This is a genomic window from Synechococcus sp. R55.4, assembly GCF_047461935.1.
GTDB lineage: Bacteria > Cyanobacteriota > Cyanobacteriia > Thermostichales > Thermostichaceae > Thermostichus.
In genome coordinates this window covers 1-57,141 of sequence record NZ_JANSIF010000013.1, presented here as the reverse complement: position 1 = coordinate 57,141, position 57,141 = coordinate 1, and the positions used below count along the sequence as shown (strand labels likewise).

47 protein-coding genes are annotated in these 57,141 nt (G+C 57.5%); 34 read left to right on the top strand and 13 right to left on the bottom strand.

Annotated features, from left to right (window positions below; translation table 11 throughout):
• On the bottom strand, positions 1 to 2,270 hold a 2,270-nt coding region (locus tag NW842_RS04930; RefSeq protein ID WP_414417585.1), incomplete at its 3' end, for a ComEC/Rec2 family competence protein.
• A 257-nt stretch (positions 2,271 to 2,527) separates the two neighbouring features.
• On the opposite strand from NW842_RS04930, the gene cphA reads away from it, so the two are divergent.
• From cphA to NW842_RS04915, 3 genes are all read left to right on the top strand, one after another.
• Positions 2,528 to 5,224, top strand: a complete 2,697-nt coding sequence (cphA, locus tag NW842_RS04925) for a cyanophycin synthetase (protein ID WP_414373191.1) — start codon at positions 2,528 to 2,530, stop codon at positions 5,222 to 5,224.
• Positions 5,225 to 5,546: 322 nt separating this feature from the next.
• Complete coding sequence (locus NW842_RS04920) at positions 5,547 to 5,747, top strand: hypothetical protein (protein ID WP_414330572.1); 201 nt, start codon at positions 5,547 to 5,549, stop codon at positions 5,745 to 5,747.
• Positions 5,748 to 5,869: 122 nt separating this feature from the next.
• Complete coding sequence (locus NW842_RS04915) at positions 5,870 to 6,739, top strand: prepilin peptidase (protein ID WP_414373194.1); 870 nt, start codon at positions 5,870 to 5,872, stop codon at positions 6,737 to 6,739.
• Positions 6,740 to 7,008: 269 nt separating this feature from the next.
• Here the strand turns inward: NW842_RS04915 and NW842_RS04910 are convergent, their stop codons facing one another.
• From NW842_RS04910 to NW842_RS04900, 3 genes are all read right to left on the bottom strand, one after another.
• Complete coding sequence (locus tag NW842_RS04910; RefSeq protein ID WP_414330567.1) at positions 7,009 to 7,383, bottom strand: DUF6883 domain-containing protein; 375 nt, start codon at positions 7,381 to 7,383, stop codon at positions 7,009 to 7,011.
• Between the two features lie 102 nt (positions 7,384 to 7,485).
• Positions 7,486 to 11,448, bottom strand: a complete 3,963-nt coding sequence (locus NW842_RS04905) for a magnesium chelatase subunit H (protein WP_414417584.1) — start codon at positions 11,446 to 11,448, stop codon at positions 7,486 to 7,488.
• Positions 11,449 to 11,689: 241 nt separating this feature from the next.
• Positions 11,690 to 12,670, bottom strand: a complete 981-nt coding sequence (locus tag NW842_RS04900) for an integron integrase (RefSeq protein ID WP_414343089.1) — start codon at positions 12,668 to 12,670, stop codon at positions 11,690 to 11,692.
• A gap of 174 nt (positions 12,671 to 12,844) precedes the next feature.
• Here NW842_RS04900 and NW842_RS04895 point away from each other — a divergent pair, with 174 nt between their 5' ends.
• The 9 genes from NW842_RS04895 (at position 12,845) to NW842_RS04855 (ending at position 22,575) form a co-directional block, all read left to right on the top strand.
• Positions 12,845 to 13,339: a DUF3276 family protein gene (locus NW842_RS04895; protein WP_414417583.1), complete on the top strand. Its 495-nt coding sequence runs from the start codon at positions 12,845 to 12,847 to the stop codon at positions 13,337 to 13,339.
• Positions 13,340 to 13,489: 150 nt separating this feature from the next.
• The gene (locus NW842_RS04890; protein ID WP_414329510.1) at positions 13,490 to 13,714 is read left to right on the top strand and encodes a hypothetical protein; all 225 of its coding nucleotides are present in this window, start codon (positions 13,490 to 13,492) and stop codon (positions 13,712 to 13,714) included.
• Positions 13,704 to 14,039, top strand: a complete 336-nt coding sequence (locus NW842_RS04885; protein ID WP_414329508.1) for a putative toxin-antitoxin system toxin component, PIN family — start codon at positions 13,704 to 13,706, stop codon at positions 14,037 to 14,039. Before NW842_RS04890 ends, NW842_RS04885 begins: the two co-directional genes overlap by 11 nt.
• Positions 14,040 to 14,242: 203 nt before the next feature.
• Positions 14,243 to 14,533, top strand: a complete 291-nt coding sequence (locus NW842_RS04880) for a nucleotidyltransferase family protein (protein ID WP_414329506.1) — start codon at positions 14,243 to 14,245, stop codon at positions 14,531 to 14,533.
• Entirely contained in the window at positions 14,523 to 14,849 is a 327-nt protein-coding gene (locus NW842_RS04875; protein ID WP_414417582.1) for a DUF86 domain-containing protein, read from the top strand. The genes NW842_RS04880 and NW842_RS04875 overlap by 11 nt, the downstream gene beginning before the upstream one ends.
• Before the next feature lie 58 nt (positions 14,850 to 14,907).
• A complete protein-coding gene (locus tag NW842_RS04870) occupies positions 14,908 to 15,180 on the top strand; it encodes a hypothetical protein (protein WP_414347213.1) in 273 nt (90 codons plus the stop codon).
• 381 nt (positions 15,181 to 15,561) lie between these two features.
• Entirely contained in the window at positions 15,562 to 17,433 is a 1,872-nt protein-coding gene (gene uvrC / locus NW842_RS04865) for an excinuclease ABC subunit UvrC (RefSeq protein ID WP_414417581.1), read from the top strand.
• 206 nt (positions 17,434 to 17,639) lie between these two features.
• A complete protein-coding gene (locus NW842_RS04860; RefSeq protein WP_414417580.1) occupies positions 17,640 to 20,849 on the top strand; it encodes a PAS domain S-box protein in 3,210 nt (1,069 codons plus the stop codon).
• Between the two features lie 37 nt (positions 20,850 to 20,886).
• Positions 20,887 to 22,575 (top strand): NAD+ synthase, encoded by a 1,689-nt coding sequence (locus NW842_RS04855; protein WP_414350371.1) that lies wholly within the window; start codon positions 20,887 to 20,889, stop codon positions 22,573 to 22,575.
• Between the two features lie 232 nt (positions 22,576 to 22,807).
• On the opposite strand, the gene NW842_RS04850 is transcribed toward NW842_RS04855, so the two are convergent.
• Together NW842_RS04850 and NW842_RS04845 are read right to left on the bottom strand one after the other, a co-directional pair.
• Positions 22,808 to 22,960, bottom strand: coding sequence for a chlorophyll a/b-binding protein (locus NW842_RS04850; RefSeq protein ID WP_011429120.1), 153 nt, complete (start codon positions 22,958 to 22,960; stop codon positions 22,808 to 22,810).
• Positions 22,961 to 23,076: 116 nt separating this feature from the next.
• Complete coding sequence (locus tag NW842_RS04845) at positions 23,077 to 23,961, bottom strand: penicillin-binding transpeptidase domain-containing protein (protein WP_414350373.1); 885 nt, start codon at positions 23,959 to 23,961, stop codon at positions 23,077 to 23,079.
• Positions 23,962 to 24,080: 119 nt separating this feature from the next.
• On the opposite strand from NW842_RS04845, the gene NW842_RS04840 reads away from it, so the two are divergent.
• From NW842_RS04840 to carA, 9 genes are all read left to right on the top strand, one after another.
• A complete protein-coding gene (locus NW842_RS04840) occupies positions 24,081 to 24,308 on the top strand; it encodes a photosystem I reaction center subunit IV (RefSeq protein ID WP_414329200.1) in 228 nt (75 codons plus the stop codon).
• Positions 24,309 to 24,358: 50 nt separating this feature from the next.
• The gene (locus NW842_RS04835) at positions 24,359 to 25,198 is read left to right on the top strand and encodes a DNA-formamidopyrimidine glycosylase (RefSeq protein WP_414350375.1); all 840 of its coding nucleotides are present in this window, start codon (positions 24,359 to 24,361) and stop codon (positions 25,196 to 25,198) included.
• Positions 25,199 to 25,320: 122 nt separating this feature from the next.
• Positions 25,321 to 25,914 (top strand): pentapeptide repeat-containing protein, encoded by a 594-nt coding sequence (locus NW842_RS04830; protein ID WP_414350376.1) that lies wholly within the window; start codon positions 25,321 to 25,323, stop codon positions 25,912 to 25,914.
• Positions 25,915 to 26,003: 89 nt separating this feature from the next.
• On the top strand, positions 26,004 to 26,600 hold the full coding sequence (locus tag NW842_RS04825) for a response regulator (protein WP_414350377.1): 597 nt from the start codon (positions 26,004 to 26,006) through the stop codon (positions 26,598 to 26,600).
• Between the two features lie 141 nt (positions 26,601 to 26,741).
• The gene (gene hpsA / locus NW842_RS04820; protein WP_414417579.1) at positions 26,742 to 34,301 is read left to right on the top strand and encodes a hormogonium polysaccharide biosynthesis protein HpsA; all 7,560 of its coding nucleotides are present in this window, start codon (positions 26,742 to 26,744) and stop codon (positions 34,299 to 34,301) included.
• 63 nt (positions 34,302 to 34,364) lie between these two features.
• Positions 34,365 to 35,117 carry a prepilin-type N-terminal cleavage/methylation domain-containing protein gene (locus NW842_RS04815; protein WP_414329125.1) on the top strand — a complete coding sequence of 251 codons (753 nt, stop codon included), beginning with the start codon at positions 34,365 to 34,367 and terminating at the stop codon, positions 35,115 to 35,117.
• Between the two features lie 50 nt (positions 35,118 to 35,167).
• Positions 35,168 to 36,259: a type II secretion system protein J gene (locus NW842_RS04810; RefSeq protein WP_414417578.1), complete on the top strand. Its 1,092-nt coding sequence runs from the start codon at positions 35,168 to 35,170 to the stop codon at positions 36,257 to 36,259.
• Positions 36,234 to 36,842: a Tfp pilus assembly protein FimT/FimU gene (locus NW842_RS04805; protein ID WP_414417577.1), complete on the top strand. Its 609-nt coding sequence runs from the start codon at positions 36,234 to 36,236 to the stop codon at positions 36,840 to 36,842. The genes NW842_RS04810 and NW842_RS04805 overlap by 26 nt, the downstream gene beginning before the upstream one ends.
• 61 nt (positions 36,843 to 36,903) lie before the next feature.
• The gene (gene carA, locus NW842_RS04800; protein ID WP_414417576.1) at positions 36,904 to 38,106 is read left to right on the top strand and encodes a glutamine-hydrolyzing carbamoyl-phosphate synthase small subunit; all 1,203 of its coding nucleotides are present in this window, start codon (positions 36,904 to 36,906) and stop codon (positions 38,104 to 38,106) included.
• Positions 38,107 to 38,156: 50 nt separating this feature from the next.
• Here the strand turns inward: carA and ruvC are convergent, their stop codons facing one another.
• The 3 genes from ruvC to NW842_RS04785 all read right to left on the bottom strand — a co-directional run bounded on the left by ruvC (position 38,157) and on the right by NW842_RS04785 (position 40,212).
• A complete protein-coding gene (gene ruvC / locus NW842_RS04795; RefSeq protein WP_414329288.1) occupies positions 38,157 to 38,669 on the bottom strand; it encodes a crossover junction endodeoxyribonuclease RuvC in 513 nt (170 codons plus the stop codon).
• 10 nt (positions 38,670 to 38,679) lie between these two features.
• The gene (gene pgsA / locus NW842_RS04790; protein WP_414329287.1) at positions 38,680 to 39,198 is read right to left on the bottom strand and encodes a CDP-diacylglycerol--glycerol-3-phosphate 3-phosphatidyltransferase; all 519 of its coding nucleotides are present in this window, start codon (positions 39,196 to 39,198) and stop codon (positions 38,680 to 38,682) included.
• Positions 39,199 to 39,276: 78 nt separating this feature from the next.
• The gene (locus NW842_RS04785; RefSeq protein WP_414350605.1) at positions 39,277 to 40,212 is read right to left on the bottom strand and encodes a nucleoside hydrolase; all 936 of its coding nucleotides are present in this window, start codon (positions 40,210 to 40,212) and stop codon (positions 39,277 to 39,279) included.
• 121 nt (positions 40,213 to 40,333) lie between these two features.
• Between NW842_RS04785 and NW842_RS04780 the strand changes: the two genes are divergently transcribed.
• The 7 genes from NW842_RS04780 (at position 40,334) to NW842_RS04750 (ending at position 46,769) form a co-directional block, all read left to right on the top strand.
• Entirely contained in the window at positions 40,334 to 41,338 is a 1,005-nt protein-coding gene (locus NW842_RS04780) for a circadian clock protein KaiA (RefSeq protein ID WP_414343474.1), read from the top strand.
• A 2-nt stretch (positions 41,339 to 41,340) separates the two neighbouring features.
• Positions 41,341 to 41,643 carry a circadian clock protein KaiB gene (gene kaiB / locus NW842_RS04775; RefSeq protein WP_011430723.1) on the top strand — a complete coding sequence of 101 codons (303 nt, stop codon included), beginning with the start codon at positions 41,341 to 41,343 and terminating at the stop codon, positions 41,641 to 41,643.
• A gap of 28 nt (positions 41,644 to 41,671) precedes the next feature.
• The gene (kaiC, locus tag NW842_RS04770) at positions 41,672 to 43,297 is read left to right on the top strand and encodes a circadian clock protein KaiC (RefSeq protein ID WP_414417575.1); all 1,626 of its coding nucleotides are present in this window, start codon (positions 41,672 to 41,674) and stop codon (positions 43,295 to 43,297) included.
• A gap of 25 nt (positions 43,298 to 43,322) precedes the next feature.
• Entirely contained in the window at positions 43,323 to 43,997 is a 675-nt protein-coding gene (locus tag NW842_RS04765; RefSeq protein ID WP_414417574.1) for a Uma2 family endonuclease, read from the top strand.
• Between the two features lie 163 nt (positions 43,998 to 44,160).
• Positions 44,161 to 45,279 (top strand): type IV pilus biogenesis protein PilM, encoded by a 1,119-nt coding sequence (pilM, locus tag NW842_RS04760; RefSeq protein WP_414417573.1) that lies wholly within the window; start codon positions 44,161 to 44,163, stop codon positions 45,277 to 45,279.
• A gap of 60 nt (positions 45,280 to 45,339) precedes the next feature.
• A complete protein-coding gene (locus NW842_RS04755; protein WP_414373241.1) occupies positions 45,340 to 46,047 on the top strand; it encodes a PilN domain-containing protein in 708 nt (235 codons plus the stop codon).
• Entirely contained in the window at positions 46,047 to 46,769 is a 723-nt protein-coding gene (locus NW842_RS04750) for a hypothetical protein (protein ID WP_414373244.1), read from the top strand. The genes NW842_RS04755 and NW842_RS04750 overlap by 1 nt, the downstream gene beginning before the upstream one ends.
• A gap of 329 nt (positions 46,770 to 47,098) precedes the next feature.
• On the opposite strand, the gene NW842_RS04745 is transcribed toward NW842_RS04750, so the two are convergent.
• Positions 47,099 to 47,329, bottom strand: coding sequence for a hypothetical protein (locus NW842_RS04745; RefSeq protein ID WP_414417587.1), 231 nt, complete (start codon positions 47,327 to 47,329; stop codon positions 47,099 to 47,101).
• Here NW842_RS04745 and NW842_RS04740 point away from each other — a divergent pair.
• From NW842_RS04740 to NW842_RS04730, 3 genes are all read left to right on the top strand, one after another.
• Entirely contained in the window at positions 47,216 to 49,183 is a 1,968-nt protein-coding gene (locus NW842_RS04740; RefSeq protein ID WP_414417586.1) for an AMIN domain-containing protein, read from the top strand. The two genes, NW842_RS04745 and NW842_RS04740, sit on opposite strands and share 114 nt — an antisense overlap.
• 349 nt (positions 49,184 to 49,532) lie before the next feature.
• On the top strand, positions 49,533 to 50,426 hold the full coding sequence (locus tag NW842_RS04735; protein WP_414417572.1) for an Ig-like domain-containing protein: 894 nt from the start codon (positions 49,533 to 49,535) through the stop codon (positions 50,424 to 50,426).
• 84 nt (positions 50,427 to 50,510) lie between these two features.
• A complete protein-coding gene (locus NW842_RS04730; protein ID WP_414329093.1) occupies positions 50,511 to 50,888 on the top strand; it encodes a hypothetical protein in 378 nt (125 codons plus the stop codon).
• Between the two features lie 177 nt (positions 50,889 to 51,065).
• On the opposite strand, the gene NW842_RS04725 is transcribed toward NW842_RS04730, so the two are convergent.
• Positions 51,066 to 51,632 (bottom strand): DUF2854 domain-containing protein, encoded by a 567-nt coding sequence (locus NW842_RS04725; RefSeq protein WP_414417571.1) that lies wholly within the window; start codon positions 51,630 to 51,632, stop codon positions 51,066 to 51,068.
• Positions 51,633 to 51,709: 77 nt separating this feature from the next.
• On the opposite strand from NW842_RS04725, the gene NW842_RS04720 reads away from it, so the two are divergent.
• Complete coding sequence (locus NW842_RS04720) at positions 51,710 to 53,296, top strand: aminotransferase class I/II-fold pyridoxal phosphate-dependent enzyme (RefSeq protein ID WP_414417570.1); 1,587 nt, start codon at positions 51,710 to 51,712, stop codon at positions 53,294 to 53,296.
• Positions 53,297 to 53,312: 16 nt separating this feature from the next.
• Here NW842_RS04720 and NW842_RS04715 read toward each other — a convergent pair whose 3' ends face one another.
• Both NW842_RS04715 and NW842_RS04710 read right to left on the bottom strand, forming a co-directional pair.
• Positions 53,313 to 54,755, bottom strand: coding sequence for a hemolysin family protein (locus NW842_RS04715; RefSeq protein WP_414417569.1), 1,443 nt, complete (start codon positions 54,753 to 54,755; stop codon positions 53,313 to 53,315).
• Between the two features lie 234 nt (positions 54,756 to 54,989).
• On the bottom strand, positions 54,990 to 55,112 hold the full coding sequence (locus tag NW842_RS04710; protein ID WP_414417568.1) for a PepSY domain-containing protein: 123 nt from the start codon (positions 55,110 to 55,112) through the stop codon (positions 54,990 to 54,992).
• A gap of 525 nt (positions 55,113 to 55,637) precedes the next feature.
• Here NW842_RS04710 and NW842_RS04705 point away from each other — a divergent pair.
• Both NW842_RS04705 and NW842_RS04700 read left to right on the top strand, forming a co-directional pair.
• Positions 55,638 to 56,558, top strand: coding sequence for a branched-chain amino acid transaminase (locus tag NW842_RS04705; RefSeq protein ID WP_414343490.1), 921 nt, complete (start codon positions 55,638 to 55,640; stop codon positions 56,556 to 56,558).
• A gap of 65 nt (positions 56,559 to 56,623) precedes the next feature.
• On the top strand, positions 56,624 to 57,141 hold a 518-nt coding region (locus NW842_RS04700), incomplete at its 3' end, for a phosphoribosyltransferase (protein ID WP_414373251.1).

Below are 57,141 nucleotides of genomic sequence, written 5' to 3'. Positions count from 1 at the left end.
CCCCGTCGCGACCAGCTCACCGCTCCAGCTCGATCGGCTACGTAGAGGGGCCGTTGTTTTTGCCGAAACCAGGCAGTCACTGCTTCGCTGACAGGGCCAGAGCTGATGCCCGCCTGCACTTGAAAGCGCTCCAACAGATCCAGGATCAGGGATCCTCCGTCCCACCACAGCCAGTCGATCTGGGCCGGCATCAGTGGGGATCTGGTTAGCTCGGCTTGCACATGGGTGCCGGCAGAGCCCAGCAGCAGCCAATGGGATCCCTCAGCCTCCAGTGTCAACACCAGGGGATTGGTGTAGACAGCTTGCAGCCGCAGCCGCTCCGAGAAAGGCATCCGATCGCCTGGCTGCAGCACCTGATAGGGGATCTGGGCAGCTTGCACAGCACTGAGGGAGCGCAGGTAACTTTCGGAAGCCGCATTGGCCCCTCCCCCATCCCAAAATTGCCCAATCGCGCTGGCGGGACGTACTCCTTTGGAGAAAGCCGACAGCAGGATCTCCCAGCCGCCATTGGCAGAGCCGGCGGAGGTCATGGCCACCGCTCCATCCAGACGGCGCAGGCCCCGCTGCCGCAAAAAGGGCAACACCGTGCGTTCTGCCAGGCGGGGATCCCCGCTGTTGAGCAAGAGGTGGCGCCCTTCCGCTTGAATGGCCAGGATGGGGATTCGCCCACTGGCCAAGGCGGTGATCTGAACGGCTGGCCCCGGCCACAACCCCGGCCCCAACAGGATCCCGACCAGGATCAAGGCAGTGCCCTGCCAGCGGAAAGCCCGTTGCCACCGTGGCCAAAAGGTCACGGCCACCAGCGCGCCGTAGAGGAGCAAGCACTGGAGCAGAGAAACTCCGCCGGTGTAGTAGGAGCTGAAGGGCCAACCGGCTATCCAGCTCACCCAGTTGATCAAAGGCGTGAGAAGCAGCCCTAGGGGCCTTGCCAGCAGGAATCCCAGCCCTGGAGAGAGTAAAGCCACAAAGGCCACCCCGAACCCCGCCACCAGCAGCGGCAGCAACAGGATCATCAGCAGGGGATTGGCCAGCAGTGAATAGGTGGGGATGCGGCCAAAGATGGCCACTTGCAGCGGCAAGGTCCAGATTTGGGCGGCCAGAGGAACGGCCAAGGCGGTGGCCACTGCCGGGGGCAAAAAGTCCAAGCGGGAAACGATGGGAGCTGTCCCCACCAGCAGGCCCAGGGTGGCGGCGAAGCTGAGCTGGAACCCCAAATCCGTAATCCACATGGGCTGATAGATTAGCAACACCACCGCCACCACCAGCAACGTGCCCAGCGGATTGAGCCTAACTTTTCCCTGCAGGCGCGGCTCCGTCAGCACCACCATGGCTGCTGCCCCCATCAGTGCTGCCCGCAACACCGAAGGGCTGAACCCCGTCAGGGCAATGTAAAGCCCCAGCACTGCCAGAATGATCCCCTGCTGCAGGCGCACCGCCAGCCGGCGCGTCAGGACAAACACCACCCCCACCAACAGCGACACATGAAACCCAGAAGCGGCCAGCGCATGGGCCATGCCGATTTCCCGGAAGGCATCCTGCAAGTCGAAATCCAATTGGGCGGCCCGGGATCCCAGCACCAAGGAAGCCAACAGATTTCCCTGCCGCTCTCCTAGCCCGGCGATGAACGCTTCCCGCACCCGCCGCCGCAACACCCAGCCCCCCCAGCTCTTTTCCCCGGGCTGCGGGATCACCTCGCGAGCGCTGAAGCCGGCAAAAGCCCCCTGGCGCTGCAGGTAGGCTTGAAAATCGAAGCTGCCTGGGTTCAAGGCCGGACTGGGCAGGTACAGGGATCCCGTCAGGCGCACCCGTTGGTTGGGGTGCAGTTCCCCTCCTGGTGGGGCAAAGGACTCTGTCCGAGCAGCGCGAACGGGGCTGGTGGTGACATAGAGCTTGCCGGAGACCGGACGAGCCGTGGAGTTGGCTTCCAACACCTGCTCTGCTCTCAGCCAAAATTGCAGCCGTCCGCTGCGGGTGGGACGGGGTTCCGAGAGGACGGTGCCCACCAAGTTCATCTGCTGCTGGGGGGCCAACAGACTGATATCCGTCGGGCCGGGAAAAGGCTGCCGCCAACCCAGGTAACCCCAAGCCAGACACCCCACCAGCCCCATCGCCAGCCAAGTGCGGGCCAAACGCAGTCGCCGCCGACACAGCAGGGATCCCGCCAGCCCCAACCCCAGAGGGATCCCCCATCCCCATCCGGCAGCCTGAGGCCAAGCCCGCACCAGCAGGCCCAAGATCCAGCCCAACCCCAGCAGATAGGTTCTTTCCATGTGCCGCAGACCCGTCTGCCCCCCACTGTACCGATGTGGTCAAGCGGGATCCATTGCGTTGTCTTAACCTTGCTCGCCTGCCGAAAGAATTGTATTAAAGGATACTCTTTCTCGACCTTGGCAAAGGGAGTGTAGATTAGGGCTGGTCGCGCCAGCGGGATGTAGTCCTTGGCAGTTTCCTGCGCCGGCATCCTGAAAACGACCCTAAAACGACCCTAAGTTATCTGTCCCCTTCCCCGCTGTTTCCCCTAGACCCTATGCGCATCCGATCCATCCGCGTTCTCAGTGGCCCCAACTACTGGAGCATCCGTCGTCATAAGCTGATTCAAATGCGGCTTGATCTGGAAGACTTGCAGGAGCGACCCACCAACACCATCCCGGGTTTCAAAGAAAGGTTGGAGGCCCTGTTGCCGGGACTGTGGGAACACCAGTGCTCCCGCGGCTGCTATGGGGGATTCTTGCAACGGGTGGAAGAGGGCACCCTCATGGGCCATGTGGTGGAGCATGTGGCCTTGGAACTGCAGACTCTGGCCGGCATGAAAGTGGATTTTGGCCGCACCCGCGAAACCTCCACCCCCGGCACCTACAACGTCGTGTTCGAGTATCAAGAGGCAGAGGCCGGGCGCTTTGCGGCCAAAGCTGCAGTCTACCTCTGTCAGGCTTTGGTGGATGGAGAAGACTACCGCCGCGACCTAGAACTGGACATTCAAGAGTTGCGAGAGATCCGAGAGAACGTCCGCTTCGGCCCCAGCACCCAAGCTTTGCTGGACGAGGCCGCCCTGCGCGGGATCCCCTATCTGCGCCTCAACAAGGGATCCCTGGTGCAACTGGGGTACGGCGTCTACCAAAAGCGCATCGAAGCCACCACCACTGAAAAAACCAGCATCATTGCCGCCGACCTGGCCGCTGACAAGCGGGCCACCAAAGAACTGCTGCAGGACATGGGGATCCCGGTGCCCAAGGGCTATACGGTGCGTCGCCGCAGCGAGTTGGCAGCCACCATCGAGGATGTCGGGGGCTTTCCGGTGGTGATCAAGCCCCTTAACGCCAACCACGGCAAGGGCATCACCGTCAACATCACCAGCCTGGAAGCCGCCGAGATCGCCTACGATGCCGCCAGCCAATACTCCGATGTGGTGTTGGTGGAAAAGCACCTGGTGGGGGATGACTACCGACTGCTGGTGATCAACAACAAGCTGGTGGCTGTGGCCAAGCGGATCCCAGCCTATGTGGTGGGAGATGGCCGCTCCACCATTCAAGAGCTGATCGACGAAGTCAACAGGGATCCGCGGCGGGGGTTTGGCCACGAAAACGTGCTGACCCAAATTAGCGTTGATGACATGACCCTGCGTATCCTCGAAAGCAAAGGCTACACCCTGGATACGGTGCTGCCCAAAGGAGAACATTGCACCCTCAAATCCACCGCCAACCTGAGCACCGGAGGCATCGCCGTCGATTGCACCGATATCATCCATCCCTACAACGCCTTCATTGCCGAACGGGCAGCTCAGATCATCGGCCTGGATGTGGCGGGCATCGACCTCATCTGCCCGGACATTGCCCAGCCCGTCAACGAAACCGGTGGCGGCATTGTCGAGGTGAACGCTTCTCCGGGTTTGCGCATGCACCTGGCCCCCAGCGAAGGGATCCCGCGCAATGTGGCTGAGCCCATCATCGACATGCTCTTTCCCCCCGGCAGCCACACCCGCATCCCCATCCTGGCCGTCACCGGCACCAACGGCAAAACCACCACCACCCGCCTGATCGCCCACATCCTCAAAGGCATCGGCAAGCGGGTCGGCTTCACCACCACCGACGGCGTCTACATCCAAAACCATCAAATTGCCAAGGGAGACATGACCGGCCCCCACAGCGCCCGCCTGGTGCTCAGGGATCCCACCGTAGAAGTGGCGGTGCTGGAAACGGCGCGAGGCGGCATTTTGCGAGAGGGGCTGGGGTTTCCGGAATGCGATATTGGCGTGGTGCTCAACGTAACCTCAGATCACCTGGGGTTGGGGGATATCGAAACCCTAGAAGACATGGCCCGCGTCAAATCCGTCTTGGTGGAAGCGGTACACGAGCGGGGCTACGCCGTCCTGAATGCCGACGATGGCCTGGTGGCAGCCATGGCCGCCAATGTTAAGGCGACGGTGGCCTACTTCAGTATGAACCCGGAAAATCCCCTCATTCAAAAGCACATTGCTTCCGGGGGCACGGCGGCTGTTTATGAAGAGGGCCACATCTCCATTTTGAAACGGGGCTGGAAACTGCGCATAGAAGATGTAACCAAAATTCCCCTCACCCTCTCTGGCAAGGCCAGCTTCATGATCCAAAATGTGCTGGCCGCTACTTTGGCAGCCTTCCTGCACGGGGTTTCCATCGACGACATCCGCATGGCGCTGGGCACCTTCACCAGTTCTGTAGCCCAGACCCCCGGTCGCCTCAACTTGTTTGATGTAGGGGGCTACCAGGTGTTGGTGGACTATGCCCACAACCCAGCAGGTTACGAAGCCATTCAAAGTACCCTGGAGCGCTGGGATTGCCAACGAAAAATTGGGGTTATCGGCGGGCCTGGGGATCGGCGCAACAGCGACCTACGAGAGCTGGGAGTCTTGGCAGCGCGCATGTTCGACCGAGCCATTGTCAAAGAAGATGATGACCGGCGAGGACGGGAACCAGGCGAGGTGGCCGCCCTAATCCGGCAGGGTTGGGAACAGGAAAAGGCAGGGGATCGTCTGCAGGAAATCTTGGATGAGGCAACTGCTATCGAAACCGCTTTGGAAAAGGCCGAACCCGGAGACCTGGTGGTGATCTTTCCGGCGGATGTACAGCGCACCATCCAGATCATCACCCGCTTTCAAGACAAGCTCAATCCCAAACCCAGTTACCGTGGCTCCTCCTACAGCATCGGCCCAGATTTGATCTCCCCCAGCCCTGACGTCAAACTGTCTTAGGCTGGCTGCCGACAACTCCAGAGTGCTCTATGGCCTCCATTCCTGGACAGACATCGAGAATTGAGTGGGTGGAGATGACCCATAAGTCCTCGGCGGCGATATCCTAAGTTTAGGCTGGCGGGGGCGGGTGACTTGTCTTTTGGGAAGCAGCAGGTGTTCGGCTCAGGGGATCCTCGGCTTTTCAGAAGCCTTAACCGTTCTAAAAAAGTCTGAGGGATGGCAGACAGAACTTTGGGGATCCCAAAAGGTCTAAAGACTCCGTCCCGCCGACGCGATGGGAATGTCGTTAGGGTAGTTGTGAATTTGGCAAGGAAAACAGCTCATGGACAGCGCTCTGCTTCAAGCGGCTCGCCAGATTTATCAATTTCATCTGCAGCATCGACCGGAAGTGCTGGAGCAACCTCCGCGGGGGGTAGTTATTCACCGCCGTACCCTGCGAGGGGATCTGATCTTTTCCGAGTTCCCCATCCTGCTGCCCCAGGAAACTTTTATTCCGCTGCAGCAATTGGAGCCGCTGCGGTGAGGCACAAGGAGCTACGCTGACAGAGCAGATCCTTCCTTTTTCTGCCTTTAGGGACTCCGTCCTGCCGACGCGATGGGAATGGCTGCCATGCTCGAGATTCTCCCCTACTGCACAACGCTCACATGATGTGGCTGAGCATGATGTGGCTGAGCAGCGCCGACGCCAACAGAATCTGGGAGCTGCGCCTGTTGGCCTGGGTGCTGGTACTGGTGCTGGGGGCCTGTGTGGGCAGCTTCTTGAACGTGGTGGTCTATCGCCTGCCGCAGGGTCTTTCTCTGCTCCATCCCGGATCCCATTGTCCAAGCTGCAAGACGCCGCTGGGCCCCACGGAGAACATTCCCATCCTAGGCTGGTTGTTGCTGCGCGGTCGCTGCCGCCATTGTGGAGCGCAGATTAGCTGGCGCTACCCTGCCGTTGAGGCGTTGACAATGGGCCTGTTTGCCCTCAGCATCGGCGCTTTGGGGTTTTCTGCCCAAGGGATCCTCACCTGCATCTTGTTGAGCTGGCTGTTGGCCCTGGCGCTCATCGATCTGGATACCTTTTTGCTGCCGGAGGAGCTGACCCGTTCAGGCCTGGTGGTGGGGCTTTTGGCCCGCCTGGCTCTGCCGTGGCTCCAGGGATCCGGATCCCTGGCCGCTACAGGCCTGTCACTGGTGGAAGGGATTGCAGGAGCTGTGCTGGGCCTCTGGCTGCTGGAGGGCATTGGCCTCTTGGCCCAGTGGGCCTTGCGACGGGAGGCCATGGGTGGGGGAGATGGCAAGCTGTTGGCCCTGATCGGCATGTGGTTGGGGTGGCAGGGGGTGGTGGTGGCCCTTCTTTTGGGTTCCGGGTTTGGCCTGCTGGCTAGCTTGCTGGCCATGACCAAGGGGCGGGCCCGCCTGGGAAAACCCATCCCCTTTGGCCCCTACCTGGCCTTGGGTGGAGGGGTAGCGGCTCTGGCCGGATCCCAACTGGTGGAGGGCTACCTACGCTGGGCCGGATTGGTGGGGTAGAGGGAACGTCCATTCAACATTGGATACTTCATGTTTCGGGATCTATGACTTCAAACTGATCGGGAAAAAGAATGAGATTAAAATATCGAAAACCTCCTACCAAGCTCAAATCCGGAACCGCTAAATCAACCGCATAGCCTTCAGTGGGATCTGAGTAACATTCCACAATGGATCCCTGAGTTCCAGCAGGAATAGTGGTCTCGCTGAAATACTCCTTGACATCTGCCACAGTTTTGACTCTACTGTATGGCTTGATTCTAGAAGTGGTTTTACTCATCATTGTGTACCTCTAGCCAATTGGTGACCAAACGAGGGATTAAACTTTCCTTATCAACCTGCCACACGGTCACTAAAGTGCCTTTTTTCTGATTGAGGCCCAAAATTTCAATCTTGACTCGATAGCGGCTTCCATAGGGTGTTGGAAACGGATCCCCGGCTAAGGCGCAAGGCAGAGCAGCAGTAACCTGTTGCAGAATGTGAGCAAATCCCACCCTTCTTCCCTCTGGTGTACTGACATCATAGCCAAGCTCTGCAAAGGCAATCCACTTGCCTTGATTTCCAGGATTAGCTGGATTCATAGAGTAATCAACGAACTTGGCAGGATCCACTGCTGCTTCAGAAGCCCTGGGCAAGGATCCGGCCATGGTTGCAGCTTTTGCCGACTTCACGTAAGGTCTAAGGACTCCGTCCCGCTGGCGCGAACAGTAGCCCAGACGTCTCACGCTAACCTGAAACAACCATATTAATTACTCCACCCCTTCGATTCTGTCCTCGATCTCCTGATACAGCTCCTGCAGGCGCTCGATATTGGCCTGGGAAGTCTGCCAGTAGCCGCGCCCATGCACCTCTAGCAGGGATCCGACAATGCGCCGGAAGGAGTGGGGGTTGAGGTTCATCAAGCGCTGCCGCATGGCCTCATCCTTGATGAAGGTCTCGTTGGTTTCTTCGTAGATCCAGTTGTCCACCGCACCTGCCGTGGCCGACCAGCCCGAAGTGTTGACCAGCCGCTTGGCGATCTCCCGTACCCCTTCGTAGCCGTGCTTGAGCATCCCCTCATACCACTTGGGATTGAGGAGCTTGGTGCGGGCGTCCAGACGGATGGTTTCGCTCAGGGTGCGGATCTGGGCGTTGGGCGTGGTGGTATCCGCCATGTAGGCCGAGGGGGCCTTGCCGTCGGGGCGCAGGCTTTGCACCAGCTTGGTGGGATCCGCGTCGAAGTAGTGGCTGACATCGGTCAGGCTGATCTCCGAGGAGTCCAGGTTCTGAAAGGTCACATCCACCGTCTTCAAGCTGGCTTCAAAAAGCTGCCGCATCTGCTGGTTAGGCAGATTCGAGCCAAAGGCAAAGGACTTGCGGGATAGGTACATCTCCCGCAGCTCGCTTTCATCTTCCCAAGAGCTGTTTTCCACCGCCAGGTTGATGTTGGCCGAGTAGGAGCCAGACGCATTGGAAAAGACCCGCGTCGCCGCCTGTTCCAGGGTCAGCCCCAGCTCTTCTGCCTGCTGCAAGGCGTGCTTGCGCACAAAGTTCAGCTCCGGTGGCTCCACCGCTGCGGCCGCCAGCTTCACCGCCCGGTCGATCAGGTCCATCTGGTTAACAAACAGATCCCGGAATACCCCAGAGCAGTTCACCACCACATCGATTCGGGGACGGCCCAGCTCCTCCAAGGGGATCAGCTCCACCTTGTTCACCCGCCCCAGGGCATCGGGTTTGGGTCGCACCCCCAGCAAACACAGCACCTGCGCCAGGGATTCCCCGTAGGTCTTGATGTTGTCGGTGCCCCAGAGCACCACCGAGATGGTTTCCGGGTACCGGCCACCGTTACTGCTCATCTCGCGAGCCAGCAGCCGTTCCACCACCATCTCCGCCGACTGGATGGCGGCTGCCGTGGGGATGGACTGGGGATCCAAAGCGTGGATGTTGCGCCCTGTCGGCAACACATTGGGGTTGCGGATGGGATCCCCTCCTGGCCCCGGCAAAATGTACTCCCCTTCCAAGGCCCTCAGCAGGGATCCCAGCTCATAATCTGCCGTAATTTGCTTGAGGCACTCTTCCAGAAATTCAAACAAGGGCTTCAAAAGATCCGGATCCACCTGGGGGTAGCCCGCTTCTTTTAGGACTGCCAACCAGGGGGCTTGCCGGCCCATGTTGAAAAAGTTGAGCTTGGCCACCCGCGCGACCCGGCCCTGGGCGTCGGTCTGCTCCTGCACCAGCGCCGCCACTGCCTTTTGACAAGCTTTGTTGATGCGATCCAGCAGCTCCGTATCCGCCAGGTGTCCCCGATCCCGGTTGCGGTAGATCTCATCGATATCCCGGCCCAGGCTTTGGGCAATAATGCGCGGCAGGCCCAGGATCCCTTCTTCGGGGCGGTCGATGCTGGCAATGCTCACCAAGGTGGCAATCGCCTCTTCGGCGGTGGGGGGCGCCCCGATCACGTGCAGGCCACAGGGCAGCAGCCGCGACTCGATCTCCATCAGCTGGGCGTAGAGCTTGCCCACCACCCTGTCCCGCTCTTCCAAGCTCAACTGGGCGGCGTCCCCCTGGGGCAACTCCACATCCTTGTCCAGGTTCACCAGCCGCGCCTTGTCGCAGATGGCGTTGACGATGGCGATGCCCCGCGCCCCCTCCCGCAGGGTTTGGTAGGAGCCGATCATCTCCCGCAGCTCTTGCAGCCCCTTGTAGAGGCCGGCGTTTTCTGCCGGCGGCGTCAGGTAGCTGATGGTGCAGGCGTAGCCCCGCCGCTTGGCAATAGTGGCCTCACTGGGGTTGTTGGCGGCGTAGTAGTACAGGTTGGGCAGGGATCCAATTAGATTATCCGGATAGCACTCGCCCGACATGCCGATCTGCTTGCCCGGCATAAACTCCAGGGATCCATGGGTGCCAAAGTGCAACACCGCATCCGCCCCCCAAACTTTCTCCAGGTAGGTGTAGTAGGCAGCAAAGCCGTGGTGGGGGCTGGCTGACCTGGAAAAAAGCAGCCGCATGGGATCCCCTTCATAGCCGAAGGTGGGCTGCACCCCGATGAACACATTGCCAAAGTGCTTGCCGTAGATGAGCAGATTTTGCCCATCGGTATTCAGGTGCCCCGGCGCTGGCCCCCAGTATTGCTCGATGGCTTTCACGTAGGGTGTCAGCGCCTCGTACTCCCGCACCGACAGTTTGGCGGCCACATTCAGCTCCGGGCTGGCGTACTGGGCCTGGGGATCGTGCAGGATGGACTCCATCAGCTCCTGCGGGGTTTTGGGCAGCTCGGGGCCGAGGTCATAGCCGTTGTGGGCCAGGGCCTGCATCACCCGGTGAATAGAGGCAAATACATCCAAGTAGGCTGCTGTCCCCACATTGCCCTTGTCCGGCGGGAAGCTGAAAACGGTGATGGCGATCTTCTTCTCCAGCTTGGGCTTACGTCGCAGGTTGGCCCACTTAATCGCCCGCGCCGCGATCAACTCAATCCGATCCTGCATGGCATGGGCTTTGCCGGTGGCCGCGTCCCGCCCTGAGAGGATGATGGGATCAATGGCCCCGTCCAGCTCGGGAATGGCAATCTGCAGAGCCACCTGCACCGGGTGCAGCCCCAGGTCGCTGGCAGCCCATTCCTCCGTCGATTGAAACACCAAGGGCAGCGCCACCATGTAGGGGCGATTCAGCCGTTGCAGCGCTTCCACCGCCTTGGGGTGATCCTGCCGCGCCGGCCCTCCCACCAGGGCAAACCCGGTTAGCGACACGACCACATCCACAATGGGCGCTGTCTTCTGCGCGTTCCAGAAAAACTCGTTCACTGGCTTGGAGAAATCTAGACCCCCCGCAAACACCGGCACCACCCGCGCCCCGCGCGACTCCAGCTCTTGCACCATGGCCACGTAGTGGGCATCATCCCCCGTCACCAGGTGGGTGCGCTGCAACACCAACCCCACGCAGGGAGCCAAGGGATCCTTCACGTCCTGCGGCAGATCCTCGCGGGCGTTGTACCAATCCAAATACTCCGCCAGACTGGCAAACATCTGCGGCGCCAAGGGGTGCCAGATGCCCATCTCCAAGTAGGTGACCGGCTCGGCAAAGGAGAGCTGCCCCCGCATCCCCGGCAGGTAGCGATCCGCCAGCATCAGCAAAAAGTTCTCCAGGTTCTCGCGGGATCCCCCCAGCCAATACTGAAAGCTGAGCATGAAGTTGCGGGCATCCTGCGCCTTGTCGAAGGGCAGATACTTCAGCACCTTGGGCAGCGTCTGCAGCAGCTTCAGCATCCCCTCCTGGAAGTTGGATCCCTGCTGGCGCTTGCGCATGAACTGGGCAATGGCGCTCTTGGACTGGCCCAGCTGCGCCATAGAAAAGGATCCCATCTTGTTCAGGCGCATCACCTCTGGCATGGAAGGGAAGACCACCACCGCATCCAGCCGTTCCCGCAGGGGTTCTACCGCCTGCACCACCTTCTGGGCAATGTCCTCGATGAAGATCAAGGATCCAATAAAGACATTGGCCGTTTCCAGATCCCGCCGAAAAGCCTCATAGCCCGCGGGATCCCGCAGCTCCTCCACCAGATAGCCGGACAGCTCCACCGCCAGCTTGGAGTTGTGGGCGTTGATGTGCTGCACTGCTGCGGTCAGGGCACTCTGATATTGCGGCTCCAACACCACATACACCACCTTCATCAAGCGGCGATCCCCTACCTCGGCAGGGGTAACGTGGCGGGTGATGGGCTTAACCAGAGTAAACATGCGGTCGCTCTCCGTCGTGCAATGCAAAAATTGGGTAAACCGGGGAAAGGATTCTGTCCTGCTAACGCGAAAGGACTCCGTCCCGCTGACGCGATAGGCAGGATCCCCTATTGCTTGTTTCCCGTTCTACCAGAGAAACGGATCCCTGCTGGGGGCATGGCGGCAAGGTCGTAATAATTCGCAATGATCGCTGAGGTACTGTAAAGGGGAAGAGGATCCCTTCCCCAGAGAGCGTCCCCTTCTAAGGATCCAATGGACTTCTCACCCCGCGCCCGCCTTTATTCAGCACATGGGTGTAAATCATGGTGGTTTTGACATCTTTGTGGCCCAACAATTCTTGGACGGTGCGGATGTCGTAGCCGTTTTGCAGGAGATGAGTGGCAAAACTATGGCGGAAGGTGTGGCAACTGACCCGCTTGGGGATCCCGGTTTTTTGGACAGCTTGTTTAATCGCCCGTTGTAATCCAGACTCATGCAAATGATGGCGGCGGGTGATGCCAGTGCGAGGATCCTGAGATAACCTTTCTGCCGGAAAGACATATTGCCAGCTCCACTCCCGCTCCGCATTGGGATACTTGCGCTCCAAAGCAAATGGCAGATAGACTGAGCCGTATCCTTGTTCCAAATCCTGCTGATGTTGTCGCTTTGCCCAGAGCAAGTGTTCTTGCAAAGGTTCCACTAAAGTTTCTGGCAGCATCGTTAACCGGCTCTCCATCCCTTTACTATTGCGAATCACCAGTTGCCGTTGGTTAAAATCCACATCTTTGACCCGGAGCTGCTGGGCTTCCGCCAATCGCAAGCCACTGCCATACAGCACCTGCACCACCAAGCGATGGATCCCGGATAGATGCACAATGATGGCTTTGACCTCCTCAGGGGTTAAGACCGTAGGCAAATAGCGTGACCGTTTGGCTCGCACGGCGTCTAGGTCAAGGTCTAGCTCCAGATGCAGCACTTCTCGGTAAAGGAACAACAGCGCACTGAGAGCCTGGTTTTGGGTGGAAGCGGCAACCTTACCCTCCACCGCCAGGTGAGTGAGAAAGGCGTTGATTTCTTCGCCGCCCATCTCCTTGGGGTGTCGCTTGTTGTGAAACAAGATAAAGCGACGGATCCAGAGAAGATAAGATTTCTCGGTTTGGTAGGAGTAGTGTTTGACCCGGAGGGCATCACTGACTTGCTCCAGGAGCTTTCTGGGTCTAGGTATGGGTGTGTTAATGCTCATTCAGCCAGATAAAAACCCTTTGGAGGTAATTATCGCTCAAAATGTTGACTATACAGACAAATTAGGGTAGCATTACACTAGGCGATGGAAAAGTCTGCTTCTTAGGTGATTATCAGTCATCTAGCTGCAGAAACACATGTTAGCCGCCTTGAGACAGGTCTGACACCAGCGTAAATGTCAAAGCAAACTCTGGCATTTGTCTGCGAGAAGAAAGATAGGAGAAGAGCATCAGTGAATAACGAAGAAAAGAAAGAGCTTTTCACCCATAAAATTGTGGCAGGCAGTCGCACCTATTTTTTTGATGTAAAAGAAGCCAAAGATGGAACTAAATATCTGGTCATTAGTGAGTCACGGCAGACGGGTACAAGTTACGATCACAGCAGAGTGATGATTTTTGAAGAGCATTTGGAAATGTTCACCGAAGGCTTGCAGAAAGCATTGCAGTTTTTGGGTGTCAAGAGCAAAGCATACAATCTCGATAACATAAGGCAAAAGTATCCAAAGGCCTACGAACGGTGGACATCTGACGAAGATGAGCGATTGAAGACAAAATATCATGAAGGAATTGGCATCGTCGAATTGGCAACATTCTTTCAAAGGCAGCCAAGTGCAATTCGTTCCCGATTAGCAAAGTTGGGTTTATTGTCAGCACGAGAAGATCAGAAGTGAATTGCAGGAAGTAAGCGGCGGCTAACACGCGCATGCACCCGACAGGCTTCGCCTCGCTGCGCTCGGCTCGCCTGCGGGTGATGCGCAAACCGTTAGCCAGCGCGACTTAATCTCAAGTGTAATAATATCCAACATCGAGGAGTTGGAAAGATGAACACAGTGATTACCATTCCTCTGGATGCAGATACAGCGAGACTTTACAGTCAAATTCCTGCTGACCTGCAAAGAAAGTTTCAGTTGTTACTTAACCTTTGGCTGCGCGACCTCATCGTACCACCGCGTCCCCTTCAGGTTGTCATAGATGAAATCAGCCAAAAAGCACAGGAGCGTGGCTTAACTCCTGAGATACTGGAATCTCTGCTGAATGTCGAATGAACCATGCTTTGTTTTTGATACCAATGTTGTTATCAGTGCGCTCCTGTTGAGATGTTCTGTCACTCGTCAAGTCTTTGACAGGGCAACACAGAGAGGCAAATTGCTTATCTCACGTGTGACCGTTGAAGAATTGAGCGATGTCCTGCGGCGCAAAGGATTTGAAAGGTATATAACCGAGGAAGAACGGATGGAGTTCTTGAGCACTTTTGTTAGAGATGGCGTCTTGGTGGAGATTGTAGAGCGCGTGGCGACGTGTCGTGATCCCAAAGACGACAAGTTTCTTGAACTGGCTGTTAATGGCAAGGCAAGATGTGCGTGCCGTTAGATGTACCCAGAGACAAGATGATGAGCAAGCTCAAATGCCCTCATTGCGGGAACCCAGGGATCCCTGTCCTCTGCAAGGTGTGCCTCGGCTCAACTGTGCCTGCGACCTGCAAAGCGTTATGAATCTTTGTTTGAGTCGTAATTGAGAGGAAATAGGTGAGCTATAATTCCTAATGGACTTTTCTTTTCATTGCAGGTTGGGTAATGCAAAAACAGGAAGTCCTTACATTACTGGCAAATCACCAGAACACTCTGAAGGACTTTGGCGTAAAGTCTCTAATGCTCTTTGGTTCAGTAGCAAGGGATGAAGCGCAAACAGACAGTGATATCGATCTGCTAGTAGAGTTTGACCGTCCAGTTGGATTGTTCACTTTTGTACGCTTGAAACGATATCTAGAGGAAATTTTAGAGAGTCCGGTTGATCTAGGTACGCCTGACTCCCTCAAGCCCTATCTGCAAGAATCCGTTCTCCGGGAGGTGGTTCGTGCCTTCTAGAGATTGGCAGAACAGAGTAAGAGACGTGCTAGCTGCGATTGAAGAGATCCGAGAGTTTATAAAAGACATCACGTTCGATGAATTTCAAGTCGATCGAAAGACAGTTGGGGCAGTTTTGTATAATCTTGCAATTATTGGTGAAGCAGTTCGCGGCATTCCACCAGAGGTGGAGGCTTCGCATCCTGAAATTCCATGGGACGAAATGCGGGGAATGCGGAATATTGTGATCCATGAGTATTTTCAAGTGAGTTTGTCCATCATCTGGCAAACGATTCAAGAAGATCTTATTTTATTAGAACCTCTCTTCGACAATTGATAAACCCTTAAGAGAAATGTATAATGTCGGAAGTAACAGCAGCATTAGACCTCACCTCATGCCCGGCTCCGATCCAGCGCGCCCATTTACTGTGGTGGTTGCCGACAACTTCCACTATGTGGAGAAATATAAAGAGTACGAGTACGGAAAGTTTGAGACCCTCGAAGCCGCAATTGCCGCTTGTAAGCGTATCGTCGACGAGTTTTTGATTGAGGCTTTGCGGCCCAGCATGACTGCTGACGAGCTCTACAGCGAATACACTTCGTTTGGAGACGACCCGTACATCGTTGGCTCGGAGGAGCCGGAAGTTCCCTTCTCAGCCCGTACCTAAGCAAAGGCGCGGTGTCTGGAGTTATGTGGATCCCAATCTGCACAAAACGCTGATGAGGATGAATCCGACAAATTGCCGGAGCAGCATCGGAAATAGAGGCAATTAAGTTAGATGAGGATCCCTCTGGGCCAGGATATATGGTTGTTTCAGACTGCAGGAAAGCAACTTGGGGATCCCAGGTTCCCCTAGTCTGCTTTGGGAGACAGATAAGGGGTATGTTTGTGTTGGCCGGTTAGAGATCGAAGGCAGGGCAAATGTCCCAGACTTATTCGGAATGACTATACCTCTACAGGGGCTGAAGTCGGTGTTGCCAGGGAAAGCCATATCCTTGCTAGATTGAAGTCATGGGATCCCTGACTCTACCCGGTAGAACTGAACTTTATGACCGTCCCTCTGATTCACAGCCGTGACATTCTAGAGAGCCGTCTCAAGGAGATTCCTGCTGAACCCGGCGTATATTTAATGCGAGATGCCACGGATCAGATCCTCTATGTAGGCAAGTCCAAGAAATTGCGCTCTCGAGTGCGATCTTATTTCCGCTTCACCGGCGACCTGTCCCCTCGCATTCAGCACATGGTAGCTCAGGTTTGCGAGATCGAGTTTATCGTAACCGACAATGAAAGTGAAGCCCTAGCCCTAGAAGACAATCTGATTAAGACCCATCAGCCCCCTTATAATGTTCTCCTTAAGGACGATAAAAAGTATCCCTATTTGTGTATTACCTGGTCGGAGCCTTATCCCCAGCTTTACATCACCCGCCATCGTCGCCTTGATCGGAATCAAGATAAATATTACGGCCCCTACACGGATGTTGGTCTATTGCGCCACACCCTTGGACTGGTCAAACGAATTTTTCCCTTGCGCCAACGGCCCAAACCTCTGTACAAAGATCGCGCCTGTTTGAACTACGACATTGGGCGCTGCCCCGGGGTATGCCAAGGCTTGATCAGCCCAGAAGAGTATCGCAAAACGCTGACTCAAGTGGCCATGATCTTCCAAGGCCAGACAGATGAGCTGATCCGAGAGCTGCAGGAGAAGATGATCCAGGCCGCCGAACAGGAAAATTATGAGGCAGCCGCACGATATCGGGATCAAATTCGCGGTTTGGAACAATTGGGAGAATCCCAGAAGGTCTCTTTGCCTAACTCTACCGTCAGCCGTGATGCTCTGGCCTTGGCCATGAATGATTCACGAGCCTGCATTCAATTGTTTCAGGTGCGGGCAGGCAAGTTGGTGGGGCGGCTGGGGTTTGTGGCCGAAAACCGCGGTGACGACCCAGGCCTTATCTTGCAGCGGGCTTTACAAGAGCATTATCAATACTGCGATCCGGTGGAAATTCCCTCTGAGATTTTGACCCAGTATGAATTGCCCGATCACGATTTTCTGGAGTCTTGGCTGAGCCAGAAAAAAGGCTGCAAGGTCAGCCTCATTGCTCCCCAACGGCAGAGCAAAGCTGAGTTGATCGAGTTGGTCGAGCGGAATGCCGAACTGGAGCTAACCCGCACTCAGCGCTTGGCGGATCGGGATGCCGCGGCCTTGGAGCGCTTGGCAGAAGTCTTGGATTTGCCGGATGTGCCCCGCCGTCTAGAAGCCTACGATATTTCCCACATTCAGGGATCCGATACCGTGGGCAGTCAGGTGGTGTTTATCGATGGCCTGCCTGCCAAACAGCACTACCGCCGCTACAAGATTCGCAACCCTGAGGTGCGCCCCGGTCACTCCGATGATTTTGCCAGCCATGCAGAAGTGGCCCGGCGTCGCTTCAGCAAAATGACCCCTGAGGATCAGCCGGATTTGGTGCTCATCGACGGGGGCAAGGGGCAGTTGTCGGCAGTCATGGCCGTCTTGGCAGATTTAGGGCTGGATCACCTGCCGGTAATTGCCTTGGCCAAACGAGAAGAAGAGATCTTTCTGCCGGGGGATCCCGTGCCCCTGCGGTTGACCGCCCAAGATCCGGCTCGCTTGTTGTTGCAACGCCTGCGAGATGAGGCCCACCGATTTGCTCTCGCCTTTCATCGCCAGCAACGGAAAGCGCGTCAGCATGCCTCTACGCTGGACGAGATCCCCGGCCTAGGCAAGTATCGGCAAAAGCTGCTGATGGAAGAATTTCGGTCGATTGCCCGCATTCAGGTGGCTTCAGAAGACCAGCTGGCCCAGGTGCCCGGCATTGGCCCGAAGATTGCCCGACAGATTTACCGCTACTTTCACCCAGAAACTCAGGCGGGATCCCCGGAGACAGCGCAGGTGGAGTAGTTGAGAATCCGCGCAGGGATCCCTGCTCCCCCAGCACTCGGTGGGGTGATATCCACAGAAGCCTGAGCACCCTTCCTCGCCCGTGATTTTACGAGATCACGGGGGAACTTGTAGTGCGGGAAACATCGCTTAAGGCAGAAATGATACATAATCCCAAGGACAGGTGTTCTCAGTGCCCTGGTACTGCTTGCCAATAGGGGATCCTGATGCTGGCCGAACTTGATGTGCTCCTGGAAAATGCCCCCATTGGGATCTTTCGTGTGGATCTGCAGGGACGATACCGGTTTGCAAATGCCAAGCTTGCCGAGATATACGGCTATACTTCCTCTGCCCATTTGATGCGCCATCTGTCGGATTTTGGCCATCGTCTCTATGCTGACGCTGCCGGTCGTCGCCAGTTTTTCCAGGATCTGCTTGCAGGCAAAGTCGGCGACGGGAGAGTGGCGCAAGAGTTTTTGATCCACAGTCGCAAGGGCTTGGACTTGTGGGTGCGAGAACAAATTCAAGTCGCCCGCAATCCGGCAGGGGATCCCCTCTATTTTGAGGGGTATGTGGAAGACATCACGGCACAGAAGCGGGCTGAACAAGCGCTTGCAGAGAGCCAGCTCCGCTACGAAAGGCTGGTTTGCGCTATTCCACAAGCCTTGATGATTTTTAGCCGAGAAGGCCAATGCCTAGAGCTGATTTCTTCCCTGGAGAATACTTATTTTGCTTCACTCTCAGCAGAGCATATTCAGGGAAAAGCAGTGGGAGAGCTGTTCGGCCCTGAGGTTGGCGATCAACTGCAGAGGCTGATTGACCGTTGCTTGAGCAGCGGATCCCGGCAAACTCTGGAGTTTCCCCTAACCAACTCAGCAGGGGAGCTCCGTCACCAGGAAGTTTGCGTGGTTCCCCACGGAGCAGATTGCGTGCTTGGCTGCATTCAAGATATCACCGAGCGCAAGCGGCTAGAGCTGGCCTTGTTGGAGATTCAACAGCGATTCTGGGGAATTGTGGAGTCCTGCAATTTGGGCATCTCTCTGCTGCCTCTTGAGCCAGAAGCTAGTCCGCATGGCATGAACTCAGCCCTCAAGGATATAACAGGATATTCTGCAGAGGAATTGAAGGCTTTGCCTCTGGAGGCCTATATCCCAGATTTGGCTGATGTTGAAACTCTAAAAAAACTTTGGCAGGAGTTGGTTGATGGCCGGCGCAGTCATTATGAATGGGAACATCCCTACACCCGTAAGAATGGCCAAATCATCTGGGTAAAGTCTCAGGTTTATGTTGTGAGAGATGAAGAACAAAAGCCTCTGTTTGCCGTTTACTTCCTGGATGATATTAGCGAGCGCCGATCCATCAAATCTGCTCTTGAGGAAATTCAAAACCAATTGCAGGGGATCTTCAACTTCTGTAGCCAAGGGATTGCTCTGATGAGCCTGGATCCTGATCCCCAGTATCTCAGCCTCAACCCGGCAATGGCAGAGATTACGGGGTATAGCGAGGAAGATTGGTCAGCTCTGAAAGCGGAAGATTACACCCCCTATCCTGAAGATCGAGAACGGGGCGAGATACTCTGGAATGAATTGATTGCCGGATACGCTAGCAACTATGAATATGAAAAGGTGATCCGCCGTAAAGATGGCAGAGAGATCTGGGTTCGACTGCAACTGTCTGTAGTGCGAAACGCTCAAAACGAGCCTCTGTTTGCCATTCAATTTCTAGAAGACATTTCCGAGCGAAAAAGGGCCGAAACTCACCTGCGAGAAAGTTTGGCCGATCTGGCCCGCAGCGAAGCACGTTACCGCGCTCTTTACGAAGCGATCCCAGATATGCTTTTGCAAGTGGATCGGCAAGGGCTAGTCTTGTCCTATAAGCCCCCCAGAGGATTTGCATCCGCCTATCCCGATGACCGCTATCTCAACCAATACATTCAAGATCTGTTTCCAGAGCATTGGAAAACCTACTTTGCCCCTTTGCTAGAGAAAGCCTTTCAAACGGGAGAAATTCAGGTTATTGAATATCCGCTTCCCAAAACTTCTCAAGACACTGCGGAAGCATTGCCGGAATATCGCGAGGCCCGTCTGTTGCCCTTTGGGCCGGATGAGGCCATTGTTTTGGTGCGCGATATCACCCTGCGCAAGCGCCTGGAGCTGGCCCAGCAAACACGAGAAGCTGAATTAACAGCCCTGGTGCAACAGCGAACCCAGCAACTGGAACGCAGTCTGCAGTTTGAATCGATTCTGCGCCGCCTTACCCATCAGATACGGGCAACTCTGGACGAAAAGCAGATCTTGCAGACGGTTGTGAACGAGCTGGGGAAATTTTTGGGCGTTCTTTTTTGCAATGTCGGCCTTTACGATAGCCGCCGAACCTACTCCCTGATCAGCTATGAATACACGACGCTTTCGACCTCTGGGGTCGGGGCTCGGGTTTGGATGAGAGATTTTCCCCTCTTCTACGAACAGCTATGGCGAGGCTGGTGCTTTCAACTGTGCGCTCGGGATCGTCAACGGGATCCCGACACTTTGCCCCCTTATTTGACCAAGCTGGCCTGCCCCATTGCCGACGATCAGGGCATTCTTGGGGATCTGTGGCTGGCCCGGCCCCCTGAGGAGAGTTTTAGCGATTGGGAAATTGATTTGGCTCAGCAAATGGCGGCCCAGTGTGCGATTGCCCTGCGACAGGCCAGGCTCTACCTCAGCAGCCAGGCTCAGGTGACGGAATTGAAAAAACTCAGCCAAATTAGGGATAACTTCCTGGCCGCCGTCTCCCATGAGCTGCGCACTCCCCTTACCAGCATTAGCCTCTCGGTTCACCTGCTGAAACTGAGCCATCAAGTTTCTCCTCTCACCCCCAAGCAAATCCAGTATCTTGAGGTTCTGGAGCAGGCGTGCGAGCGAGAGATCTCCCTAATTAACGATCTTCTGGATCTACAAAATTTGTCGGGCAATACGCTCAAGCTGCCCTCTGAGCAGGTTAACCTGCCTCTCCTTTTGGCACCTCTTATCAATCGGTTCCAAGACCGGATGCGCAAGCGGCAGCAAACCCTAGAAGTTCACTGGGATCCCCACCTGCCCTATCTGCACACCCATCCCCGCCTGTTGGAACGCTTGGTCTGTGAGCTTTTGACCAATGCCCACAAATTCACGCCCGCCGGCGAACACATTGTCCTAGAGGCTGTTGCTTTAGGTTCCGACCGCTGGGAGCTGCGCTTGACCAACACGGGCACCACCATTCCCCTCGAAGAACAAGAACGCATTTTCGAGCAGTTTTATCGCATCCCCCACTCGGATCCCTGGCAGCAGGGGGGAACAGGCTTGGGATTGGCTCTGGCCCAAGCCATTGCCAACCACTTGGGCGGCTCTTTGCAGGTGGAAAGCACTGCCCACCAAACCACGTTTATTCTTCGCTTGCCCGCAGCAGAATCTTGTTGACGATTCGGTTTGGGCCACTTATGGTGAGATTTACCATATGGGGGGCAGGGTGAAGGTAGCGCTGTTGCAACTGAACTACATCGTCGGCGATCTAAGCGGAAATGCCGAGCGCATCCGTTCAGCGGTTGAGGCAGTGGCGGCGGCGGGAGCAGAGTTGGCCATCACCTCCGAGCTGGCGTTGCTGGGATATCCACCCCGCGATTTGTTGCTCTATCCGGCCCTGGTCGAGAGGGCAAGCCAGGTTTTGCAGCACTTGGCCAGCCGGTTACAGGCCAGCATTCCGGTAGTCGTGGGATCCGTGCAGCCCAATCCTCTGCCTGAGGGTCGGCCCCTTTACAATGCTGCTGCCTGGCTGGAGGGGGGCCAGATCCGCCACTGGTTCCAGAAGTCGCTCTTGCCCACCTACGATGTATTCGATGAGGATCGCTATTTTGAGCCGGGATCCCAGCCCCAACCCATCGAGTACCGTGGCCGCCGCCTGGGCTTTACCATTTGTGAAGACATTTGGAACGACCGCGATTTTTGGCAGCACCGTCGCTACCACTGGGATCCGGTGGAAGAGATGGCCCGCTGCGGTGCCGACCTGCTGATTAACCTCTCGGCTTCCCCCTTCAGCCTGGGCAAACAGAAGTTGCGGGTGGAGATGCTGGGATCCCTGGCCCGCAAGCACGCCCTGCCCATTCTCTATGTCAATCAAGTGGGGGGCAACGACGATCTCATCTTCGATGGGGCCAGTTGCGCCCTGGATCGCTGGGGTCGGGTTGTGGCCCAAGCGGCTGCCTTTCAGCCAGATCACCTCATCCTGGATGTGGACGAGTTGACCCAGTCTCCCAACCCAGACCAGAATCCACCGACTACGGGATCCCGCTGGCCGACTGAGCCGGAAGCTGAGCTGTACGAGGCGTTGGTTTTGGGCACCCGCGATTACGTCAGCAAATGTGGCTTTCGCGAGGTGCTATTGGGCCTGTCGGGGGGGATCGACTCTGCCGTCACTGCTGTGATCGCCGCCGATGCCTTGGGGCCGGAGCGGGTGCTGGGGGTGCTCATGCCCTCTCCCTATTCCAGCCCTGGCAGCCTGACCGACGCCTACCAACTGGCGCAAAACCTGGGGATCCCTACCCTGAAGCTGCCGATTCAGTCCATCATGGAGAGCTACCACCAGCTTTTGGCAGAGCCCTTTGCCGGCCTCCCCCCAGACATCACGGAAGAAAACCTGCAATCTCGCATTCGCGGCACCCTCCTCATGGCCCTTTCCAACAAGTTCGGGCGGCTGCTGCTGACCACAGGCAACAAATCAGAGCTAGCAGTGGGCTACTGCACCATTTACGGGGATATGTCCGGCGGCCTGGCGGTGATTTCCGATGTGCCCAAGACCTGGGTGTACCGCTTGGCTCGCTGGATCAACCGACAGCAGGAGCGGATCCCGCTTGCTACTCTGACCAAGCCCCCCTCAGCGGAATTGCGACCCGGCCAACAAGATAGCGACAGCTTGCCCCCCTACGATTTGCTGGACAAGATCCTGCAGCGGCACATCGAGCAGCATCAATCCAGCCCCGAGTTGGTGGCTCAAGGGTTCGATCCCGACATCGTGCAGCAGGTGCTGCGGCTGGTTCAAAAAGCCGAGTTCAAGCGACACCAAGCTCCCCCTGGGCTACGCATTACCGATCGCGCCTTCGGCACCGGCTGGCGCATGCCAATCGCCAAGCGTCAAGAAGGGATCATCTAATGGAACTAGTGGGATACCCTCACACCAGCTCCTCCGTCAGAGGGAGAAAGGGAAAGATTCGGCGCTGTCGGAATTGCTTGGAGTAGTTGGTGCCCGCTCAAGCTTTGTTGCCATTCAGAACGGCTACAACTGGTGCAGTCAAGCTTCCTGCTCAATACCCTGCTCAATACAATAAAGGGCCTGCAAGCCAGCAGACCCAAGGAAAAGCCAAAAGGCGGTAAGTTGAGGTCTCTTAGATCAGGCCCAGCCAGGAAGCAACGCCTTGGCCCGTCACCGCTTCGATGACAATGGCCAGCACAAAACCAATCATGGCAGCCCGACCGTTGAGGCGCTCGGCATACTCGTTAAAGCCAAACTTGGGCTCAGACAAATTGGGATTAGACATGAGAACCTCCAGGGTAAATGGGAACGACAGGGAGTGGGATCCGTAAAGAACGAAAACGAGAACGGCACTTGACCTTCAGTATAGTTTGCATTTCTTCATGATCGCAAGCAAGGTGGTCACCCGCTGCCGATGGCGGCGATGATCTGCCGCGCCAGGGGAATGGCCGCCTCATAGGCTTTGCCCTGATGCAGGTGCAGCACCAGCGTCCAGTTGGGATCCGGCAGGGGCCAAAAGGCCAGCAACCAGGCTTGAAAATCTTCTGCCCAGAGAATTGGTCGTCCTCGTCGTTGAGGATTGAGGATGGTGCCAGACTTGGCTGCCACTGGGATCCCTTCTGGGGCAATGCCGCGACAGGTGCCCGCTGTTGCCGCCAGGCTCATGCCAGCATGGAGAGCCTCCCAAATCCAAGCCGGTAAAGAGAAAGCGGGCAGAGAGACCTCGCCAGAAAGGGGTACACCTCGGCGGGCAATCACGCCCCCATAAACCAACAGCTCCCAGGGATCCACCGGCCCAGCCAGACCGGTCGCCAAGAGCGGAGCCGGAGTTGTATTCTGCACACTCCCTAGGCCGAAGCGCCGCAGCCACTCCACCAGGGTATCGGCCCCCAGCTCCCAGCCCAACTGGTAAAAATGCACGTTGCAAGAGTGGGCCAGGGCCTGGCGCAAGTTCAAAGCCCCATGGCCGCGGGGATCCCAGCAGGGTAGGCGGCCCAACCCCAGTTGCGGCGGCGGATCCCACCAACCCGGACAGTGGATCAAGCGCTCCCCAGAGCTGATCCCAGTCTGCAGAGCAGCGGCGGCAACGGCGCATTTGACGGTTGAGCCAGGGCTGGCCCTGATTCTGGAAGCCTGCTCCGGCTGCCAAACCCTTGTTAAACGACCGGTGTTCAGGTTGAGGACGGCGGCAAAATCGCGCGGATGGGGCAGCCCTGCAGATTTCCCCTGCAAGCCCCAGGTCAAAGCAGAACCCAACAGCCAGGCTCCACAGGTGCGACGGTTCATCTGCTGTTGGCCCCGAAAACCCAGCCAGACAAAAGCGGATCCCTGTTACAAAAATTCGGAAATCGCAGCCTTCTCACGGACTAGGGTAATCTGAGTTCAGGTCAATGGAGATAACCCTCATGGCAATTCAGCGTGGTGCCAAAGTCCGTGTGCTGCGGAAAGAATCCTACTGGTACCGGGATGTGGGAACGGTTGCGGCGGTGGATACCAGCGGCATTCTTTACCCGGTGATCGTCCGCTTTGACAAGATCAACTACTACAACATCAACACCAACAACTTCCGCGAAGATGAGCTGGAAGTGTTGGAAGCTCCCAAGGCCAAGGCCAAAGCTGCTCCGGCCAGCTAAACCAACAAGGGTTCTGATGCCGGGGACTGTGTTCTTGAGCAAGTCGTTCTGTGCCTGAACTGCCGGAAGTTGAAACAGTTCGGCAAGATTTGCAACGCCTCACCTTGGGGCCGCGGATACTTGCGGTGGAGGTGCTCCTGGCCCGCACCATTGCCTACCCTGCAGGGGAGATGTTTGGGCGGAGCTTGATTGGCACCCGTTTTACCCAGTGGCAGCGGCGAGGAAAGTATCTCCTGGGATCCCTGGATTCGAGAGCTGTTCTGGGCGTGCATCTGCGCATGACCGGGCAGTTGCTCTGGGTGCAGGGATCCACCCCTTTATCAGCTCACACTCGTGTTCGTTTGGCCTTCGAGGAAGGGTGGGACTTGCGCTTTGTGGATCAGCGCACCTTTGGCCAGATGTGGCTGGTGCCTGCCGGTGTTGAGCTGGAGGCGGTGATCCCCACCCTGCAGACTTTGGGGCCGGAGCCCTTTTCGCCAGCTTTTTCTGAGGCCTATTTCCAGGCTGCCCTGCAGAAGAGCCGCCGTCTTATTAAAACCGCGCTGCTGGATCAATCGCTGGTAGCCGGGGTGGGCAACATTTACGCCGACGAAGCCCTGTTTCTGAGCGGCATTCACCCTTTGACGCCAGCAGTTCAGCTTTCGGATGTGGCCAAGGCACGCCTGCGAGAAGCTTTGATCGAGGTGTTACGGGCCGGGCTGGAGCAGCGGGGCACCACCTTGCGGGATTACCGGGATCTGCGTGGGCTCAACGGCAACTATCAAGGGCAAGCGTGGGTGTACGGTCGGGAAGGGGATCCCTGTCGCCTCTGTGGCCATCCGATTCGGCGGATCAAGCTGGCAGGGCGTTCGGCCCACTTTTGCCCCCGCTGCCAGCCGCAACAGAGCTAGTGGCGCTCCTCAAGATATGGGGGATCCCTGGGGAAATGGGCCAGAGCGGCTACCATCAGCAGTAGGAGGGGATCCCGGTGAAAACCATGGGATGGGCACGGCTCCAACCTGTAAAGCCCTTGATGAGGGGAAGTCGCCTCTGGTCGGGAGCGCTGTTGGCGCTGGGGATCCCGACGGCTGCGGCCTTTGCCCAACTGGAGTTGGATGCCCAACTGGGCCGCTCCCAAATTGTTTTTCCCAGCAAAGATTGCCCCGCCTGCAACCTAACGGGGGCAGAACTGCCGGGAGCTGACCTCAGTGGGGCCAACCTGAAAGAAGCGATCCTCAGACAGGCCAATCTCCAAGCTGCCGACCTCTCCCAAGCAATCCTCAATCTGGCCGATTTGAGAGGGGCCAATCTGAGTGGCTCAGCTCAGGCAGGGGCTTTCTTGTGGGAAGCTGATCTGGCGCAGGCCAACCTGCAGCAGACAGATCTGACGGGTGCCAATCTGCAGGTGGCCAACTTAAGCGGGGCCGACTTGCGTCGAGCCATCCTCACCGGCGCCGACCTCACAGGGGCCAAGTTACACAATGCCGATCTGCGGGGGGCCGACCTGCGAGGCGCTTTTCTGGAGGGGGCGGATCTGACCGGCGCCCTGTACAATGCCCAAACCCGGCTGGATCCCACCTTCAACCCTAGTGCTTGGGGCATGGTTTTCGTGAAAGAAGGATCTTGACCAAGAGTTACCGCTTGCTCCGCCATTTGATTTGGGATCCCCCCTTGGGCAGATTAAAACCAGCACCCCCTCGGCTGGGATCCCCTGCCATGACTTCCCCTGTCCGCGTTCTCATTGCCGACGATCATCCCCTCTTCCGGCTGGGGCTGAAGTTTGCCCTGCAAGCGCAAGGATTTGAGGTGGTGGCCGAAGCCGAGACGGGATCCCAGGCCGTCCACCATTGTCGCAGTTGCCCCATCGACGTAGCCATTTTGGATGTGCGCATGCCGGATGGGGATGGGATCGCCGCCTGCCAGCAAATCACAGAGCTGGGTCTGCCGGTGGTGGTGGTGATGATGACCACCTTTCAGGAGCCGGGTCTGATTGAGGCAGCCCGCCGCGCCGGGGCCAAAGGCTACCTTTCCAAAGAGACCGACCCGGCGGAATTGGCCCGCGTCATCCGTCAGATTTTGTCCAACCCCGAACGAGACTGGCTGCCTGCCCGACAGGAGCTGCCCAAGCTCACCCCCCGCGAGCTGTGTGTGCTGCAACTGATGAGCGAGGGCTTGGCCAACAAACAGATTGCCCGCCGTCTGGGCCTCAGCATCGAAACCGTCAAAGAATACGCCAGCACCGCCTACCGCAAGCTGGATGCTAGCGACCGTGTCACCGCCCTGCTCAAAGCGCAGCAACTGGGGATCTTGTGAATTGGAGAAAGGGCTTGGGGATTCCCCCCAGAGGTGGGGATTTGCGGCGGCCATGATCACCGCCATACTGTTGCTAGCTTGGCATCTTGACAAGGGATCCCCTGGGTGCCGCCTTCCCCTTCACGTTGTCCGAGATACGGTATGTCTGCTCCTTCCACGCTGCTGCTCAAGCTCACCCTGCGCTTGCTCGCCTCTTTGAAAGCACGGGTGGATCGGCGCAAGATTCGCGAGCGGGGCTTCGTCCTGCCGGTTGCCATTTTGATCGTGCTGGTCTTGAGCTTGGTGACGGTGGGGCTGCTGACCCGCTCCACTCAGCGCACCATCCAAACCCAGGTGGAACGAGCGGGGCAAACCATTAGCCGACAACTGAATACGGCCATTGACCGGGCTAGAGCTAAGATCGAGTACCTAGTTCGGGATCCCCGCCTGCCCAACAGCGCCCCGACGGATGCGCAATTTGCCGCAGCCCTCATCAACGATGGGGCAGGGGGTCTGCTTCCTCGGGATCCCGATGAGCCCTACATCCTCCCCGACGAAACTCAGTTCGTGATCGCCACCAACATTCAGGTGGAGGATCCGCAAAATCCGGGACAAAACTTGAACGTCCGGGTTCAGGCGCCCGCTTGGTGGTTCTTGGCGGATACCGACAACAATGGCATCAATGACTCCGTAACGGTTTATACTATTCTGAACACCCGTCGGGCTGCCGGCAGCGACTTTGAGGCTAACCTGACGGATACCGAGCGGGCGCGGCGGCTGCTGATCCGCAGTGGGCCACTGCAGGGTTCGGCCTTGGCGGGGTGTACCGATTCTCCGGCTGAACAGACGGTCAACCCCAACGTGGGGGATTGGTTCCAGGTTGGCTCTACGTTGTACAAGCCCTTTCAAGTCTATGCCGTCACCTTGCCTATTGCGGGTGCCGACTCCACCACCCGTGCCATTTCGGCTTTGCAATTTCAGCAGGATCGGCGGAGGGATCTGCTTAACAAATGGGGAGCCTTCAGCCGCGGCGACCTAGAGTATTTCTTCACTCCTGGCTACAACTGGAACGGTGCCATCTACGCGGGGGGCAGCCTCTTTTTCCGTTACGCCAGCAACAATTTGTTCCGAGCTTTCACCATCAGCTCCGAGCAGTCTTGCTTCTACATGCCTGTCGATAACTCTGAAATTACAGCCTTTGGCGAGCTGGTGGCAGGGGCTATCGGTTACCCCGGACAGGGCCAAAGTGACACGCTAATTTTCGATGCCCATCCTGGTGTGGCGAATGTACCGCCAAGTACGCCCCTTCCCCGCCTGAATAACCTCAATTTCGATTCGGTTCAAAACGACGCAGCTCCTGAGATGGTAGCTCTGGATCCGCTGGAGCTACAGCTTTTTGGTCGCATTCGTACCCGCGGAACCTACGCCCAGGATCCAGCGGGATGGTCAGTCTCTCCAATTAATGTCAGGCGGAATTCAGAGAGTGGCCCACCAGGACGAGTTCAAGCAGGCGGCTTTCAGTCAACGGAAGACCAAGTCTGCCCCCCCTACGTGGACGATGTGTATCGGGCCGACAACCGCTTTGGCCCCAAGGCCAGCTATGACCGCCCACCGGTCAGCCCTGATCCGGCAAGGGGCTGCGATGTGGACACCTTTGCTCAAACGTTTGGTGTCAGGGCTGGTGCTCCGATCCGTGGGGATGCTCAGAACAACCAGAGGGAATCTCTAACGCAAGACAACCCACCCCCAGGCGCCCTTTCCGAGGTGGGCTTGGATGGCTATTGGGAGCGGCGGGCCCGTGTGGAAGGTCTGCGGGTGATCGTGGGCCAGCGGCTGGAACTAACCCGCACCGATTCTTTGCCTTTGCCTTTGGTGCCCACCGGGGATCCCAACGATCCCACCAAGCTGCAGGCCATTTTCATCAGCAACGAGGCGCGGCAACGGCTGACCTTGAGAGATAACCCGGCGGCAGTGCAGGCCACGGCCGTCTACCACTACAGCCACCAAGACGGGCGCTTCCCGGTAGCTTGCTTGGCCACGGTGGCCCACCCCGGCACTCCTTGGAGCTTGCAGCGGGCTTCCACGTTCCCTGCCGGCGACCAAGCCAGCCAACTGGGCATCAACTTCTTTACTGGAGAGGGCACCAACGTTTGGGAGTATGACCCAACCCCGATGCAGGCTCGGCTAGCTCCGGGCACCCCCTTGTGGACGGCCCTCACCAACCTGGCCAATTTTGCCGGCGATCCCGATGGGGCCTATCCGCCGCGTCAAGAGGCGGGCCGCATTCACCCGGATCCGTTTATTACGGCTTTTGGCAACTTCTCGGAGCTGCGGCGAATCATTGAAAACCCGACAAACCTCAGCTTGGCGGATCAATCGACACTGCAAACGGCAGGCTGCATGTTGGGCATGCTGGCCGACAACATGCTCCGCATTGAGGCGGCTGCCAATGCCGGGGATCCAGCGGCTCAAACCCTCTGGAACGACATTCAAGCCAGCCGAGCTGGGAACCGAGAGGCGGCCAATCGGTTTTATCTGCCGCTGCGCTACATCTTCCCGACCACCAGTTTCAACCAGACGGATACCCTGGAAACGGAGCGGCGCAGCGCTTACTCCTTCCTTCCGAGCACAGTCAGCTATCAGGCTGTAACCAACTTAAACGAGGTTGCTCTGGAGCCCCGTTCTGGAATTGGCAACTGGGCTTTGCCCCATGCCCCAGCCAATTGCACTGCTGCTGGCCCCAATAGCAACCAATTTGATCTCATTCGGATTGGCAACCAGTGTCATCGCGTGCCCTTCAAAGATTCCGTCTTCTACGATGGCCGCGAGGCGATGGCGGTGCGGGCCCTCAACATCGACCTGGCCCTGCTGACCAACAACGTCAACGGACAGGCCAGGGGGTTGATTAACGGGGACACTTGGCTGCCTGCCGGCATTGGCGAGAACCGAGAAGGGGGGATTTTCTACGCCTTCCGGGAAGATGCCGTGCGGGAAGATGCCATTGCCCGCCCACCCTTGGGCACCTTTAGCACTTACCTGACCAACTGGCGCAACCGAAATGCCCGCGGTGACTTGGGCAGCGACGGTATTATGAACGCCGGTCAGCCGAATCGAGGCGCGGCCAATGGCCAAACGGTCTGGGATCCCCCTGTTTCCGAGCAAGGTCTCAGCCCCAAACCGGTGGACTACTATGCCGATCCGGATCGGCGGCCCTATGGCTTCCGGCTGCGCAATGGGGCAAGGCTGGCTCGCGGCGGGTTTAACCTCGATGAGGCTGTCTTTGGTCTCTCCTTTGTTTCTGATAACCCCGTCTACATCCAAGGAGACTTTAACCTGCACCAGACGAGGAACGGGCAGCGGCTGGAGGAGTTCACAACTCTCCTCAACTTCGGGGCGGATGGCCTCTACAGAAACTTCTACGGGCGGCTCCGGAAGGATGAAGACCGGCGCTTTGCCCGGGCAGCCCAGGATCTCTGGCGGCCCAGCGATGTGTTGGGCGACTCGGTGAACATCCTTTCTGCCGATTTCTGCGACGGCAGCATCGACGACGGCTTTGTCCAGGATGGCACCCTCAACGGCGGCGGCAGCAGCTACGTGCCCGGTCAAGACTACGCCGGTGGACGGGCCTCAGCCCCTCGCCGCAGCGACTACTACGGCTGCAGCGGGGATAACCTGGGATTCAACACCTCCTTCCTCAACCAGGCCCTGGTAATCCGCGGCAACAACTGGCCGGCTCCGGATCCGAATAGCGCTGGTGCTGGCGTTCTGCGCTTTGACAACACCAACGGGGCCCAGAACCTGGGTGACAATACCAACCAACCGGGTTGGCCGGATGTGTTTGCCCGCGACACCATCTTTGCCCGCCGCAACAGTACCGATGCCAGCTCCGGTCAAGCTGACCGAACCGCAGGGCTGGGCGTGCCCGAAGTGCGGCTCTTGCGGGCACCCGATACGGGCTATGCCAACTTTGGGGTGCGCATCTCGGCTTTGGGCAACCCGGTGCTGGATACCTCCCGCTGGCTGCTGGTGGCTCCACTTGGGCCTTGCCCCGAGCCTGAAGGAGGCGGTGGCCTATTGGCCGAGTACTACAACGGCTGGCTCAGCAGCCCGCAGAACCAGTACGACCGCAACACAGGGTTTGCCGACCCCAATAATCCTCTAGGTCCTGTAGGTCTGCTCCAAACTGCCCAAAACCGCAACCTGCCCTACCTGCGGGCGGTGCGCTGGCCGGATCCGATATTCCCCGTCGACTGGGAACCGATGCCGGACGCCATCGGCCAGTACAACAACGGCTACACCAGCAGTGCGCCCACGTGTAATCCAAATGGGAGCGGTGGGCAGCGCTGGGCCTGCGTGCGCGATGCTATCAGTAATGCGGATGGCACCGTCAATCCGAGCAGCTTTGCCCGCAGCGGCCCTGGTTTCCCCTGGTGGGGCGGCTTCCAGTACCGGTTCGGCGGGAGCAACGATCTGAATTCCAACTCTCCCTTTAAGCGGCGGCTGTATAATAGCACTCCTGCTTGCAACGCCACGCTGATTGATACTATTTTTCAGCCACCCCTCACCATCCTGCAGCCCCTTTGCCGCCTGTCGGTGCCGATTCTCTCGCCGCCGAATCTTTGGGAGCCTCGGCCACCTTTCAACCCGCCTGATCCCAGTCCTGATCGGCGGGATCGCGGCGACTGGTTCTGGATGCCCAGTTGCGGAGAGCCGGACGGCAACAACCGCCTGCCGAACGCGCCCATCGATGCGGATGATATCGGCTATTCCTATAAGCCTGTCGGCAACCCTCGCATTGGATACAGGCTCCTCCCCAACGGAGAAGGAACTAGCGAGCTCGTATTCAACAACCCCAACCAGTTCAACTTCCTGCGCTCCTGCTGGCGGCGCAGAAGCGGTGGATCCGGCAGCGGCAACAACAACGGCAACGACTTCTTCGTCGTTCGCTGGGTAGGGGAGATCTATCCGCGCTGGCCGGGCCTGCAGAGCTACCGCATCCTCGATGCCGATGATGGCGTGCGGTTGATCATCCGGCGCAACCCCGGCTACACCCCTCCCAACCCCGCGGAGCCAGCCACCTTCATCAACCGCGGAGTTTGGAACGGCACTCCCCTCAACCTAGGGCCGGACGCGGCAGGGGCCGAAGCCTGGCAGGATAGCGGCAGCAACATGGTCACCCTGCGCTTGGAGCTGGAGTGCGCGCCTGCAGAAGGGCCTTCTCCTTACCTCGTGGAGATCCAGACCTATGAAAATAGCGGCAACGCTCGCGTGCGCTTTGCCACCCGCGATGGCAGCGAGCTGGAAGACTACGACCTGCGCTACCTGAAGCCGCTGCCGGGGGTGAATAAACCTTGCGAGCCAGATCCGATCAAGGGTAGCCAGCTAGATCAAGATCAAAATCCTGTTCAGCGCTCCTGCGCGGTCAGCCTCAATTGTGATCCCAGGTGGACTGACTGGACGCCCGCTTGTAGAACCGATATTTGTCAACCCACCACCATCACCCAGACCAAAACAGCCACCTTGCCTGCCGGTTGCTCTGGCACTCCGCCAACACCGCAAACTCGGACGATCACCTGCTACCCTCAGTACAACTACGGGCCTTGGTCGGATTGGACGCCTCAGTGTACCCAGCAGCAGCAGTGCAGCCGGGCTACCATTACGCAGAGCCGCAGCCGCACGGTTACGCCGCTGTGTCCCAGCCAAAGCCCCTTTACTGAAACCCAAAACCAAACCATCACTTGCCAACCTCCGGGGGCTACCTGCACCTATACAGACTGGACTCCTGCGTGCACGGTGGCCAACGGCGGCCTGCAGATAACTCAGAGCCGCACTGAGACCTGCACCTCGATTTGCGGGACCACCACCCGGACGCAAACCCAAACGGTTACCTGCCCGAAGACTTGCAACTACAGCGAGTGGAGCCCCTGGTCACCCCCAGATTGCAGCCAGGTTCAGGTTGCCTGCGGCCAAACTAGAACGGTTACCCAAACTCGAACGCGCAACCTGATTGCCAGCACCAGCAGCCCCACCTGTCCAGCAACCGAGACGCAGACGCAAAATCTCACCTGCCAGGGGCCTCCCTGCGGGCCGAGCGTCTTTGCCCCAGAAACTCGTTCCAAGAGCCCCTTGGGCGAGTGGATGGCAGCCAAGCCCAACACGGTGGAGCTGCGCCCCATTCAGGCAGTCGAGGCCGATCCGGAGCCGGAGACCATCAGCGTGAATACGGTGGCTGCGGCTCCTGCCGAGGGCGTAACCATTGCTCTGCAGCCGGAGCTTTCCCCGGTGCTGGAAGTGAAAGCAGGGGTGCCCAAGCCGTCTAAGTGGCCTAACCCTGCTGAAGCTTTGCAGGCGGCCTTCAACTGGATGTTTGGCGAACCGGCCTATGCTGCCCGTGCCGGACTGAAGGGCAATTTGCTCTCCAGCCAGATAGCCAACCCCAGCAAAGAGCCGGGCATCCGCCCTGCTGAGAATATTGGAGCTAAGATTTCTGGAACTCCTGCTGTGGGTACCGATGACTGGGCCCGGCAACTGCGGCGGCAACTGCTCAACGGCAGTGGAGAAATTCGCTGTGGCGATGAACAGGTCACTCCCTCAGACGGTGGCTTCTGGGTGCCGGGGGTATTTCGCCCCAACTTCAACGACCGCTTCAAGTACACCGCCTACACGGGTGCCAGCCGACCCAGCACTCTGCGTACCTCTCCTAAAGGTGCCGATCCTACCTTCGAGGATCTCAACAAGAATGGCATTTGGGATCTGGAGGAGCCTTCAAATGTTTTGGAGCGGGATCCGCTGTTTGGGTTAGACTTGCCGGATCGGCCAGAGCTAGAGATCCAACCCCAGATGGCGCTCAACCCTTACGCCCGCGTCAACAAAAGCGCCGCGACCCAAGCCTACACTCCCGCGTCCAAGTATGCGGACGGATACTACATTAACCACAAGGGCAGTGAAGATATTCGCAATGGCCTCTGCTTCTACGTCAAGCCCAACGGCAACACCATCCAGGTTCAGATCGACCGTAACGGCGGCGATGGCGATGGCCTGGTCTGGGTGGATGTGGAGCCGTTCACCCTGGACCTGAACAAGACTCCCACTGGCTTTGCCGGCGAAAACCCGGTGCTGGGGGTAATCCTGGATGAGGTGACCCGTCGGCCCATTCCCATTCCCCGCTTCCAAGAGCTGGCTTCAACCGATGTGGACCAGCGCCGCCGCAACGACAACGGCACCCAAAACCGGCAGCTCCAGCCGGCCAGGGAAACGCGGGTAAATGCCATTGCCATCAGCGGTGTGATCCCGTCTCGGCTGAATCAGACGGGCGGGGGCATGCACAACTTCCTGCGCCTCAACGAGCTGTGGAGAGATGTCAACCTCTTTTTCAGCGGCTCGATGATCCAGCTCAACTACAGCACCTATGCTACCGGCCCCTTCCTGCAGCACAGCTTTGAGCCACCCGATCTGGTAGCCGATCCAACCTTTGTGCGGGGCTACGACTACTACTACCCACCCAACCGCCGCTTCGGCTACGACGTGGGTCTGCAAATTGCCCGTCGTCCCAGCGCGGTGTCGGCCCGCTTCCAATTCCCCTCCAATACCCGCACCGAGTTCTTGCGAGAGCTGGATCCTCAGGATCCGTATGTGCGGCGGCTGCGCTGTGCCTTGCAACAGCAGCCAGGTGTTCCTCTACAGGCTGCTGCTCAGATTGGAGGTTGCAGTGACTTCAACTGATATTGACTTCCCAAGCTGGGGGTAGATTCAAGGTAGGAGCAGAGTGGGCTAAGGGAGGGATCGATGAGCAAAGGACGGCTTTGGCGGCAACAAGAAACAGGGGGCTTTACCCTCATTGAGGTCTTGGCGTCGGTGGTCATTGTGGCTTTGGCTATGGCCGCTCTTGCTCCTGCTCTCACCCTGATCGCCTACCGGCGGGCCATGACGGAGCGGATAGAAGTGGCCAATCAACTGGCCCGGGCTGAGGTGGATCGCATCCGCACCCTGGTTGACCTGGAGCTGGCCGCTAACCCAGTTGCCTTTCAGAACCCGGCTCAGTTGGCCCGTCTGCCCAGGATTGGAGCAAACCCCTTGGCCAATACCCCGCCTCCTGCTGATATGGACAACCCCGGCCCCAACTACTCCATTCGTTTGGCTGAAGTTCAGGTGCCGGGGCGAAACCCCGAGGTCTATGTCATCCAAACCTTTCGGGATAGGGGCAGGGAATGCATTGACCGACGCAACAACACCGTCATCTCAGGGGTTCCCTGCAGCTTTATGATGGGAGTCAGGGTCTACCATCGCTTTTCCTTTAACCCAAACACTCGGCAAGCTCTTCCTGGCCTGCGCGCTGAGACGGTCTCCGCCAATCAGAACTTGGCCAATGCCGATGTGTGGCTCTTTCCCATGGCCAGCTCGATTGTGGAAGTCAACCTGGCTGCCAATTTGGGGGATGTTTGCCGCGCCGTTTTGGCCGACGTTCAAGCCAGGGGTGGAACACCGACCAACAACTGCAATGCCTTCCCGCTGCCCAGCCCAAGCCCTACCTCGCTTTGAAGCGACGGGTAAGCTCCTCCTGCAGGCTCACAAAAAGGTGGTGTTTTCCTATGTTCAAGGTTTTTCGCCACAGGGTTTACAAGAGTGCGGGGTTTACCCTCATTGAGCTGTTGGTCTCACTGCTGGTTGCCTCCATCTTTCTCCTGGCCACCGCGATGATTGTCATCGAGACGATGCGGCTGGATCGGGAAGAGACGGGCCGCACCCAGGTGCAGGCGGAGCTGACCCAGGCCATGCAGCATATCCAGCAGGATCTGGCAGAGGCGCTTTACATCTACAACGATGCGGAACAGCCCAACGGAGACGGAACGCCAGATCTCATCCAAAGGCTTTACACTCCTGGATGGATTCGCCGCCCCGATGGTGCCGTTCCGGTTGTCGCTTTTTGGAAGCTGAATCCGATCCCACGCGATTGCTATCAAGGCCCTCCGGCGTTGCAACAAATCCGAGAAGGCCGAGTAACTTTGAAGGAAAGACCTTCAGGCATTTCCCAATCTGATTGGGAAAACATTCGCAGCCGCCGCAACATCTACACCTTGGTTGTGTATTACTTGCAGCGCAACTACAACAACGCCGGTAACCCAGACGGCAGCACCCCCTGGGAGGGTAATGCGCGCATTGCTAGGTTTGAGTTGCAACCTCTTAATGACACATGCACTGAGCGCAGCCGATTTTTTGTCGAGGATCCGGATCCCTTCCGGGAAGGCTTTCTGGTTTGGCCCTCTGAGCAAGCTAGGGCTCGCCAAACTCCCATTGCTGGGGCAGGCAATCAAGGTAATCGACTGGTAACTCTGGTCTCCAACATCTTCAGCAGCCGGCAGGGCAGCCCGCAGGTTGCCCCGAATTGCCCACAGGGCTATGCCTTTGGAGGGGGCAGGCCCGACGGAGTCACTTTCTCAGGCCTAGAGGTCAATCAAAACGACGTGGGCTTCCATGTTTGCGTTCGGCGCAGTACCGACGCCAGCCTTCCCCAAGATGTGATTGTTACCATCACGGCAACTGCCATGGAGCGAGCCAATCCCGGCCTGTTCCGGCGCTACATCCAAGATGCCACCAGCGTTGATGCGGAGCAGGTGTCGCGGTATCTGACGACAATGCAAACTCGGGTGTTGGCCCGTGGTGTGTTTAATCGTCAAGCCTAGTCAAGCCTATGTGACTTATTCGGAGGGGGGATCCCTGCCTATGCTGGCCTCGGTGAGCGGATCTAGACGGATTGCACCTGCCCAGACAAGGGGCTTTACGCTGATAGAAGTCTTGGCGGTTATTGTCATCATCGGCATCTTGGCTGTGCTGGCCGTTCCCTCTGGGATCAACATCTGGGCGCGGATCCAGCTTGAGGATGCGCAGAACAGGGTGGAGCGAGCCTTGCGCACTGCCCGCACTAACGCCAGAGCCTCTCTCCTGGGCCGAGCTTGGGTGGTGCAGGTGGACAATTCGGATCCGATCGTTCCGACTCTGGTCATCCAAGATGGGGAGGGCCTTTGCGATGAACCCACCCCTTGTCAGCGAATTCGCCTGAATAATTTTGTAACTGTAACCAACAACTTCAGTGGAGGAAGAGCCGTTTTTGAATCCGATGGCCGCGCCCGTCAACTGGGTCGCTTTGTAGTTAGCAGCACCTACTCTCAGGGGGAAAACCGCTGCGTGGTGGTGAGCACCTTGATAGGCACCATCCGCAAGGACAACGACCCGGCTTGTGCGGGCGGAGCAGATGCGGAAGACTAGCCAGCCTTGCAACCTCCTTGAAAGGGGGTAGGATGGTCAGGCCGATGTTTTTGGGTAGCGCATGGCCCCTTCTTCCCCAATCCTTCAGGAAAAAACCTTTCCTTGGCAATCTCGTCAGCCTGCCCTGCTGATGCTGGCGGATGGTGCTTCCTTTGCCGGTTGGTCTTTTGGGGCGCCGGGCACGGCAGTGGGCGAGGTGGTGTTCAACACGGGCATGACCGGCTACCAGGAGGTGATCACCGACCCTAGCTACCGGGGGCAGATGGTCACTTTCACCTGCCCTGAGCTGGGAAATACCGGAGTGAATGAGCTGGATGAAGAATCGGCTCGGCCCCAAGTAGCGGGGGTGATTGCCCGCAACGTGTCTCGCTTGGTCAGCTCTTGGCGGGCTACATCCACCCTCCCCGAATACCTGCAACGATATGGGATCCCGGCCATTGCTGGGGTAGATACGCGGGCTTTGGCACGGCGGCTGCGCTCCCAGGGGGTGATGAACGGGGCCCTTTCCACAGAGACTTTGGATCCCCAGGTTTTGTTGGAGCGGGTGCGCCAGGCTCCTTCCATGCAGGGGTTGAGCTTGGTGGCAGAGGTTACCACTCCCCAACCCTACGAGTGGCTGGAGCCTACGCCTGCCGACTGGGACTATGGGCGCAGCCAAGGGATCCCAGTGCCGGAGCCGCCCCTGCGGGTGGTGGCCTTGGATTTTGGCGTTAAGCGCAACATTCTGCGCCGCCTTACCCGCTATGGCTGTCGGGTGATGGTGTTGCCGGCCAATGCCAGCCCGGAGCAGATTTTGAGTTACAACCCCGATGGGATCTTCCTCTCCAATGGGCCAGGGGATCCCGCCGCTGAGACGACTGCCATCCGCACCACGCAAGCGCTGCTGCAAACCGGGAAGCCCCTATTTGGGATCTGCCTGGGCCATCAGATTCTCAGTTTGGCCCTAGGGGGATCCACCTACAAGCTCAAGTTTGGCCATCGGGGCCTCAACCATCCCTGTGGGCTGGACAAGCAAGTGGAGATCACCAGCCAGAACCACGGGTTTGCGGTGGATGCCGACTCGATCCCTGCCGATGAGGTCACGATCAGCTACCTCAACTTGAATGACCACACCGTAGCCGGGATCCGCCACCGTCACCTGCCCCTGTTTTCCGTGCAGTATCACCCGGAAGCCAGCCCCGGCCCTCATGATGCCGATCACCTCTTCCGGGAGTTTGTGGAGCTAATGCTGCAGCACCGAACTTTTTTAGCTACTCAACGCTAACATCTTTCACCTCCTGCCGAAGGCAGGGGATTGGACAGGGACGGGATCCCTCAAGAGAAGCGGTGGTGCCAGACTGTGATGGCAATCGCCAAGGCATCGGCGGCATCATCCGGGCGGGGCAAGCTGGGCAGGTTGAGTTCCCGGGCCACGGCAGCTTGTACAGCCTGCTTGTCGGCGCGTCCGTAGCCTGTCAAACTTTGCTTGACTTGGGCGGGCGTAAACTCCACCGGCAACAGATGATGCTGGGCCAAGGTGAGCAGGATCACGCCACGGGCTTGGGCGATGGCAATGGTATTGCCCATTTTGTAGAAAAAAAGTTTTTCCAGCCCCACCTGATGCGGGCGCAGTTGGCGCAGCAACTGGCTCAAATCCTCGTGCAGCGTTTGCAGCCGCTCCGGCATCGAGTGTTGGCTGGGGGTGCTGATCACCCCATAATCCACAGGTTTCAACCCCGCAGATCCCGCCAGAATGCAACCAAAACCCATGGTTCCCAGACCTGGATCTAGGCCGAGGATGCGCTGCTCAGGTGGGGTGTCTCCTCTGTCGGCGAGGGGCGGGGGGATCTGACAAGGGCTATGGCCTGCCGGGTGACTGCGCATGATGGGGATGATCGGTGTGCAGGTAGGTCAGGCCCGAGATCAGGGTGAGAACCACCGCCACCCAAAAACAAGGGATCCCTCCCGGCCACCCCAAAATCAGCAAAGCAATGGCCAGGATTTGGGTTACCGTCTTGGCTTTGCCCCAGAAATTGGCACCGCGGATTTGGCTTTGGTTGACCCGCCAGCCGGCGATGGCCAGCTCCCGCCCCACCAGCAAAAACACGCCCCAAGCGGGGATCCGCCCCAGTTCCAGCAGGCCCAGCAGCGGCGCCAACACCAGCAGCTTATCCACCAGAGGATCCAAAAACTTGCCCATATCGGTTACCAAGCCATAACGGCGGGCCAAATGGCCATCCAGCCAATCGGTTGCCGCCGCCAACAGGAACGCCCAGAGGGCCAACCTCTCCCCCAGTGGGGATCGCAGGCTCAGGCCCAGCAAAACAAAAGGGATCCCTGCCAGCCGCAGCAGGGTGACGGCGGTGGGCAGGTTCACCCACTCCAGCTTGGCACGTTGGACGGCGCTGGGATTCTCCACCTTCGGATCTGGCCTCAAGGATCAGAACTATCAGAATTATCGGTAACGGCCCAGGCGCTCGGTGAGCAGGTGGTAAAACCCCTGGGCATCCACCCCAAAAGCCACCTGAACATTGGCGAGGCGACCACTGGATCCCCAGCGATCCACCACCGTCCGGCCCAGGTTCAAGGGGCTAGCCGTTTCCACCTCGACGTAGCAGGGCTTGAGCTCGAACAACTGCGGCTGTAACAGATAGGCAATCACACAAGGGTCGTGCAATGGCCCTCCCGGTAGCCCGTAGCGTTCTACGTCGACCTTACCGTAAAAGGTGAGCATATTGGCCACCGTCTGCCCAACGCGGGTGCCCAGGGCGCGGATGCGCTCAATCCGCTCCGGCGTGCTGAGGACCTGTTGGGTGACGTGCAAGCCCAGCATCACCACCTCCGGGATCCCGGCGCTGAGCACGATCTGGGCGGCGTGGGGATCGGTGAGGATGTTGAACTCGGCTGCCGGGGTAACATTCCCCTCAAAGGCGGATCCCCCCATAAACACCAGCCGCCGGATGCGCTCCACAATCCGGGGCTGCTGCACCAGGGCCACCGCCAAGTTGGTCATCGGGCCCAGCAAAGCCAAGGTAACCGGCTCAGGGGCAGCCATCAGCGTCTCGATGAGATAGGGCACTGCATGCTGGGATCCCAAAGGCATCTGGGGCTCCGGCAGATCCGCTCCATCGATCCCGGTTTTGCCATGCACCTGCTCGGCGGTTTCCAGAGGGCGCAAGAGAGGTCGGGGGCAGCCAGCATACACCCCCATCTGCGGCTGACCGGCCAATTCACAGATCTGTCGAGCATTGCGGCTGGTTTTGTCCAAGGAGACATTGCCGGCCACCGTGGTAATGCCCAGCAATTGCAGCTCTTCTGGCGACGCCATAGCCAGCAGCAGAGCCACCGCATCGTCTTGGCCAGGGTCACAGTCGATGATCAGGGGCACCATAGGGATCTCGGCAGCAGCTCACTCACCCCTAGTTTAGGTTTTTCTCCCGCTCTTTTCCTCTGGCCGGTGAGCGCGGATCCCGGTCAGATTTAAGATAGGAAATATATCTTCATCCTTTGTCTTGTTGCCTGACACCCATCCACTGCGCATCAACCTGTTGCTGGATTGGGAGCCGCCAGCAGGAGAGCCCCTAGCTTGCGAGGACTGGCTACCCCCTGAACGCTTTGTTGTCGAGTGTTTTCAGGATCAAGCTACCTTCCTAGAGGCTCTCAGGAGACAAGACGGCCATGTCGATTGCTTGGTGCTCCTGGTGGATCCCACTCGGCTGCAAGAGCTGCACGATCTGGGCAATCAGCTCTGCGCGTGGGGACTGCTGCTGCCGACGGTGTTGGCGATTGTGCTGGAAGAATCCCACCTGCAAAAGGAAACACCGGAGACGGAAGGAGAGATCCCTGCCACCTCATCTTTGGTGAAAGCATTGCTCAAGCGAGAGCAGTTTTTCTACCACAACGCCACCCTCGTCCGTCCCATTTCGCCACAGGAGCTGAAGGGGCAGGTGCGGGCCGACTGTACCGCTTCGGGATCCCCTTCCGTCTTGGAGCTGCTGGTGGATCGGGCCATCGCCTTGTTTCTGCAGATGTCTCCCACCTGCGGCCTCCCGCAGGGCCCAGCGCATCCCAGCGATCAGCCCTACCTGGCTTACAGCAACCAACAACAACGGCGGCTGGCGGAGAAATTGCGGGAACGGCTGGGCTACGCCGGAGTGTACTATCATCGTGACCCAGAGCTGTTTTACCGTCGCCTCCCGCCCCACGAGCAGCAAGCCCTCATGCGACGGCTGCGTAACCTTTACCAGGCAATCGTCTTGGACTATTTTCAATCTCCCGAGACCGTCAATGCCCGCATCGACGAGCTGGTGGCCTTGGCCTTTTTTGCCGATATCGGCGCTGCTCAACTGCTGGAGCTGCACATGAACTTGATGGAAGACTTTGCCAAACAATTGAAGCTGGAAGGCCGCAGCGAAGAGATCCTGCTGGATTACCGCCTTACCCTGATCGATGTGATGGCCCACCTGAGCGAAATGTACCGCCGCTCCATTCCCAAAACCGCTCCAAGGGATCCTTAGATATGTCCACTCGCAAAGCCTATGTTCTCAAGCTCTACGTGGCGGGCAACACCCCCAATTCTCTGCGTGCCCTCAGCACCTTGCAAGACATCTTGGAAAAGGAGTTCCGCGGCGTGTACAGCCTGAAGGTGATCGATGTCTTGAAAAATCCGCAACTGGCAGAGGAAGATAAGATCTTGGCAACGCCGACCTTGGCCAAAATCCTGCCGCCACCGGTGCGGAAGATTATTGGCGATCTGTCCAACCGCGAGAAAGTGCTCATCGGCCTGGATCTGCTCTACGAAGAATTGGACGAAGAGGCTTGAGACAGGCTGCAGGAGCAAGGAGAGTGGGATGAACCAGTCATTGGGGCCTTCTGAGCCAGAAAAGCCACAAGATAACACCGCAGAGGACTCCACCGAACCAACCCCAGACAACCACCGAGCGGATCTCTCAGAGCTGCGAGGGATCCCCAAAAAACAGACGGGCATCGAGGGCTTTGAAGACATCAGCCACGGTGGGCTGCCCCTGGGACGCACCACCTTGGTCAGCGGCACCTCCGGCACCGGCAAAACCCTGTTTGCCATGCAGTTCCTTTACAACGGCATCGTGAAGTATCAAGAGCCGGGGATCTTCGTCACCTTCGAGGAAACCCCCGCCGATATCATTCGCAATGCCTCCAGCTTTGGCTGGGATCTGCAGGCCCTCATCGACAGGGGCCAACTGTTTATCCTGGACGCTTCCCCCGATCCCGAAGGCTATGAGGTGAGCGGCAACTTTGATTTGTCGGCCCTCATCGAGCGCATCCAGTACGCCATTCGCAAATACAAAGCCAAGCGGGTCTCCATCGACTCAGTGACAGCCATCTTTCAGCAATACGACCCTGCCGGTGTGGTGCGGCGGGAGCTGTTCCGCCTGACGGCCCGCCTCAAGCAGGCCAATGTCACCACCGTCATGACCACAGAGCGCACCGACGAGTACGGTCCCATCGCCCGCTACGGTGTGGAAGAATTCGTCTCCGACAACGTGGTGATCCTGCGCAACATCCTGGAAGGAGAGAAACGGCGGCGCACCATCGAGATCTTGAAGCTGCGGGGCACCACCCACATGAAGGGGGAATATCCCTTCACCATCACCAATGACGGGATCAACATCTTCCCCCTGGGAGCCATGCAACTGACCCAGCGCTCCTCCAACGTGCGGGTCTCCTCCGGCATCGAGAAGCTGGACGAAATGTGCGGCGGCGGCTTCTTCAAGGACTCGATTATTTTGGCCACCGGCGCCACCGGCACGGGCAAAACCTCGCTGGTGAGCAAATTCCTGGAGCGGGGCTGCCTGGATGGGGAACGCTGCATTCTCTTTGCCTACGAAGAGTCGCGGGCGCAGCTGTCCCGCAACGCCTCCTCCTGGGGCATTGAGCTGGAAGAGTTCGAGCGGCAGGGCCTCCTCAAGATCATCTGCGCCTACCCAGAATCTGCCGGCCTGGAAGACCACCTGCAGAAGATCAAAACCGAGATGATGGCCTTCAAGCCCTCCCGCATGGCCATCGACTCCCTGTCAGCCCTGGCGCGGGGAGTGAGCCAAAATGCCTTCCGCCAGTTTGTAATCGGGGTAACTGGCCTGGCCAAGCAGGAGGAGATCACCGGCTTTTTCACCAACACCACCGACCAATTCATGGGATCCCATTCCATCACCGAATCCCACATCTCCACCATCACCGACACGATTATCCTGCTGCAATACGTGGAGATCCGCGGAGAAATGGCCCGCGCCCTCAACGTCTTCAAAATGCGGGGATCCTGGCACGACAAAGGGATCCGCGAGTACCTCATCTCCAACGCAGGCATCCAAATCCGCGATTCCTTCCGGGGCTACGAGCGCATCATCAGCGGATCCCCGACCCGCATCAATGTGGATGAGAAAAACGAGCTCTCCCGGATTGTGCAAAACGTCCAGGCCCTGGAGGAAGAAGGGTTTTGAGCAGTTAGGTGGATAGAAGGCCGTTATGACCACCCATCCCACTTCCGAAGCAGCGCCCACATCGGAAGGCTCCCCAAAGCCGCTGCTCGGCGAAGAACGGGTCATTCTCCATCCCATTGGCTGGAAAACCTTCGAACAGTTGCTGGCAGAGGTGGGGGAGAACCGCAGCACCCGTTTCCACTACTGGAGAGAACGTTTAGAAATCATGTCCCCCCTGGCTCCCCATGAGGGCAGCAATCGATTCCTGGAGAGTTTAATCGTGGCCGTTGCGGAAGAGTGGAACCTGAATTTGCGCCAACTGGGATCCTGGACCATGCGACGCCCAGATCTGCAAATGAGCGCAGAGCCAGACTCCTGCTACTACATCCAAAACGAGCCTCTTGTTCGCCACAAAGAAGAAATCGACTTGGCATCCGATCCCCCACCGGACTTGGTGGTGGAAGTGGACATCACCAGCCCTTCTCAGCGACGCTTCCCCATCTATGCCCAACTGGGGGTTCCGGAAATCTGGCAGTACAATGGCCGCACGTTGCAATACTTTCGACGGCAAGGAGACACCTACTGCCCTGTTGTAGAAAGCCTCAGTTTTCCCGGCTTGCCTGCCTCAATCCTGCAGGAATTTCTGGAGAAACGCTTGATCCTGGGGGAGATACCGACCCTGCGACAGTTCCGTGAGTGGGCACGGCAACAAACCCGCTGATCCGAGCGAGTTTCCAACACCGTGCAAGCCCTGCACTTGCAGTTGGAGGGGGAAGATAGCCCAGACACGAATTTCCCCGCAGCCAATGGCAAATTGGTGGTAACCCACCCATAAATTGGGTAGTATGCCTCTAGCAGTAGCGCAAAGGGCGGGGTTTCCCGGCGTGTTTAGTTTTCTTGGTGGTTCCAAAACCCGAACCATGCTTGGGGTGGACATCAACCCCGAGCGCATCGCCGTTGCCCAACTGAAAAAGCAGGGCAATGGTCGCTATCGTCTGGCCCACTACCACAGCGTGGAAATGCCGGAAGGGGCGATGGTCGAAGGGCGCATCCTCGATCCGAGCACAGTTGGCTTGATCCTGATGAATTTGCTCAATGAAAACAAGGTACCCACCAACCTGCCGGCAGCCACAGCAGTGCCCGTAAGGGAGGCCATCGTTCGTCTCATTCGCCTGCCTGCCGACCTACCTGCCGATGAGCTGCGCCGGGTGGTTTTGGAGCAGGAGGCCGAACTTTACATTCCCTATCCGCGGGATCAGGCGGATGTCGATTACCAACCCTTGGGTCTCGATCTTTCCCAGGATGGCATTGAGCGCATCGAAGTCTTGCTGGTGGCCATCCCCAAAGAGGTGGTGGACAACTACCTGGAGGTGCTGCAGGTGGCCAACTTGCAGGTGCGCTGTGTGGAGCTGGCCAGCTTCTCCCTCATTCGCACCATCCGCGATCAGCTAACCCAGTACGGCCCCCGGGAGGCCGTGTTGCTCAGCTCCATCGGCTACGACAGCAGCGAGATCAGCATTTTGGTGAACGGGATCCCGCAATTTACCCGCACCGTCAACATCGGCACCATCCACATGCGGCAGGTGCTGGCCCAATCCCTGAATCTGCCGGTTAGCCGCACCGGCGACCTGTTGCGAACTCTGAGGTTACCCTTGATCAACCCCACCGATATTTTGGCCACGGGAGAACAGCCAGCGCCCAGCAATCCCGGTGTAGCAGCAGTAACGCGCGTTGTCTCCGATTTGGCGGATGAACTGAAGCGCTCCATCGACTTCTTTACGAGCACAGAAAGCAGCTCGCCTGTGGTGAAAGTACTGCTGGCCGGAACTGGGGCAAGCATCGGCCAAATCGACGGCTTCTTATCTCAGTCGTTGAGCGTGGCGGTGGAGTTGGCGGATCCCTTTGGCAACATTGTCGTGCCGGATTCAGTGGAACTGCCCCTGGAGGAACGCCCAGCAATGGGAGTGGCCCTGGGGTTGGCGTTACGGGAAGACACCAAGTAGCGGCAGCAGGCAGCGCAAGCTCGCCCAACCGATGGAATAGCGCACAAGGCGGTTAAAGAGATGTACACACCGGAGATCAATTTCCTCAAAGAAAGGCCGGATGTCCTCACCACAGCTCGAACAGGTGGGGGAGAAGTAGTCGCAGCTGAGGCTGCAAAGGGATCCCAGAATTGGATCCCGGCCATTGGCCTGGGGGTTGCTGTTGCTGCTGTAGCGATGGGAGCTTTTTGGTATTTCCAAGACAGCTTTTCCCGCCAGAGAGAAACCTTGAGGGCGGAGCGGGCTCGCCTTGACAGTGAGCTCAGCACAGCCAATGCTGAGTTGTCCCAGCTGCAGAATGCCAATCAAGAGCTGCAAACCATTCGCGCCCAAACGGAAGGGTTCCGCTCCTTTCTGGGATCCGTCCAGCCTTGGTCGGCCATCTTGGAAGAGCTGCGGCGCAAGATCCCCGGCCAGGGGGTGTGGATAACCAACATCAGCGCTTCCGGGGATACCGTCAACATTCAAGGAGGAGCGCTGGACTTTCCCCTGGTCAACGACTTTCTGCTCACCCTGCTGGATTCCAACTTTGTGACCAGCGCCGTCTTGAACAGCAGCTCCCGGGTGGACGGTACAGACGTAACTGAACCCAGCGTGGAGTACGGCATAACCGTAACCATCCGTACTCTGGGGGATCCCGACCCGGAATTTACCCGCGAGCTGGAGCAGCGGGGAGCGATAGGCTTGGTTGAAAAGATCCGCATTTTGCGTCGAGTGGAGGCGAACTGATGACTGGATCGGTTGAAGGTTTTCCCGACGAACAACTGGTGGTTCCCCCGGCAGGGCCGCCGGTACTGCTGGGCGTGGAGCTGACCCCCATTCGAATTGGTCTTTTAATCGGGATCACAGGGCTAGGCGCGGCGGGGTTTCTGGCCTTCACCCAACTTCGCCCCTTGATCGAGGAGGTACAGGCTTTGGAAAGGGAGGTAGCCAACAAAACCACCCAGTTGCAGGACATAAAGAGCCAGATTGCCAGTTTGCAAGATGTGCCCAATCAGGTCGAGAGAGCTCGCGTGGAGCGGGAACAGATCAGTGCCCTGCTCTCCACCCCCGAGAATGCCGACACGCAACTGCTGGATCTCAACCGGCTGGTGCAGGGGCAGCCCAACAGCGAGCTGCGCAGCTTTAGCCCTTCTCCACTGACTCCAGCGTCTTCGGCCAATCCGGAAGTGCCTGGGATCATCGCTCCCGCCATCCAAGTGCAGACCACCCGTGTCGCTCTGCGTGGCCCCTATACGGAGCTGATCAATCTGATGGGAGATATAGAACGTCTGCGCACGCTGTTCCGGGTGAGCAACATCAGCTTAAATCCTGTTCAAGACACAGGGGAACTGGACGCTGCTTTTGATTTGATTGCCTACATCTACAACAAAGACGTTCCGTTGGGCACTGCTCCTCCACCTGAAGGGCAAGCCCCCCCTGAAGGAGAACAGGCAGCACCCAGCCAATAGCCTAGCTATGCTTCGGCTCAGGGGGAGATCCTGCCAGTGCGGGATCCCTTTTGGGTTTTCAGAAGACGGGAACAATCGCCGGTGCAGCACAGATAGTGTTGCCAAATCGAAGATCTGGGAAAAATTTCTCCCGAAACGGCTACAGGTAGTGGCAAAGTCCGAGATTTCGGCTTTGATTAGGGAAGCACGGGGTGAACGAGGCCAAAGGCACCCGTGGCGAGGTGAAGCAAGAATACGACTGGGTGAAGGAGTGAGGTGTGAGGATGATGAACCGTCGAGTTGCTTATGGGTGTGCGTTGGGCTTGATCCTGTCCCTGCCCCCATTGGCCTTAGAAAGCCGGGTCAATGAGGCAGCCGCTCAACAGTTGACCTCCGCAAACCCGCAACGCCTCAGCCGCATCACAGATATCCGCCTGGTGCCCAACGGCAACCGCATGCAGTTGGAGATCAACACCGAAGGGGGCGCTCGCCCACAGGTGTTCTTTACCCAGCAGGGACAATCTTGGATCGGGGACATCACCAATGCTCAATTGAGCGGAAGCCAGGGCCGCTATCGTCAAGAGTCTCCCTTGCCGGGGGTGCGTTTCATCGAGGCTAAGCAACTAGGCAATGACAGTGTGCGGATAGAAATAGCCGGCGTGGCCGCAGCTCCCCAAGGCTTGCTGGCTCGGCGCAGCCCGACGCAGTTGGTCTTCGATTTTGAGGGCCTACCCTCTGCCCCACTGGCTCCCCTAGCGGCGGTTCCCCCTCAACCCTCGTCCAACCAAGCAGCGCCCGGCCAACCGGCGTCACTAAACCGACCTCAGCCCGTGGCTCCTGTTCCTCAGCCCGCAGCTCCTGCCCCTGCCTCCCAACCGGTCGCTCAAAACCCTGCCCCTCCGCAGACAACTCAAGCGGCTCCTCCTGCACCTGCTGTTCCTGCTGCACCCGTGATTTCTCAGGTCCCCCCTGTGGGCCAGCTTAACCAACCTCAGCTGCCTTCGAGAGCTACTGATCCCAGTGCGTCTCCGTTTCAAGGTCGAGCAGTGGCTCCTCCGGCCGGAGATCTTGCTGTCGGCAATATTATTCCGGCTCCCCCTCCAGTTGACTTGGGTTCAAATGCCACAATTACCTTAACCCTCAAGGATGCCCCTGTGGGTGATGTGTTGAGTCTGCTGGTGCGTCGAGCTGGACTGAACGTAGTTCTCAATGACGTCCCTCCAGACCTGACGATTTCCTTAGATGTGGCTGATTCACCTCTGCAAGAAACATTTAACTTTATTTTGCGCCTGAAGGAACTTCAAGCATCTCGTTCAGGGCAAACGGTTTTTATCGGCACTACACTCCCTGGAGTTAGCCAGCAGATTGTCAAAACCTATAGACTCAATCAACTGAGAATCGAAGAAACAGAGCAAATTTTTGTCTTTAACGCTTCGGGAACTGCAGGGGGAGGAGGAACAGTTGAAATCAATGCTAGGCAACTAAGTATTACTCCGAGTGAAATCAGAAGTAGAATTTTGGCCATTCTGGAAGCATCAAATATCCCTTTAGCTCAAGAGTCAGCCATTCAAGCGGATCCAAGAACAAATTCACTGACTATTGTTGCCACACCTACCCAGCATGATGTAATTGCAGCATATCTTGCCCAAATTGACTTGAGAAGTCGACAGGTTTTAATTAGTGCTAGGTTTATTGAGATCAACCTAGATAATGATTCTAGTCTAGGAGTTGCACTGGGTAGTGCATCTGGCAACTTTGCTCTGGGGTCTGGAGATAACACTGTCTTCGGTGGAACTCCTCTTGACCAACCTGCAGGATCCTCAGTTCCTAATGTTGGTTCTTTTCCTGCTGCAGGGACTGGAGGCTCACTTGTGTTTAACACCTTGAATCGATTACAGCAATCTCTAGCAGCTCGTATAGATGCAGCCATTGCTTCAGGAACAGCTAAGATATTGGCCGATCCAAAAGTAGTAGTCGCGAATAACACTGGCGCAGCTATTGTGGTTGGCCAAGAAGTTATCACCAATAGGAGATTGCAAACAGATCCTGCGACTGGCATATCAACTGTCGTTTTTGAGAAAGGAAATGCGGGAGTCAATTTACTCATTCAGAATGTCAGGATCGATGATAACGGCTACATTACGCTGAACCTTCTTCCACAGATCTCATCTATTGGCAGTCAAATTACACTTTCTGATGGCACTGTTATTAGTTTGCTCAATCAGCGTTCTGTCGGAACATTGCAAACCAGACTTAAAGATCGAGAAACACTATTTCTTGGAGGATTGATACAAGAGGAAGATCGAGTATCTGTTGATAAAGTCCCACTTCTTTCTGAAATTCCTTTACTTGGCTCCCTCTTCCGCAGACAAAACACAACAAATACTAGAAGTGAGGTTGTCGTCTTGATTACTCCAGTTATATTGGAAGGTTAAGGCGAAATACAGAATTTCATCGTTTTTGGCCATCCACTTTTATGAGATGAATTGTGCATCAATGCTGAGTTCGAACTCTCGCTATCGACCTTGGGTCAGGCTGGGATCCTTGCTGCTTAGCTTCGGGCTGGCTTTGATTTTGGCATGGGCAAGAGTAGGCTGGACACAAACCCATCGCATTTCTCTATCGGTACAAGGGCAGAGTTATTCACAACTAGTGGAACAATCGCGTCCTTTGGTTTGGCAAGCTTTGGCGCAACAATTTCAAGCTCAACCGCAGTCAGAGCAAATCACTTTGGAGGTATTGGGACAAGCTGGGGAACAACAAGTACCCCTATTCACAGTGCGAATGCCTCGTAGCGTTTGGCAGCAGGCCCCCTCTCCTGCCCAACTGGAACAATTCAGCACTTTTTATCCTAATACGTTGGCTCTTTTACAGCCGCGAGCACCGCTGCAGCAAGCCCAGGTAGAATCTACTGCTCCCTTTGCAAATGGAATTACATTGGTCTCCAGCAATCCTTCCAATGGCCAAAGAGGGATCCCAATTGACCAAAATATCCATCTGCGTTTTGATCGACAGCTTCCAGCCGGAATAACAGGTCTAGCCTTCGGGATCCAGCCCCCTGTGGAGGTGGCCTTTGACATTCAGGGAAACGAGCTGATCTTTCAGCCTTTACAGCTACTCAGCTACAGCACAGATTACAGAATACTCTTGCCTGCAGCCAAAGAGCTGGATTTACAAAAGCCCATAGAATTGACTTTCCGCACCGAGCCTCAGTACAGTTACCAGCGAGATATTAAGCCCTTGCTAGAAGCCAGTTGTGTAGGTTGTCATCAGCAGGCCGGTCGGATGCGGCGCAGCCCTTTAGATAGTTATGCTGCGGTGATGCGTTATGTAACGCCGGGATCGGAAAATAGCGAGTTGCTCAAACCGCGTTGGTTAGCTCGTCATGCTGTCATCCAGCGAGCTGCAGGGATCCGTTTGAATGGGGGGGGAGTGGATGCCCTGAGTTTGTTGTCGCAGGGCAGGGAAGGAGCTGAACCTACGCCCAGGGTTCCTGTGAGTGATCCCCAGGGAGAGTCTCCCGGATCTTTTATCGGACGCAGTGGATCCCCAGAATTGGCCTATATTCGTCGCAACGGCACCGGCATGGATCGCCTAGGTCACTTGAGCGCTGATGAAATTCAAATCCTGCGTACCTGGATTATTCAGGATCAAGCGGCTGAGGCCCATAAGAGTTAGCCTGATGGGCTGGAGAGTCTTTACCAACAAAGATCCCTTGCTCGTTTGTTTACTTTAAGATTAGGAACCTACGAGATCAATTTGATGACAACCCCCACAGAGGATCGGCTAGACCGGATTGAGCGTGTTGTAGAAGTTTTGGTGAACCAGCAGAGGGAAGTGCTGGGGCGCGTCGATGGGTTGTCTCACCGGGTGGATAGCTTGACCGAGCAGGTGGATAACCTCACGGATCGAGTAGACAACCTGACTAACCGAGTAGATAGCCTGACCGACAGGGTGGATAACCTCTCCCAAAGTGTCAGCAAACTTTCCGCCGATGTCGATAAGTTGGGCTTCAAGTTCGACACTGCTCAATCGGTTGGGGAGCGGCTAGAGCGGCTGGCAACCAGCTTGATCGCAGGAGCCACGATTAGCATCATTGCCGGGGTTATCCTTGTGCTGCTCAGAGAGGGATCCCGTTAATTCTTTCCCGCCCCCTCGATGGAAAAAAATAGGGATCCCAGCCAATGGGATCCCTGGTTATCCTTCCTCTAGTGTTTCAGTCCTCAACACACCTTCCCTATGAGATGCTCTGATTCTAAGAGCCGACCCGTGAAAAAGTCGTGAAACTGACAGATGAGGTGGAAGGTTAAGCCTTGCTCAGGTGGTCAGGGATCCTGTTCGGGCAACAAGCGCCAATTCCACCTGATTTTCTTGGGGCTGCCCCAGTTGCACCTCCACATCTCGGCCAAAGAAGCCTTGCATTTTTTTCTGGTAGCTTTCCTGCCATTGTTGGAAGGGAACCTTGGGGGAATCGAACAGAAGCACCAAGGTATACCGGCCATCTCGCAGCTCTTCTCTGTACCCTCTCACCTTGGGCAGATCTGCTTCCAGAGGGCCGCGCAGACCCAGAAACTCCAGGGCATCTTCCAGGTGGGCATTAGCCCCGTAGCTATATTTGGTGATATCGGCGCGGACTTGCTTTTGAATTTCCGTGGCCTGCTGGGCGCGGGCTTGGATCACCTCGAGAGAAGGGGCGGCCAGGGCAGGTACCGGCTTGAGTTCCACTACCTTCATGGTTATCCCTCCCAACAGCAAGGGGATCCCGGCAAACAGGCCGATGAGATTGAGGGTGGGATCGTTGTAGTGGGCAAAGCCCCAAGCCGTGGCGGCAACGCCGGCCAGCAACACGAGAGTGCTCAGGGGGAAGGGCAGTTTTTCAAACATACAGGAGAAGAAGAAAGGCAACCTGAAAACCCAGGCTAGCAGGAAAAGCGCCAGCGGTGGACTTAGCCTCCATTGGGATGGATAATCACAAAATGCCCACCTGGTGTGTTGAGGAGTGGTCTGTGGTTCTGTCCAATCTGTCCAAAACCTCTCGTTGCTTGCGCTCGCTGGATCGCAAAGCCCAAGAGCGAGCACCTCTGTTTGAGGCCATCCGCCACTATTGCAGCTTGGATAAGGCTCCTTTTCACACGCCAGGCCACAAACAGGGACGTGGGATCCCTGCCGACTTGCGGACCTTTTTGGGAGAGAACGTCTTCCGGGCAGATCTGACCGAGTTGCCAGAGGTGGACAACCTCCACGATCCCGATGGCGTGATCCGAGAGGCCCAGGAGCTGGCTGCAGCGGCCTACGGCGCCGATCGCAGTTGGTTTTTGGTCAACGGTTCCACCTGCGGCGTGGAAACGCTGGTGATGGCGGTGTGCGATCCGGGAGACAAGATCCTCTTGCCGCGCAACTGCCACAAATCCGCCATTGCCGGGGTGATCCTCTCTGGGGCGGTGCCGGCCTATATCGAGCCGGATTTTGACCCGGAGCTGGGCATTGCCCACGGGATTACCCCAGCCGGTTTGGAGGGGGCCTTGGCGGAGCATCCCGATGCCAAAGGCGTTTTGGTAGTCAGCCCCACCTACTACGGGGTCTGCTGCGATGTGCAGGCTTTGGCCTCCATCGCCCATGCCCATGGCCTACCGCTATTGGTGGACGAGGCCCACGGGCCCCATTTTGGGTTTCATTCGGAATTGCCCATTTCGGCCTTGGAAGCCGGAGCCGATCTGGTGGTGCAGTCCACCCACAAGGTGATCTCCGGCATGACGCAAGCCTCGCTGCTCCACCTGCAGGGATCCCGTATCGACCCCAACCGGGTGCGCAACATTCTGCAACTGCTGCAATCGACCAGTCCCAGCTATGTGCTGATGATGTCGCTGGATGTGGCACGGCGGCAGATGGCACTGGAGGGAGAAGCCCTGCTGGGCCAAGCCTTGGCTTTGGCAGATCAAGCCCGCGCCCGTCTCAACCGCATCCCCGGCTTGCGCTGTTTTGGCCCAGAGCGTATCGGCTCCACCCCTGGTTTTTTCGATTTCGACCGCACCCGTCTCACGGTAACGGTGACAGAGCTGGGGTTGTTCGGCTTCGACGCTCACGACTGGGTTAACGATCACTTCCACGTGCAGCCGGAGATGTCCACCCTGCACAACGTGGTCTTCATTGTCAGCATCGGCAATACCCAGCGAGACATTGACCGCCTGGTGGAAAGTTTCGCCGCCCTGTCGCAACATTTTCAGGGATCCCGCCCATCCAGAGCGGCAATGGAAAAAATGCAGCGGCTGGCACAACTGCCCCGTCCTTGCTTGCCACCGCAACGGCTATCACCCCGGGAGGCTTTTTTTGCCCCCATTCAGCGGGTGCCTTTCCAGGAAGCAGCGGGCCACACCTGCGCCGAAATCATTTCCCCCTATCCGCCTGGGATCCCGATTTTGGTGCCGGGAGAAGAGGTGACTCAAGAGGCGGTGAACTATCTGCTGTTGGTGCATGAGGCAGGCGGCTTTATCAACGGCCCAGAGGATGTGCGCCTGCAGACCCTGAAAGTGGTCAAGGCAAGGACCTAATGCTCTCCTAGCGGGCTTATGGACGGGTTTTTGCCGTTTGCGCTGGGGGGAGCAGCGGCAGGGAGTTTGCCGGGGTGCCGGGGCGGCGGGCTACCTTCACCCGATCCACCCGTGGCCCCTCCATGCGCACCACCTGAAACTCCATCTCTTGGTAGGTGAACTTTTCCCCAGCACGTGGGATCTTCTGCATGTGGTAGATCAAAAAGCCCCCCAGCGTTTGGTAATCCTCGTGCAGAGGCAGGTTGAGGCCACAGCGCTCGTTGATCTCTTCAATATCTAGCTGAGCCTGGATGAGCAAGGTATTTTCGTCAAGTTCTTGGATGTCCGGCTCCTTGGTGTTGGGATCCGGGCCATCGGAGAGCTTGCCGACAATCTCCTCCACCAAGTCTTGAACGGTAATCAGGCCCGCCGTGCCGCCAAACTCATCCACCACCATCACCATCGGCCAGTGGTGCTGCCTCATTTCGGGCAACAGTTCCGCAATTGGCTTGTTCTCCGGCTCAAAGTGGGCCTCGCGGATAAAAGGCGTGATGGGGCTGTGGAGGTCGATGGATCCCTTGGCCAGCTCCCCAATGACTTCCTTGACGTGGATCAGCCCGCGGATGTCATCCAAAGACTCGCCGTAGACCGGGTAACGGGAGTGTCCTGATTCGGCCACCTCGGCCAGCACCTCTTGCACCGTTGCAGTTTCCGGCACCGCGTCGATGCTGGTACGCGGGATCATCACCTCGCTGGCCACCGTCTCGCCGAACTCGAAGATGTTGCTCAACAGCTCTCGCTCTTCCGCCTCAATGTTGCCCGACTCCACCGACGAGGCGATCAGCAGTTGCAACTCCTCCACCGTCATGGTGCTGTAAAAGGAAGTGGCCTCGGGGATGCGGACGCCCAAGATGCGCAGCAGGCAGCGGGAGGAGAAGCGGAGCAGCTCGACAAAAGGGTGGAGGAAGCGGCTGACCAAACGATTGAGCCAGGCCAGTTGCAGCGCAATCGGCTCGGAATAGAGGATGGCCAGAGTCTTGGGGATCAGCTCCCCTACCACGATCTGAAAATAGGTGAGCAGCGAAAACACCACTACCACCGCCACCCCCTGCATAAGGGCCGGATCCACACCCTGAAACCAGTCCAAGCGGCTCAAGGCCAAAAACAGCGTGGGCGAAACTTGGGTGGCTCCAATCCAGCCCAGCAATACACTGGCCAGAGTGATGCCCAACTGGGTGGTGGAGAGGGCATACTCCAGTTGTTCTTGGGCTTTTTGCACAATTGCCGCCTGGCGGTTTCCCTCGCTCGCCAACTGCACCATCCGGGAGCGCCGCGCCGATACCAAGGAAAACTCGACTGCGACAAAGAAAGCGTTGACGACCAGAAGACCGATGACCCAAAGGAGACTAAGCGACGCATCTCCCCACGAAAGCTCGGTGTTGGGGAAAGCAGCCGTCGAGGCTAAAGGGGGGTCGTCCATCAGGGGGAGCAGCAAGACGGATAGACAGCATTCTAGCTCAGACTGACTCGGCCACCTGTCCTCGGCCGGCAGTCGAACTGGTTTCAGCTATCCGTCAACTATCGATGACGCCCTCTCCATGCCCAAAATGCAAAGGATCCCCGGCTTTCGCAGTTCTCATTCATCAAGCAGTAACAGCTACAACCTTTTCCGGCAACGCTCACCCCCGCCTATGCAGGGGGCATCTCCTGGGTGCTAGTCGTCGATATCGACAATGTCACCGGTAGTGGCGTCGATCTTGACTTTAATGTCGTTGGTAAATTTCACTTCCCAAACTAGGCGCCCATGTTTAAGCTCCAACTCATCTTTTTTGATCATTTTTTGATCACGGCATTGGGCACGGCAGATCGAGCGATCCGAATAGCTTCCTCAATGGGGATAGGCGGAGCAGAAGATTGGGCAAAAGCAGTTTTCATGCTCCCACCTACCAGTAGCATCGGGCCGCCGAGGGACAAAATGCCAAGCAAAAGTAAGGCAGCAATCGAAAGTTTTGCAGACTTTATTTACAGCTGCTTGAGCAACCACCTCCTTACCCTACCACCCTGAGACCAAAGAAGCCTTGCCACAAGGAGCATTGCTGCCTTCACAAGGAGTTCACCCCCTTTGCGTCATAGGGTGTAGCTGCTCGGCCCCTCTTCAGCTACGAACTGTTTGCTTCTCCAATCCAACCCTCTCGGAAACTGACTGGCTAAACAACGCTGCTGCGGGGGAGGAATACCTCTACACCTATCCCGCGTGCTGCTACTACAGGCAGGGAAGTCATGCCGACGTTGGAGCTCCCGGCACTGCACGAATCGGTGATAATATTCCTACCTCTCATTCCTACCCCGGTGGGTGCCGACCATGCCAGATTTTCTGCCCTACGCCTACTTTCAGGGCCAGATTGTCCCCTTTGCTGAGGCGAAGATCTCCATTGCCACCCATGCTCTGCACTACGGGACAGCGGCGTTCGGCGGCCTACGCGGGATCCCAGACCCGCAAAACCCGGATCAAGTTCTGGTGTTCCGTCTGGATCGCCATTGCCGACGACTGAGTCAAAGCGCCCGCCTGCTCTGTTTTGATCTCCCTGCTGAACGGATTGAGCAGGTGATCGTCGAGCTGATCCGAAAAAACCGTCCCTCCACGTCTTTCTACATCCGCCCCTTGGTGTACACCTCCGACCTAGGCATCTCGCCGCGGCTGCACAACATTGAGAAAGACTTTTTCGTGTACGGCTTGGAACTGGGGGACTACCTCTCGCCAGAGGGAGTCAGTTGCCGCATCAGCTCTTGGGCCCGGCAAGAGGATCGCAGCCTACCATTGCGGGGCAAGATCACCGGCGCCTACATCACTTCCTCTTTGGCCAAAACCGAGGCGGCGCAGGCTGGCTATGACGAGGCCATTTTGATGAACTCCCAGGGCAAAGTGAGCGAAGCCTCGGGCATGAACATCTTCATCGTGCGCAATGGCGTGCTGATTACCCCCAGCTTCGACCAAGATATCTTGGAAGGGATCACCCGCGACAGCGTCCTCACCCTGGCCCGTGATCTGGGGATCCCTACCCAAGAACGGCCTGTCGATAAGTCGGAGCTGTTGATTGCCGATGAAGCTTTCCTGACTGGCACTGCTGCCAAGATTACGCCCATCCGCCAGATCGAGCAGTATGTCCTGCCCCCCTCCCGCCCCATCACTGAGCAGTTGCGGCAGAAGCTGACGGCAATTACCGAAAATCGGGATCCGGCCTATGCCCATTGGGTGAAGGTGATCCCTCTGAAAGAAAGCTAGTCCCTAGTCGAGGGGAGAAGCGTCATTATTGAACTGAGCACTCTAGATGGGTAGAGGGGGATCCCTTGCACGAAATTTCCATTACCTGGGCCGACTACCACCGCAAAATCGAGGAGTTGGCCGTCAAAGTCTACGAAAGCGGGTGGGAATTCAACCAAATCGTCTGTATTGCCAAGGGGGGGCTGCGCATCGGCGATACCTTGGCCCGTCTTTTCGACCTGCCCCTGGCTATTCTCTCAGCCTCTTCCTACTCTGGGCCCGGCAACCGCCAGCGGGGGCAACTGACCTTCTCGCGGGATCTAGCCATGACCACCGCCAACCTGGGCAGCCACGTGCTGTTGGTGGACGATCTGGCAGACTCTGGCATGACCCTAAAGCGCTCTGTCCACTGGCTCAAGCACCACTACGGCTTCTACATCGAGGAGATCCGCACCGGTGTGCTCTGGTATAAGGCAGCTTCCATCTATCAGCCGGATTACTATGTGGACTATTTGCCGGATAACCCTTGGATCCACCAGCCTTTCGAGCCCTACGAGCAGATGACGCCCCAGCAGTTGATGCAATTGCTACGCTCTTCCGGTTA

What these genes read in the sequence shown, in the direction of transcription:
- NW842_RS04880 (WP_414329506.1), top strand. Translation starts at nt 14,243, where the DNA reads ATGCAAAAACAGGAAGTCCTTACATTACTGGCAAATCACCAGAACACT.
- NW842_RS04905 (WP_414417584.1), bottom strand. Translation starts at nt 11,448, where the DNA reads ATGTTTACTCTGGTTAAGCCCATCACCCGCCACGTTACCCCTGCCGAG.
- carA (WP_414417576.1), top strand. Translation starts at nt 36,904, where the DNA reads ATGGCCCCTTCTTCCCCAATCCTTCAGGAAAAAACCTTTCCTTGGCAA.
- NW842_RS04900 (WP_414343089.1), bottom strand. Translation starts at nt 12,670, where the DNA reads ATGAGCATTAACACACCCATACCTAGACCCAGAAAGCTCCTGGAGCAA.
- NW842_RS04735 (WP_414417572.1), top strand. Translation starts at nt 49,533, where the DNA reads ATGCCTCGTAGCGTTTGGCAGCAGGCCCCCTCTCCTGCCCAACTGGAA.
- NW842_RS04920 (WP_414330572.1), top strand. Translation starts at nt 5,547, where the DNA reads ATGGACAGCGCTCTGCTTCAAGCGGCTCGCCAGATTTATCAATTTCAT.
- NW842_RS04915 (WP_414373194.1), top strand. Translation starts at nt 5,870, where the DNA reads ATGATGTGGCTGAGCATGATGTGGCTGAGCAGCGCCGACGCCAACAGA.
- NW842_RS04815 (WP_414329125.1), top strand. Translation starts at nt 34,365, where the DNA reads ATGAGCAAAGGACGGCTTTGGCGGCAACAAGAAACAGGGGGCTTTACC.
- NW842_RS04845 (WP_414350373.1), bottom strand. Translation starts at nt 23,961, where the DNA reads ATGAACCGTCGCACCTGTGGAGCCTGGCTGTTGGGTTCTGCTTTGACC.
- NW842_RS04890 (WP_414329510.1), top strand. Translation starts at nt 13,490, where the DNA reads ATGAACACAGTGATTACCATTCCTCTGGATGCAGATACAGCGAGACTT.
- cphA (WP_414373191.1), top strand. Translation starts at nt 2,528, where the DNA reads ATGCGCATCCGATCCATCCGCGTTCTCAGTGGCCCCAACTACTGGAGC.
- NW842_RS04830 (WP_414350376.1), top strand. Translation starts at nt 25,321, where the DNA reads ATGAGGGGAAGTCGCCTCTGGTCGGGAGCGCTGTTGGCGCTGGGGATC.
- NW842_RS04765 (WP_414417574.1), top strand. Translation starts at nt 43,323, where the DNA reads ATGACCACCCATCCCACTTCCGAAGCAGCGCCCACATCGGAAGGCTCC.
- kaiC (WP_414417575.1), top strand. Translation starts at nt 41,672, where the DNA reads ATGAACCAGTCATTGGGGCCTTCTGAGCCAGAAAAGCCACAAGATAAC.
- hpsA (WP_414417579.1), top strand. Translation starts at nt 26,742, where the DNA reads ATGTCTGCTCCTTCCACGCTGCTGCTCAAGCTCACCCTGCGCTTGCTC.
- NW842_RS04755 (WP_414373241.1), top strand. Translation starts at nt 45,340, where the DNA reads ATGTACACACCGGAGATCAATTTCCTCAAAGAAAGGCCGGATGTCCTC.
- NW842_RS04840 (WP_414329200.1), top strand. Translation starts at nt 24,081, where the DNA reads ATGGCAATTCAGCGTGGTGCCAAAGTCCGTGTGCTGCGGAAAGAATCC.
- kaiB (WP_011430723.1), top strand. Translation starts at nt 41,341, where the DNA reads ATGTCCACTCGCAAAGCCTATGTTCTCAAGCTCTACGTGGCGGGCAAC.
- NW842_RS04810 (WP_414417578.1), top strand. Translation starts at nt 35,168, where the DNA reads ATGTTCAAGGTTTTTCGCCACAGGGTTTACAAGAGTGCGGGGTTTACC.
- NW842_RS04750 (WP_414373244.1), top strand. Translation starts at nt 46,047, where the DNA reads ATGACTGGATCGGTTGAAGGTTTTCCCGACGAACAACTGGTGGTTCCC.
- NW842_RS04785 (WP_414350605.1), bottom strand. Translation starts at nt 40,212, where the DNA reads ATGGTGCCCCTGATCATCGACTGTGACCCTGGCCAAGACGATGCGGTG.
- NW842_RS04715 (WP_414417569.1), bottom strand. Translation starts at nt 54,755, where the DNA reads ATGGACGACCCCCCTTTAGCCTCGACGGCTGCTTTCCCCAACACCGAG.
- NW842_RS04725 (WP_414417571.1), bottom strand. Translation starts at nt 51,632, where the DNA reads ATGTTTGAAAAACTGCCCTTCCCCCTGAGCACTCTCGTGTTGCTGGCC.
- NW842_RS04720 (WP_414417570.1), top strand. Translation starts at nt 51,710, where the DNA reads ATGGATAATCACAAAATGCCCACCTGGTGTGTTGAGGAGTGGTCTGTG.
- NW842_RS04705 (WP_414343490.1), top strand. Translation starts at nt 55,638, where the DNA reads ATGCCAGATTTTCTGCCCTACGCCTACTTTCAGGGCCAGATTGTCCCC.
- NW842_RS04910 (WP_414330567.1), bottom strand. Translation starts at nt 7,383, where the DNA reads ATGGCCGGATCCTTGCCCAGGGCTTCTGAAGCAGCAGTGGATCCTGCC.
- NW842_RS04850 (WP_011429120.1), bottom strand. Translation starts at nt 22,960, where the DNA reads ATGTCTAATCCCAATTTGTCTGAGCCCAAGTTTGGCTTTAACGAGTAT.
- NW842_RS04710 (WP_414417568.1), bottom strand. Translation starts at nt 55,112, where the DNA reads ATGATCAAAAAAGATGAGTTGGAGCTTAAACATGGGCGCCTAGTTTGG.
- NW842_RS04895 (WP_414417583.1), top strand. Translation starts at nt 12,845, where the DNA reads ATGTCAAAGCAAACTCTGGCATTTGTCTGCGAGAAGAAAGATAGGAGA.
- NW842_RS04825 (WP_414350377.1), top strand. Translation starts at nt 26,004, where the DNA reads ATGACTTCCCCTGTCCGCGTTCTCATTGCCGACGATCATCCCCTCTTC.
- NW842_RS04870 (WP_414347213.1), top strand. Translation starts at nt 14,908, where the DNA reads ATGCCCGGCTCCGATCCAGCGCGCCCATTTACTGTGGTGGTTGCCGAC.
- NW842_RS04885 (WP_414329508.1), top strand. Translation starts at nt 13,704, where the DNA reads ATGTCGAATGAACCATGCTTTGTTTTTGATACCAATGTTGTTATCAGT.
- NW842_RS04730 (WP_414329093.1), top strand. Translation starts at nt 50,511, where the DNA reads ATGACAACCCCCACAGAGGATCGGCTAGACCGGATTGAGCGTGTTGTA.
- NW842_RS04855 (WP_414350371.1), top strand. Translation starts at nt 20,887, where the DNA reads ATGGGGGGCAGGGTGAAGGTAGCGCTGTTGCAACTGAACTACATCGTC.
- uvrC (WP_414417581.1), top strand. Translation starts at nt 15,562, where the DNA reads ATGACCGTCCCTCTGATTCACAGCCGTGACATTCTAGAGAGCCGTCTC.
- NW842_RS04860 (WP_414417580.1), top strand. Translation starts at nt 17,640, where the DNA reads ATGCTGGCCGAACTTGATGTGCTCCTGGAAAATGCCCCCATTGGGATC.